The 44,462-nt window shown below is 63.1% G+C and carries 37 protein-coding genes (1 of these 37 only partly in view); 10 read left to right on the top strand and 27 right to left on the bottom strand.

The features are described 5' to 3' along the window. The 10 genes from ABE472_RS13130 to ABE472_RS13085 all read right to left on the bottom strand — a co-directional run. The coding region (locus ABE472_RS13130) for a transaldolase family protein (RefSeq protein WP_346464316.1) at window positions 1-180 on the bottom strand (180 nt) is incomplete at its 3' end. Window positions 181-196: 16 nt separating this feature from the next. Continuing rightward, a complete protein-coding gene (locus ABE472_RS13125) occupies window positions 197-1,387 on the bottom strand; it encodes a CoA transferase (RefSeq protein ID WP_346466391.1) in 1,191 nt (396 codons plus the stop codon). A gap of 137 nt (window positions 1,388-1,524) precedes the next feature. Then, the gene (locus ABE472_RS13120) at window positions 1,525-3,390 is read right to left on the bottom strand and encodes a beta-L-arabinofuranosidase domain-containing protein (RefSeq protein WP_346466390.1); all 1,866 of its coding nucleotides are present in this window, start codon (window positions 3,388-3,390) and stop codon (window positions 1,525-1,527) included. Continuing rightward, window positions 3,387-5,576: a formylglycine-generating enzyme family protein gene (locus ABE472_RS13115; RefSeq protein ID WP_346466389.1), complete on the bottom strand. Its 2,190-nt coding sequence runs from the start codon at window positions 5,574-5,576 to the stop codon at window positions 3,387-3,389. Before ABE472_RS13115 ends, ABE472_RS13120 begins: the two co-directional genes overlap by 4 nt. A gap of 37 nt (window positions 5,577-5,613) precedes the next feature. Next, window positions 5,614-6,567 (bottom strand): ribokinase, encoded by a 954-nt coding sequence (locus ABE472_RS13110; protein WP_346466388.1) that lies wholly within the window; start codon window positions 6,565-6,567, stop codon window positions 5,614-5,616. Beyond that, complete coding sequence (locus ABE472_RS13105; RefSeq protein WP_346466387.1) at window positions 6,564-7,883, bottom strand: serine hydrolase domain-containing protein; 1,320 nt, start codon at window positions 7,881-7,883, stop codon at window positions 6,564-6,566. The genes ABE472_RS13110 and ABE472_RS13105 overlap by 4 nt, the downstream gene beginning before the upstream one ends. A 99-nt stretch (window positions 7,884-7,982) precedes the next feature. After that, entirely contained in the window at window positions 7,983-10,157 is a 2,175-nt protein-coding gene (locus tag ABE472_RS13100; RefSeq protein WP_346466386.1) for a TonB-dependent receptor, read from the bottom strand. Between the two features lie 244 nt (window positions 10,158-10,401). Then, the gene (locus ABE472_RS13095; protein WP_102789143.1) at window positions 10,402-11,283 is read right to left on the bottom strand and encodes a LysR family transcriptional regulator; all 882 of its coding nucleotides are present in this window, start codon (window positions 11,281-11,283) and stop codon (window positions 10,402-10,404) included. Window positions 11,284-11,376: 93 nt separating this feature from the next. After that, entirely contained in the window at window positions 11,377-13,824 is a 2,448-nt protein-coding gene (locus ABE472_RS13090) for a sodium:solute symporter (protein ID WP_346466385.1), read from the bottom strand. 85 nt (window positions 13,825-13,909) lie between these two features. Next, window positions 13,910-14,767: a CoA ester lyase gene (locus ABE472_RS13085; protein WP_313217639.1), complete on the bottom strand. Its 858-nt coding sequence runs from the start codon at window positions 14,765-14,767 to the stop codon at window positions 13,910-13,912. 311 nt (window positions 14,768-15,078) lie between these two features. Here ABE472_RS13085 and ABE472_RS13080 point away from each other — a divergent pair, with 311 nt between their 5' ends. The 4 genes from ABE472_RS13080 to katG all read left to right on the top strand — a co-directional run bounded on the left by ABE472_RS13080 (window position 15,079) and on the right by katG (window position 21,435). After that, complete coding sequence (locus ABE472_RS13080) at window positions 15,079-15,474, top strand: ribonuclease inhibitor (RefSeq protein WP_313211113.1); 396 nt, start codon at window positions 15,079-15,081, stop codon at window positions 15,472-15,474. Between the two features lie 152 nt (window positions 15,475-15,626). Then, window positions 15,627-18,182, top strand: a complete 2,556-nt coding sequence (mutS, locus tag ABE472_RS13075; RefSeq protein WP_346466394.1) for a DNA mismatch repair protein MutS — start codon at window positions 15,627-15,629, stop codon at window positions 18,180-18,182. Between the two features lie 203 nt (window positions 18,183-18,385). Beyond that, on the top strand, window positions 18,386-19,000 hold the full coding sequence (locus ABE472_RS13070; RefSeq protein WP_346466384.1) for a DUF937 domain-containing protein: 615 nt from the start codon (window positions 18,386-18,388) through the stop codon (window positions 18,998-19,000). A 200-nt stretch (window positions 19,001-19,200) separates the two neighbouring features. After that, complete coding sequence (gene katG / locus ABE472_RS13065; protein WP_070473365.1) at window positions 19,201-21,435, top strand: catalase/peroxidase HPI; 2,235 nt, start codon at window positions 19,201-19,203, stop codon at window positions 21,433-21,435. 69 nt (window positions 21,436-21,504) lie between these two features. Here the strand turns inward: katG and ABE472_RS13060 are convergent, their stop codons facing one another. Both ABE472_RS13060 and ABE472_RS13055 read right to left on the bottom strand, forming a co-directional pair. Further along, window positions 21,505-21,909, bottom strand: a complete 405-nt coding sequence (locus ABE472_RS13060) for a S4 domain-containing protein (RefSeq protein WP_070473367.1) — start codon at window positions 21,907-21,909, stop codon at window positions 21,505-21,507. Next, complete coding sequence (locus tag ABE472_RS13055) at window positions 21,902-22,156, bottom strand: hypothetical protein (RefSeq protein ID WP_346466393.1); 255 nt, start codon at window positions 22,154-22,156, stop codon at window positions 21,902-21,904. The genes ABE472_RS13060 and ABE472_RS13055 overlap by 8 nt, the downstream gene beginning before the upstream one ends. A 187-nt stretch (window positions 22,157-22,343) precedes the next feature. On the opposite strand from ABE472_RS13055, the gene ABE472_RS13050 reads away from it, so the two are divergent. From ABE472_RS13050 to ABE472_RS13030, 5 genes are all read left to right on the top strand, one after another. Further along, complete coding sequence (locus tag ABE472_RS13050; RefSeq protein WP_346466383.1) at window positions 22,344-22,679, top strand: hypothetical protein; 336 nt, start codon at window positions 22,344-22,346, stop codon at window positions 22,677-22,679. 85 nt (window positions 22,680-22,764) lie between these two features. Then, window positions 22,765-23,868 carry a polysaccharide biosynthesis/export family protein gene (locus ABE472_RS13045; protein ID WP_346466382.1) on the top strand — a complete coding sequence of 368 codons (1,104 nt, stop codon included), beginning with the start codon at window positions 22,765-22,767 and terminating at the stop codon, window positions 23,866-23,868. A 1-nt stretch (window position 23,869) separates the two neighbouring features. Beyond that, window positions 23,870-24,562: a YjbF family lipoprotein gene (locus ABE472_RS13040; RefSeq protein ID WP_346466381.1), complete on the top strand. Its 693-nt coding sequence runs from the start codon at window positions 23,870-23,872 to the stop codon at window positions 24,560-24,562. After that, complete coding sequence (locus ABE472_RS13035; RefSeq protein ID WP_346466380.1) at window positions 24,559-25,350, top strand: capsule biosynthesis GfcC family protein; 792 nt, start codon at window positions 24,559-24,561, stop codon at window positions 25,348-25,350. The genes ABE472_RS13040 and ABE472_RS13035 overlap by 4 nt, the downstream gene beginning before the upstream one ends. Next, complete coding sequence (locus ABE472_RS13030; RefSeq protein ID WP_346466379.1) at window positions 25,350-27,575, top strand: YjbH domain-containing protein; 2,226 nt, start codon at window positions 25,350-25,352, stop codon at window positions 27,573-27,575. Before ABE472_RS13035 ends, ABE472_RS13030 begins: the two co-directional genes overlap by 1 nt. Before the next feature lie 76 nt (window positions 27,576-27,651). Here ABE472_RS13030 and ABE472_RS13025 read toward each other — a convergent pair whose 3' ends face one another. The 13 genes from ABE472_RS13025 to ABE472_RS12965 all read right to left on the bottom strand — a co-directional run bounded on the left by ABE472_RS13025 (window position 27,652) and on the right by ABE472_RS12965 (window position 42,133). After that, complete coding sequence (locus tag ABE472_RS13025) at window positions 27,652-28,404, bottom strand: heparin lyase I family protein (RefSeq protein WP_346466378.1); 753 nt, start codon at window positions 28,402-28,404, stop codon at window positions 27,652-27,654. 2 nt (window positions 28,405-28,406) lie between these two features. Beyond that, on the bottom strand, window positions 28,407-28,886 hold the full coding sequence (locus ABE472_RS13020) for a glycosyltransferase (RefSeq protein ID WP_346466377.1): 480 nt from the start codon (window positions 28,884-28,886) through the stop codon (window positions 28,407-28,409). Then, window positions 28,883-29,338 (bottom strand): hypothetical protein, encoded by a 456-nt coding sequence (locus ABE472_RS13015; protein WP_346466376.1) that lies wholly within the window; start codon window positions 29,336-29,338, stop codon window positions 28,883-28,885. Before ABE472_RS13015 ends, ABE472_RS13020 begins: the two co-directional genes overlap by 4 nt. A 64-nt stretch (window positions 29,339-29,402) precedes the next feature. Next, window positions 29,403-30,701: an O-antigen ligase family protein gene (locus ABE472_RS13010; RefSeq protein WP_346466375.1), complete on the bottom strand. Its 1,299-nt coding sequence runs from the start codon at window positions 30,699-30,701 to the stop codon at window positions 29,403-29,405. Window positions 30,702-30,743: 42 nt separating this feature from the next. Then, the gene (locus ABE472_RS13005) at window positions 30,744-31,823 is read right to left on the bottom strand and encodes a glycosyltransferase family 4 protein (protein WP_346466374.1); all 1,080 of its coding nucleotides are present in this window, start codon (window positions 31,821-31,823) and stop codon (window positions 30,744-30,746) included. Further along, window positions 31,824-32,714: a glycosyltransferase family A protein gene (locus ABE472_RS13000; RefSeq protein WP_346466373.1), complete on the bottom strand. Its 891-nt coding sequence runs from the start codon at window positions 32,712-32,714 to the stop codon at window positions 31,824-31,826. A 49-nt stretch (window positions 32,715-32,763) separates the two neighbouring features. Beyond that, window positions 32,764-33,897, bottom strand: coding sequence for a polysaccharide pyruvyl transferase family protein (locus ABE472_RS12995; RefSeq protein ID WP_346466372.1), 1,134 nt, complete (start codon window positions 33,895-33,897; stop codon window positions 32,764-32,766). Then, entirely contained in the window at window positions 33,878-34,912 is a 1,035-nt protein-coding gene (locus ABE472_RS12990) for a nitroreductase family protein (protein ID WP_346466371.1), read from the bottom strand. Before ABE472_RS12990 ends, ABE472_RS12995 begins: the two co-directional genes overlap by 20 nt. 58 nt (window positions 34,913-34,970) lie before the next feature. After that, complete coding sequence (locus ABE472_RS12985; protein WP_346466370.1) at window positions 34,971-36,488, bottom strand: lipopolysaccharide biosynthesis protein; 1,518 nt, start codon at window positions 36,486-36,488, stop codon at window positions 34,971-34,973. Between the two features lie 33 nt (window positions 36,489-36,521). Continuing rightward, complete coding sequence (locus ABE472_RS12980; protein WP_346466369.1) at window positions 36,522-37,688, bottom strand: nucleotide sugar dehydrogenase; 1,167 nt, start codon at window positions 37,686-37,688, stop codon at window positions 36,522-36,524. A 114-nt stretch (window positions 37,689-37,802) separates the two neighbouring features. Beyond that, window positions 37,803-40,019 carry a polysaccharide biosynthesis tyrosine autokinase gene (locus ABE472_RS12975; RefSeq protein WP_346466368.1) on the bottom strand — a complete coding sequence of 739 codons (2,217 nt, stop codon included), beginning with the start codon at window positions 40,017-40,019 and terminating at the stop codon, window positions 37,803-37,805. A gap of 57 nt (window positions 40,020-40,076) precedes the next feature. Then, window positions 40,077-40,511, bottom strand: a complete 435-nt coding sequence (locus ABE472_RS12970; protein ID WP_346466367.1) for a low molecular weight protein-tyrosine-phosphatase — start codon at window positions 40,509-40,511, stop codon at window positions 40,077-40,079. A 191-nt stretch (window positions 40,512-40,702) separates the two neighbouring features. Next, the gene (locus ABE472_RS12965) at window positions 40,703-42,133 is read right to left on the bottom strand and encodes an undecaprenyl-phosphate glucose phosphotransferase (protein ID WP_346466366.1); all 1,431 of its coding nucleotides are present in this window, start codon (window positions 42,131-42,133) and stop codon (window positions 40,703-40,705) included. Between the two features lie 248 nt (window positions 42,134-42,381). Between ABE472_RS12965 and ABE472_RS12960 the strand changes: the two genes are divergently transcribed. Beyond that, a complete protein-coding gene (locus tag ABE472_RS12960) occupies window positions 42,382-43,869 on the top strand; it encodes an MATE family efflux transporter (protein ID WP_346464327.1) in 1,488 nt (495 codons plus the stop codon). On the opposite strand, the gene ABE472_RS12955 is transcribed toward ABE472_RS12960, so the two are convergent. Both ABE472_RS12955 and rplS read right to left on the bottom strand, forming a co-directional pair. Next, window positions 43,866-44,243 (bottom strand): DUF6404 family protein, encoded by a 378-nt coding sequence (locus ABE472_RS12955; RefSeq protein ID WP_346466365.1) that lies wholly within the window; start codon window positions 44,241-44,243, stop codon window positions 43,866-43,868. The genes ABE472_RS12960 and ABE472_RS12955 overlap by 4 nt on opposite strands. Before the next feature lie 85 nt (window positions 44,244-44,328). Next, window positions 44,329-44,462 carry the final stretch of a 50S ribosomal protein L19 gene (gene rplS, locus ABE472_RS12950; RefSeq protein WP_019184486.1) on the bottom strand. The gene runs 274 nt beyond the window's last position, so 134 of the gene's 408 nt are visible here — the last part of the coding sequence; its start codon lies beyond the right edge, outside the window; its stop codon occupies window positions 44,329-44,331.

The raw sequence follows: 44,462 nt of genomic DNA, 5'->3' as shown, positions 1-44,462 counted from the left end.
CCAGGCCAGCGCGCTCTCGATGAGATCGGCGTATACCGGCAGGTCCAGCGCTTTCTTCACCAGGGTGGGGTTGGTCGTGCAGTCGACCGGCTTCAAGCGCTTGATCGCCTCGTAGTCGCCGGTATCGGCAACCACCACGGACAGATCACGCAGCTGGGAGAGTTTGGACAGCGACGTCATGGAGAGCTCCTGGGCATCAGTCATCAGAGCACGCGTCGAGCAGCGCGCTGACCGCCGCCGTGTCCTGGTCGAACACCGGCGCGGCGAACGGCTCCGGGCCGGGTGTGCGGCCGAACACGATCGGCCGGGTGATGCCGCGGTAGCTGCCCAACAGCGGGTGCGGCAGCGACGTGACCATCTGCTCGGCCTGCACCTGTGGATGGTCGAACATGTCCTCGACCTGGCGCGCGGCCGCGCACGGCACCTCTTCGCCGAACAACTCCTCCCACGCCAGCGCGCTGCGCGTGGCCAGCGCGGCGTGCAACTGCGGCAACAGTATCTCGGCCTCCGCAGCCCGCTTGCGCACCGTGTCGTAGCGCGCGTCGGCCGCCAGTTCCGGCCGCCCGATCCGCTCGCACAATGCCTGCCAGAAGCGCGGGGTATTGGCCGAGATGTACAGGTATCCATCCGCGGTGGGATGGATGCCGGTGACACCGCCTGAGCGCATATCGCGGCCCACTGCCGCCGGCTCGCCCTCGGCCCAGACCATCCGCGCCGACTGCATCGTCAGCGCACTGCGCAGCAGCGACACGCCCACGAACTGGCCTTCGCCGCTGCGTTCGCGCTCGTAAAGGGCCGATGACACACCGGCCGCCACCAGCGCGGCAGCGTAGTAATCGACCACCGAGCCGTACAGGATCTCCGGGGCGCCGCCCGCCTTGCCCTGCATCGTGCACATGCCGGTCATGGTCTGCAGCACCTGGTCGTACCCTGCCTTCTCCTTCAACGGCCCCTGCTCGCCGTAGCCGGTGACCGAGCAATACACCAGGCGCGGGTTGAGCTTGTGCAGGCTCTCGAAATCGATGCCCAGGCGTACCGGCACGCTCGGCCGGAAGTTGTGCACCAGCACGTCCGCCTCGCGCACCAGGCGCATCAGCACCGCACGCTGGTCAGGCTGTTTCAGGTCCAGCACCACGCCGCGCTTGGAGCGGTTCACGCCGAGGAATGCGCGGCTCTCGGCCTCCAGCGTGGAGGGATAGCGCCGCAGGTTGTCGCCGACCGGCGGCTCCACCTTGATCACCTCCGCGCCCTGGTCGGCCAGCAGCGTGCAGCCGTAGGGGCCGGCAATGTAGGCGCTCAGATCCAGCACCCGAATGCCGCTCAACGGCCCGGTGGCACCTTCCCGCTGTGCGATGGCGAATGGAGAACTGGGGTTGCTTCCGGTCATGGTCAATACACTCGATACCTTGATGGAAGTTTCCTCCTGGCCAACGGGAAGAAACAGATCGTGTGGGTATGTTCTGGGTGGACAAAAAGCACGCTGCGGCGTCGGCGGCGCCACCGCCGCCGAACACCGCCGGGACGTCAGCCCGACGGCGCCAGCGACAGCCAGCTCAACCGCCAGCTGCCGTGATCGCGCCCGCCACACCGGTAGTAGGGCTCGAACGTCAGCGGGCCGCGGCACTCCAGCTGCACGGTGATCGACGCGCCCTCGCCCGTGTCCTCGCCCACCTGCAGCCACTGCGAGGGTGGCCGGTCCGGCAAGCGCACCGTCTCATCGGTTTTGTACCCGTCGATCAGGCCGGTGGCATACACCAGCGGCCCGTAGCTCAACCCCACGTACTCCCAGCGCAGGACCTCCTGCGCCACCGGCGCGCCATCCGGCGCGCGCGATTCCTGCACGTTGATGTTGGCCGCCCGGTGCAGGCGTGGCTGCATCGGCAGTTGCACGCAGATCGTGTCGCCGGACTGCCAGGTACGCTGCACGTGCACGAACCCGTCCGCGCCCGCCTCGGCCGCCTCGGGCTGTCCATTGACCTCGATCCGTGCGCCCGTCGCCCAGCCCGGTATCCGCACGCCGATGCTGAACTCGGCGACGCACTCGGGCAGCACGGTGAGGGTCACTGTACCCTCGAAGGGGAATCGGGTCGCCTGCAGCAGGGTCACCGCACCGGCCTGCGCATGCAGCAACGTGGCCTCGCCCGGCCCGTACAGATTGACCCGCAGCCCACCATCGGCCGCGATTCCGTAGGCCACCTGTGGCAACTCTTCCACGGCCATCGCGCCGCTGGATTTGCAGCAGCGCCAGTACGTGGTGTGCACGCGCCGGCCGTTGGGATAGGTGTAGTAGCACCAGTCCTCGCCATTGGCGGCCATTGCCGCCAGCAGGTCGTTGTAGGCGGTGCGCTCCAGTTCATCGGCGTAGCGTGCGTGGCCGGTGATGGCCAGCAGCTCACGGTTGAGCTGCATCCACGCCAGTACCGAGCAGGTTTCCACATAGGCCTGCGGGAAGAAGGTGCGCGGCGCGTTGAATACCTCGCGCGACCGGTGCGCCACCCCACCCCACGGACCGCCGCCCAGCGTGAGGTGCTGCTCGCGGATGTTGTGCCAGAGATGATCCAGCGCCTGGCGATGGTCGTCATGCCCGGTGGCCTTGTACAGCTTGGCCAGCCCGACCAGGTTCCAGCTGAGCTGATAGGCCTTGCCGGTTGCGATGAAGGCCGCGTCCTCACCAGCCAGCGCCTTGTCCAGCAGCGCCAGCCGCGGGTTGGCGTTGGCCTGCGCCAGGATGCATTCGGCCAGTGCCAGATAGCGCGGCTCGCTGGTGACCAGATAGAGATCGGCGGCAGGATCCAGCAGTACCGTGGCGGACATGCCGTGGTGGTTGCCCAGCGTGGTGATGTCGATGCCCGATTGCAGGGCCTGCCAGCACAGGTCGGCGATCCGGCACGCGGCCTGCAGGTAGGCTGCGTTGCCGAGCGCGCGCCACGTTTCCAGGAACCCGAGGATCAGGTAGCTGTGCGTCCAGATGTCCCAGGTGCGCAGCGCCGGCTCGCCGTTCCAGCTCTCCGGCTTGGGCGGCTGCGGCACGGTGAAGCGACGCTCAGGCGCATAGTTGCCCAGGTAGCCGTCATCGTCCTGCTGGCTGATCAACCAGTCGGCGACGCGGCGCAACGAGGCCTCCAGCTGCGGCTGCCCGCCCTGCGCCACCGCCCGCGCGGTGGCCGAGAGCCACTTGCCGGCGTGCTCGCCATACCAGTCGCCCTCGTGGTTCTGGTGCTTGTGCGCCTGGCTGAAGATGCTGATCGGCGCGCTGTGCTCATCCACGACGAACGTGCTCAGGCGCCCGCTGCGGTTGGCTGCCAGGGCATCGCCCAGCACGCCCTGCAAGGTGACCTGTTGCGGCGGGACCAGCGTCATGCCGCGGGCGGCGGGATGCAGACGGTTCATGCCGCATCCACCACGCAACGGAAGCCGACCGTACCGGCGCGATCCTTGGACGGACCCATCAGCAGGTACTTGCCGTGCTGATCCAGGCGGTAGGCCTGCGGGAAGTACCAGTGCGAGGTCTGCGGCTGATAGCTGCTGCCGCCACGCAGTACGGCCGCGCGGGTGTGCGCATCGCTGAATTCATCGGTCCATTGCCACACATTGCCGACCAGGTCCTCCACCCCGAACGGGCTGGCCCCCTGCGGATGTGCATCCACATCCGCCGGCGGGATGAGGCGACGGCCACGATTGACCCGCGGCACGCGTGCGGCATCCCACGCGTTGCCCCACGGGTAGAGGCGCTCGTCGGTGCCCTGCGCGGCGTACTGCCATTCCCACGCATGCGGCAGCCGCTTGCCGGCCCACGCCGCGTACGCACGCGCGTCCTCGATCGAGACCCAGGTGACCGGCTTGTTGTCCCAGCCCGCACGCGGCGCGCCGTCCTTCCAGTCCGCCAGGAAGTTGTGGTCATCGGCCGGCCGGTAGCCGCTGGCATCGAGGAAGCGCTTGAACGCGGCGTTGGTGACCGGGTGGCGATCGATGTGGAACGCAGGCAGCGCCATGCGCCGGCGATGGTGGCGGCGCGCGCAGTCTTCCCACGGGTACTGCACATCCAGGCCGGCCCAGGTGAACCCTTCGATCTCGATACCGCCCACCTGGAACAGGAACTCGGCGGCCGGGATCGTGACCATGCCTGTCGGCGCCTCGGCCTGCGGGGGCGTGCTCGCGATCGCCAGCAGTTCCTGCGGAGCGGCCTTCCACGCGGCGGAGTAACTGTTGAGGGGCTGCTGTGCGCGCTCGGCGGTCGCCGCCAGGAATTCGTCCAGACCCTCGATCGCGGTACCTGCAGCCACACTCAGGATCGCCCCGAAGCCGCGCGCTTCCATCGGCAGCTCGATGTACGCCGCGCCGTCGATGATCCGCGGCGTCAACGCGCGGCCATGCCACGCATCGTAGTAACGCGTGCCTTGCGCATGCGCCAGCGCGATCTGCTCACCGTCCACGGCGTATTCGTTGCGGTTGATCAACGTGTGCAGCGCTACCCCCTCGCCCGGGAACCGGCTGGCGAAGATGCCGCCCTGCAGGCAGACCTGGTACGGCTCCCAGTCCATCGAGACCACCAGCTGCGGGAACTGCCGGTACAGCGTGGCAATCCGGCGCAGCGCTTCACCGTCGCGCGGGGTGAACTGGTTCCAGACGCCCCAGATGTTTTCCCAGGCGTTGTAGCCGATGCCGTTGAAGAAGCAGTACTGCAGGTCGTGATTGCGGTTGCGGCCCCAGCGGTTCTCGTAGTTCACCATGTGGCGTGGCTCCAGCCACTTCCATTTGGAGACGGGCGGCACCGGGCCATCAGGCGCCTTCTTGCCCCAGCTCTGCACGTTCCAGATCAACTGCTCTTCGGAACTGATGGTGGATTCGGGCTGCACCACCACTGGATTGCCGCGTGCATCACAGGCATCGAAGAACGCCCGCGGCACACCGTTGAAGGTATCGCCGTTGATGCCGTCGGCACCGACCGCCTTGACGATCTCGGCCAGCCCATCCCAGTGCGTCACGCCCGGGTCGCGGGTGCCGTGGTCCCACGGCTTGGCCGGCAGGAACACTTTGACGCCGCGCTTCTGGAAGGCCTGCACCGCGGCCTTCAATCCCGCCAGGCCGCCGGGCATGTCATGCGCCAGATCGAACTGGTTGCGGTCATCGATACCGATGTTGGGGTAGATGTACCAGATCAGCACCGAATCCAGACCGCCGAACCGTGCGGTCAGATCGTCCAGGTACCGGTCGACGGTGTACTGCCCGGTGGCCGCATCGAAGAAATAGCGATCCTCGACCATCATCTGTGCATGCACGAAGTTGCGCTGCGCCCACTGCAGCTCCGGACGACGGTAGTTCACATCGGTGTAGCCGATCCGGACCAGGTGCTCGCGGCGCCAGTCCTTCAGTTCTTCCAGCCAATCGCCCGCGCTGGCATTGGCATCGATCATCCAACTGCCGATATCGGCGAAGGGCCACGCCGGCGCCTTGCCGGGCGTCGGCAGGTAACGCCCGGTGGTCACGTGCGAGAACTTGTACTCGGTGCGGATCGGCTCACGCCCGTAGTCGGCTGCATCGGTGTCGTAATCGGGGCTCTGATACGGCGTGGTCATGGGCAAGGCATCCAGCAGGAAACGGAAAGGAGGGACATCAGCGCGCGCACGCTGCCGCCAGCGCGGCATGGGCGGCGGCATCGGGAACGCGCGTGGGATCGCCCAGCAGCGCCTGCACCTCGGCGCGGGTGGGAATGCTCGCCTGTGCGCCCAGGCGGGTGCAGGCCAGCGCGGAAGCTGCGGTGGCGGCCAGCAACGCCTCGGCCATCGGTTGATGGTCGGCCAGCGCAGCGATCAGGGCGCCACAGAAAGTATCGCCGGCCGCGGTGGTGTCCATCGGGTCGATGCGGAACCCCGGCTGCAGCAGCACCTCGCCGTTCACCCGGGCCAGGCAGCCACGCGCACCCAGGGTCACGATCACGCAGGGCACCGGCACGCGCGCCAGCCCCGTGGCCAGGTCCGGGGGATGGCCGGCCACCACATCCAGCTCACCTTCGTTGACGATCAGCACATCCAGCAGCGCGAGCAGCGCATCGGACAGGACCTGTGCCGGCGCCGCGTTGAGCGCGACCTTGAGCCCGGCCGCACGGGCGCGGCGGGCATAGGCGGTGATGGTGGGCACGGGGGTTTCCAGCTGCAGCAGCAGCCAGCCCACGCCCTCCAGTGCCGGCAGGTGCTCCTCGCGAAGCCCGAGGTTGGCACCCGGCGCGACCGTGATCGCGTTCTCGGCGGTGTCGGCCAGGCAGATGAAGGCGGTACCGGTGGGCAGCGCGGGATCGCGCACGGTCGACAGGGCCACACCCGCATCGCGCAGGGACGCTTCGATCGGCGCGGCGAAATCATCCTCGCCCACGGCCAGCAGCATCCGTGTCGGCACACCGCCGGCCCGCGCGCAGGCTACGGCCTGGTTGGCGCCTTTGCCACCGGGGAACGTGCTGAAGCTACGGCCCAGCACCGTCTCACCGGGCGCCGGCACATGCGTGGCGCGCACCACGAAATCGAGATTGGCCGAGCCGGCGACAAGGACAGTGGAACGTGCCGCACTACTCATGGGTCTATCGCCTCATCAACGCGGTTGTAGAACGTCGTACTGATGCGCGGCAGATCGTCATTGCCGCCCGGGAGATGCTGCAGCATCAGAATCGCGACCAGGCGGCGTGCCGGGTCGATCGTGTAATAGGTCGAGGCCGCGCCCGACCAGCCGAACGCGCCCACCGAAGCGGTGCGTCCTTTCAGGGCCGGATCCAGCAACACCGAACCGCCCAGGCCGAAGCCCTCGGCATCGCTGAACTCGGTCACCGGCCGAGGCAAGGCGGTGTGGACCAGCTGGTTCTGCATCATCAGGGCCACGGTGGAGGGTCGAAGCAACTCCACCTCGCCGTAGCGGCCGCCGTCCAGCAGCATCTGCGCGAACCGGCCATAGTCGCCGGCCGTGGAATACAGACCACCGGCACCGCTTGGATAGGGCCGGAGCGCACTGCCGGGCACCCGCGCATGCACCTCATCGGCGAGCACCAGATCACCGTGCTCGCCCATGCTGGTCAGCGCCACCACGCGTGCGCGATCGCGCACCGGCACCACGAACCCGGTATCGCGCATGTCCAGCGGGCGGAAGATGCGCTGTTGCAGGAACTGCTCGAATGGCAGCTTCCCCACCACTTCCACCAGCCGCGAGAGAACTTCGATGGACGTGCTGTCGTAGCGGAAGCGCGTACCCGGCTCGCTCGCCAGCGGCACCCTTGCCAGCCGTTCGGTGTAGTCGGCCAAGCTGTCCGCGGCCTGCACCTGTTGGTGTTCCAGCAGCTCGGTGACGGCCTCGAATCCCTCCCCGCCCGCCGCGAAGCCGGCGGTGTGGGTGAGCAGATGTCGTACGGTCAGCGTCTGCGCTGCCGGGCGCAGCTGTGGCGCCGCGGCGGTGCCCCCGGCGAAGACCTGCAGGCGTGAGAACTCAGGGAGATGACGCGCCACCGGATCATCCAGATCCAGCCGGCCCTCCTCCACCAGCATCATGGCGGCTACCGAGGCCACCGTTTTGGTCATCGAGTAGATGCGGAAAATGCTGTCACGCTGCATGGGCGTGGCATGCGCCAGGTCCTGCCAACCGTAGGCGGCGTCGTGCACGATGCGGCCATCGTGGATCACCAGCGCGACCGCGCCGGTATAGCCCTGGCGGCCCGTCGATTCGTGCAGGAAGGCATCGACTGCTGGCAAGCGCGCCGACGCAGCCGTCGTTTCCGTCTGGCTCGGCGGGTCCGGCAACGACGCCGCGGCCTGTCCCACCGCCAGCATCAGCAACGCGAACACGGCCAGGCGTGCCCGGGGGCGGCAATGACGGGCGTGGGCCGGTCCGTGCGATGGCCAGTACATCCGCTCTCCTGCTGTCGGTGGCGGTAACGTCATGACAGGGTAAGGCAATAAAAACGGACCGGCGCTGCAGTGCCTCGCAGCGCCGGTCCGCGGTGACGGTCAGAACGTGAAGGTATGGGTCAGCGACACCATGCGGCCACGGCCGGAGAAGAAGTTCTGCCAGCCCGGCAGCTGCGACCAGGTCAGCACGTACTGCTTGTCCAGCAGGTTCTCGATGCCCAGCGACAGCTTGCCGTAGGTGCCGGTGTCGTAGTTCATGCTGAGATCCCACAGCGCGTAGCCGTAGGTATCCTCGTCATTGCGATACACCGCACCGTTGGACGGATTGACGAAGGTCTCGCGCAGGTCACGGCTGAAGGTACGACTCACGCCCAGCGTCGCGTCGAAGCGATCGTTCGGCGTCCAGGTCAGCGAGGCATTGACCTTGTCCGGCGAGATATCGAGGATGCCCATCTCCTTGTTCAGGCCCGAGCCGTCGTAGTACTGGGTCTGGCCGCGGATCCGCGAGTACAGCAGCGCCGCCTTCCACTGGTCGTTGAAGGTCCAGGCGCTGTTCAGTTCAACGCCTTCGATCCGGGTCGGGGCGCGGGTGAGGATGAAGTCCTCGGTCACCTTGTCCACGGTCAGCGATGAGCCGAACTCGGATGTCGAGCGGTAAGCCGACATCCCGACCTGGGCCTGCTCGCCGCGCCAGTTGAAGCCCACTTCCTTGTTCTTGGTGATCAGCGGCTGCAGATCGGCGATGCATGCCACTGCCTTGCACGGGCTGTTGGCCTGGATGTTGCGCAACGGGATGCCCACGTTGGCGATACCGAAGCCTTCCGAGTAAGAGGCGAACACCGACCACGCATCGGTGATGCGCCAGATCGCACCGAAGTTGGGCAGGTTGGCCTTGTAGTCGAGCTTGCCGCCCTGCACCGGGGTGAAGTCGCGGTAGGCGGTGGTGGTGTAACCGTCGATTTCCAGCTCACCGTCTTCGCGGCGGATGCCGGCATCCAGCGTCACCGGGCCGATGTCCCAGCTCAGCTGCGCGTACGGCGCCAGGCTGGTGTACTTCATCGGCGGCACCCATACCCGGTCGGTCAACGCCAGGCGCTGTTCCGCCGTGTCTTCCACCAGGTCCAGGCCGGTGCGCAGGCGCAGGCCTTCCACCGCGAACAGGCCACTGTAGGCATACGCCGCGCGCAGCCCCTTTTTCTCGGAGTTGATCTCCGACTGGTCCCAGATGCGCTGGTCTTCCGGCGGGGCCGGCTTGACCAGCTGGCGGTCCGTACCGTTCTCCGGCACATAACGCATCGCCTGCTTGGCCCAGTACAGGTCCACGCTCAGGTCACCGCCGAAGAAATCGGCATGGGTGTACTTGGCAGCGAACTGTTCGAAATCGTTGAACTCGGCCAGCGAATCCTTGATCGAGCCCTTCTCGGCGGTATTGGTGCTCGGCACCGGGCACTCCACGGCGTCGTAGCGGCAGCCTTCGACCGGAATGTAGTTGTGCTTCCCACCGATATGGAAGTTGCTGTAACTGGCCTGGATGCGCTGCATCTGGCCCTCGCCGAAGTTGTAGCCGCCCTTCAGGAACAGGTTCTTGCTGTAGGAATCGGACAGCGAGCCGGAGGTGTTCAAGCCAACCCGGCGGCCGTCGCCGTCGTAGGCGATGCCGCGATCGATGTAGGCGCCGCTGATCAGGAAGTCCGCCGCATCGCCCTTGAAGGTGTGGGTGATGCCGATCTTGGACTGGCCGCTGTCATCCTTGAACTGGGTGCCGTAGCGCGTGCTCACCGTGGTCTGGTGGCCCTCCACTTCCGGATTCTTGGAGAGATAGTTGATGACGCCACCGGCACCGCCGATGCCTTCGGCGGCCGACGGGCCGTTGATGACCTCGATGCGGCCGATCACGCCCATGTCGGTGAACGTGCCGTTGCGGCTGCCTTCGCGCAGCGGGGAGCCCTGCGGCACACCATCGAACAGGCGCAGCGCGACGCGGCCGCGCAGGGTCTCGCCACTGTTGCTCATCGCCTGGGAGGATTCGGAGTAACCGGGCACCATGCGTGCCAGCACGGCCGTGGCGTCTTCGGTCAGGTTGAGGGTGCGCTGCACCTGTTCCTGGTTCACGACGGTCACTGCACCGGGGACCTTCTCGATCGAGATCGGGGTCCGGCTGCCGGTCACGATCACCTGGTCCAGATCGGTGGGCGTCGTGCTCTGCGCCATGGCAGGGCTGATGACACAGGCGAACAGTGCAGTGCTGATGGCCGCGGAAAGTGGCTTGATCATTCGTTTCTCCCCCCCAAAAAAGGAAATGCGGGACAGCCGGCCGGGGAGCCGTCGCCACCGATGACGCGCGTGGGCTTTCGCCCTTCCGCCGGTCGATGCGGTTCCCTTGCGGGTCTCCACGTCCTGTCCGGCAACGAGGCGAGAGCCTAGGCGCGGCGTCATGGCGATAGAACTGCGCTCAGGTATGTTCAAAGCCTAGGATTTGTTTCGCTTCGCACCGCGCACCGCGCGAAAACCCGTGGTGTCAGCGTTGCGGCTCGGTCAATGCGACGCGCGCTTCCTCCAGCAACACGTTCACCAGGCGGATGCGCACCGACGAGCGCGACCAGACCACGCCAATCCGGCGCGGTTCGCTGCACTGCGGCAAGGGAATGCGCACGACATTCAAGCCTTCCGGCCATGGCTTGGCCCAATCCGGCACCAGTGACACGCCCAGCCCGCGGTCGACCATGACCGCGATGGCGTTGAGTGCATTGAGCTCGAACCGCTCGCGCGGCACGATCCCGGCCTGTCGCAGGTAGTCATCGGCGAGGCGACCGCCCCATTCGTGGCGGTCGTAGCGGATCAACGGCTGCTCGCGCAGCAGCTCGTGCGGGTCACGGCTGCCCAGATGGGCCGGCGCCAGCACCACCAGTGGTTCTTCGCGCAGCTGCTGCCACTTGCAGGTCTTGGGCAGCGCGAAGGGGGCCTGCAGCACCATCGCCGCATCCAGATCGCCAGCCTCCACCGCCCGGTACAGATCGGCCGAGTAGCCCGGCTTGATGAAGACGTTGATCTGCGGGAACGTCGCGACCATCCGCGACAGGATGTCCGGCAGCAGGCCGGCCAGCGCGGTCGGGCACGCGCCCAGCCGCAGCTCGCCGGCCAGGTCGTTTTCGTTGGCCACGCTGCGCAGGTCGGCCACCTGGCGCAGCAGGTCGCGCGCCCGCTGCAGGATGCGCGCGCCGTCCTCGGTGACGCTGACGGTGCGCCCGGCGCGGGCGATCAGCGGCGCGCCGAGTTCACGTTCCAGCGTGCGGATCTGCTGGGCGACCGCGGCCGGGGTGATATGCAGCGAGCGGGCCGCGGCAGCCATCGAGCCGCGGTCCACCACCGTTACGAACGTACTCAGGAACTGGGTTTCCACGGATTACCTCTCAGCGCGTGAGCAACCTACACGAGCCACTGGCGCAATGCGATTGGACCAATGGCCCGTGCGCCGGCGCCTCAACGGTGCTGGTCATGGGGCTGCCGCTTCGGCCGGGGTATCCCGGTAGATGGTCAGCCCCTTCAGCGAGCGGGTGGGCGCCGGGAAGAACAGGCTGGCCACGTAGCCGATCACGATGCACAGCAGGATCGAGATCGCCAGATAGAAGTACGGGTGCACCAGGTCCATGGTCCAGCAGACCAGCGTGATCAGGATCGAGCCGGCCACACCGATCGCCACGCCCGGCGCGTTGGCGCGGCGGGTGAACATCCCCAACGTGTAGGCACCGGCAAAACCACCGCCGAGCAGACCGGCCAGTTCGATGGAAACATCGAACAGCGAATGGATGTCATAGCGGCTCATCACCAGCGCGATGCCGATGCCGATCAGGCCCACGCCCACGCCGGACCATTCGGCCACGCGCACGGCGGTTTTCTCGTTCGGGTCCTTGACCAGTTTCTGGTAGAAATCCACCGAGACCAGGGTCGAGATCGAGTTGATGATGCTCGACAGGGTCGACATCGCCGCGGCGAAGATGCCGGCGATGATCAGCCCGGTGACGCCGGCCGGCAGCTCGGCGGCGATGAACAGCGGGAAGGTCGCATCGATCGGCAGCAGCGGATTCAGGCGCTCGGGATTGTTGCGGTAGTACATCCACAGGGCCGTACCGATGCCGTAGAACACGAAGCCGCCGGGAATCATGATGGCGGCGAATGCCCAGATCGATCGCCCGGCTTCCTTGTCCGAGCGCGTGGACAAGGTGCGCTGCATCAGCACCTGGTCCTTCGGGAAGGTCAGCACCACATCGAACACGACCAGGAAGATGAAGCCCCACACCGTGGCCTTGGTCAGGTCGAAGCTGAAATCAAACAGCTTGGTCTTGTCTTCCGCCGCAGCCGCACTGAGCAGCTGCGGCATGTCGCCACCGGTCTGCAGGAAGATGAAGCCGATCGCGAACAGCGCGCCGCCGAACATCACGATCACCTGCACCACGTCGGTCCAGATCACCGCCTTGGAACCGCCGACGGTGGAGTAGATGATGGTGAACACGCCCATCAGCATGATCGACCAGACCACGTCCACGCCGGTAATGGTGGAGATCGCCAGCGCCGGCAGGAACAGGATCACGCTCATGCGGCTACCGATCTGCATCACGATGCACAGTGCGCTGGACAGCATGCGGATCGCCGGGTGGAAGCGGGTTTCCAGGTAGGAGAACACGCTCATCAGGTCCAGCCGGCGCAGCAGCGGCACGATCCAGACCGCCACGAACATAAGGCCGACGACCGCGATCAGGTTGTTGGTCAGGTACTGCCAGTTGGTATCGAAGGCTTTGGCCGGGATGGCGATGAAGCTGATCGAACTGGTGTTGGTGGCATACAGGCTGATGCCGGCCGCCCAGAACGGAATCGAGCGCCCGCCGACGAAGAAGTCCGCCGTGGAAGCGTTCTGATCCTTGAGGTAGAAGTAGAAGCCCATGCCGAGCATGGCCAGCAGGTAGATGCCGATCACCGTCCAGTCCAGCCAGCGCAGCAGGTGCTTGCCGCCCTGCATTTCGGCGTACTGGAGCTGGCTGCCGGTGGCGCCCGCGCTGGCCCAGGCCAGTCCGTTACCCCACGCGGTGACTGCCTGCGGATCGGCCGCCACGGGCGTCTCCAGCGTCGTCCACGCATCGGTGATCGTGTGGAAAGTGCGCGCCTGGGTCATGCCGCTGCCGTCCTTCACCAGCATCAGCAGATGCGCCTGGCCCAGCGCGCGCATCGAGCCGTCCACGATCGTGCCGTCCGGCGACGCGACCTGCTGCCAGCTGGCGTCGACGTTGCGGCGCCACAGCTGATCGCTGCCCGCGCTGGTGGCCAGGCCCAGGTACAGCGCGCCTTTCTGCGCCTGCAATGCGCTGGCACCCCCCTGCTGCGGCAAGTCCTCCAGATGCTGCCAAGTGGCGGTGCCTGCCGCCGCGGGACGGCGGTAGAGCTGGGCGCTGCCAGCCGCATCGGTGCCCACCAGATATAGCGCGTCACCAAAGGTGGCCGCCCGCGCGTTGCGCAGCGGCTCAGGCAGCGCAATGGCCGCGCCGAAAACCAGCGCGCCGTTGTTCAGGACCACCGGCTGCAGGCGGTCGCCGAGCGCATCCCGGCCCTGCAGCAGATAGGTGCGCCCGGCCGCGCTGACACTGCCCTCAAGCCCGCCCAGCTGCCCGGCGGCCGGCGCCGGCAACGCATCCCACGCTTTGTTGTCGGCGCGCAGTTCCCAGGCACCGTCATGGCCGAGCGCCACCAGGCGCCCGTCCACATGCACCAGCCCGCCCGGTGCGATCTGCGCCGGCAATGCCGGCAGGTTGCCGGCCGCCACCGTAGTCAGGCTCTCGGCGGCCACGGCGCCACTGCCGGCAAGCAGGACAGCGGCGGCAACCAGCCGCACGCTGCGCGCGCAGCGCCGGAGCACAGTGGAAAGAAACGCGGACGGTGCAGGCTTGTGCATGAAATTACCCGGAAAAAGTGCGGCAACGCCGAAGCCGGCAAGAGCGCAGATAAGAGACAGTGGTCGATGCATCCCGATACCGCAATCAGGCAACCGGGGGAGAAGACGCGGCAAGCAGGGCTTGAGCACGGCGCAGGTACGGCAGATCGATCATCCGGCCTTCAAACAGGAACGCGCCGTGTCCCTGCCCTTCGGCACCGGCGGCGGCGGCAACAATCCGCTGCGCCTCCGCGAGCATCGCCGGCGGCACGCTGAAGGTGGCGTTGGCCAGGGCAACCTGGCGCGGGTGGATGCAGCTTTTGCCGATGAAGCCCAACTGCCGGGCCATCTGCGCCTCGGCCAGGAAGCCGTCGCTGTCAGCCACGTCCGGAAATGCGCCGTCGCAGGCGAACACCTGGGCTTCGGCGGCCGCCAACCGCAGCGCGAACAGCGTGGCATGCACATTGCTCGGCTCACGGTCGATGCCGTTGGGCGAAAACAGGTCGCCCAGTCCCAACTGCAATCCGGCCACGCGCGGGTGCGCGCCGGCCAGTTCGGCGGCGATGCGCAGGGCCTTGGGGGTTTCGATGTTGATCAGCAGCCCGATCGGGCGCGTCACGCCATTGCGCTGCTCAGCCTGTTCCAGCCGGACGATGGCCGCCAGCAGCTGCGCCACCGATTCAATCTTGGGCAGGTTGAGCAAGTCCACACCGGGGAGCGCCACGGCATCCAGGTCCGCGCCGAAATGGGCGCTGTCGGTACCGTTGCTGCGCACGATCAACTGCTTGTCACCGGCGCCGCCCCGCACGCGGCGCAGGAAGCCGGCGACCTGGTCGCGGGCCTGGGCCTTGCCGGCCTCGGGCACCGAATCCTCCAGGTCGAAAGAGAGCGCATCGGCCTCGCCGGCCATGGCCTTGTCGAACAGTTCCGGTCGGGCGCCGGGGACGAACAGCTTGCTACGCATGGTTTTCCCTCATCAACCCGCGCAGTCTGCAGAATTGGAAGCCCTTTAAAAGTGCGGTCCCGGACATTCATTGGATAGCATTTGTTTTGACCGCCCACTGCGCTGCAGTGCACCACGAGCAGAACAGCGTCGAACATCACCGTGTTGCCCGCACAATCCATTGCTGGAACCTGCCGTGGTGACCGCCCACGTCGCGTCTCGGGCGGTCACCCACCAAACGCGTCACGAGGACTGCTGCCGATGCATGAACCCACCCTGCCGTCGACAACCATCGTCCGGTGCATGCAGCACCTGCACGCGCAGAGCTCGGCATGACCGGCCCCACCCTGGTGCTGGATGGAAGCGCCATCCACGACATCGCCGGCTTCTACGCCGAGATCAACCGCGTGTTCATGGCCAGCGAGGACTGGCAACTGGCCCCAAGCCTGGATGCGCTGGATGACCTGCTCTACGGCGGCTACGGCGCACTGGCCGGGCACGCATCCGCCACCGTGCACTGGACACACATCGCACACAGCCGCGCCGCGCTCGGGGTGGCGGCCACCCGCGCCTGGCTGCAGGAAAAACAGGCGCGGCCCGGCGTGTTCAATGCCGCGAGAATCGCCACCCAGCTGGACGCGCTGGAACGCGGCGTCGGCCAGACCTATTTCGACATCATCCTGGAGGTATTCGCCGCCCATCCCACCTTGCAGCTGCGCACGGACTGAGCGGCTGCGGGGCGCGCCCGTGCCGCTTGAACCGCATGCCCTTCGCCCTGCCCGCCCCCTCCCCTACAATGGCCGACCAGGCGGCCTTCCGGGCTGCCCCCGACTGTGATGGCCCCCGCGTGACAGAGAAGCAGCCCGAACACACCCCGCTGATGAAGCAGTTCTTCGCCGCCAAGTCCGACTACCCGGACCTGCTGCTCTTCTTCCGGATGGGCGATTTCTACGAGCTGTTCTACGACGACGCCCGCAAGGCGGCGCGGCTGCTGGACATCACCCTGACCCAGCGCGGCAGCTCCGGCGGCGCGCCGATCCCGATGGCCGGTGTGCCCGTGCATGCCTACGAAGGCTATCTGGCGCGTCTGGTCGCCCTGGGCGAGTCCGTGGCGATCTGCGAGCAGATCGGCGACCCGGCGCTGGCCAAAGGCCTGGTCGAGCGCAAGGTGGTGCGCATCGTCACCCCCGGCACCGTCACTGACGAAGCGTTGCTGGACGAGCGCCGCGACACCCTGCTGATGGCCCTCTCGCGGGGCAAGAATGGCTACGGCCTGGCCTGGGCCGATCTGGCCGGTGGCCGCTTCCTGGTCAACGAAGTCGATTCGGACGATGCGCTGGAAGCCGAGCTCGCGCGCCTGGAACCGGCCGAGCTGCTGGTGCCCGATGAAGAGAACTGGCCCGCCTTCCTGCAGTACCGCAATGGCATCCGCCGGCGCGCGCCCTGGCTGTTCGATGCCGACAGCGGCCGCCGCCAGCTGCTGAATTTCTTCAAGCTGCATGACCTGACCGGCTTCGGCATCGACGACAAGCCGCGCGCCACCGCGGCCGCCGGTGCCCTGCTGGGCTATGTCGAAGAGACCCAGAAGCAACGCCTGCCGCACCTCACCGCGATCGCCACCGAAACCGCGAGCGAAGCCATTGCCATGAACGCGGCCACGCGCCGCCATCTGGAGCTGGATACGCGCGTCGATGGCGATACCCGCAACACCCTGCTCGGCGTGCTCGATACCACGGTGACGCCGATGGGCGGTCGCCTGCTGCGGCGCTGGCTGCACCGCCCGCTGCGCCTGCGCGAAGTGCTGGTGCACCGCCACGATGCGGTCGCTACGCTGATCGATCGCGGCGCCGAGGGCGACGTGCGCGATGCCTTCCGTGCACTGGGTGATCTGGAACGCATCCTCACCCGCGTGGCGCTGCGCTCGGCGCGCCCCCGCGATTTCTCCACGCTGCGCGATGGCCTGGGCCTGCTCCCCGAGGTGCGCGCGGTGCTGGCCCCGCTGGATTCGCCGCGGCTGATCGCGCTGCACGATGCGCTGGGCTCGCATGACGAATGCGCGCATCTGCTGGCCAGCGCGATCGCCCCGACCCCGCCGCTGAAGCTCAGCGATGGCGGCGTCATCGCCGAAGGCTACGACGCCGAGCTCGACGAGCTGCGTCGCCTCTCCACGCATGCGGACCAGTTCCTGATCGATCTGGAACAGCGCGAGCGCATCAGCAGCGGCATCGCCACGCTGAAGGTCGGCTACAACCGCGTGCACGGCTACTACATCGAAATCAGCAAGGGGCAGTCGGAGAAGGCGCCGGTGCATTACACGCGCCGCCAGACGCTGACCAATGCCGAGCGCTACATCACCGAAGAACTGAAGTCCTTCGAAGACAAGGTGCTGTCCGCGCGGGAACGCTCGCTGACCCGCGAGAAGTTCCTGTACGAACAACTGCTGGACATCCTCGCCAGCGGGCTGGAGCCGCTCAAGCAGTGCGCCGCCGCGCTGAGCGAGCTGGATGTGCTGGCCGGCTTCGCCGAACGCGCGCAGGCCCTGGACTGGGCGCGACCGGAACTGGAGACCGGGCCGTGCCTGAAGATCGAGCGCGGGCGTCATCCGGTGGTCGAAGCGGTACGCGAGCAGCCGTTCGAACCGAACGATCTGGACCTGCATCCCGACCGCCGCATGCTGGTCATCACCGGCCCGAACATGGGCGGTAAATCCACCTACATGCGCCAGAACGCACTGATCGTGCTGCTGGCCCACATCGGCAGCTTCGTGCCGGCCAGCCGCGCGGTGATCGGCCCGATCGACCGCATCCTGACCCGTATCGGCGCCGGCGACGATCTGGCCCGTGGACAGTCGACCTTCATGGTCGAAATGGCCGAGACCAGCTACATCCTGCACCACGCCAGCGCACAGTCGCTGGTGCTGATGGACGAGATCGGCCGCGGCACGTCCACCTACGACGGCCTGGCACTGGCCGATGCGGTCGCACGGCATCTGGCTTACCAGAACCGCTGCTACACGCTGTTCGCCACGCATTACTTCGAGCTGACCGCGCTGGCCGACGAACAGCACGAAGGCGGCGCCAGCGGCATCGCCAACGTGCACCTGGATGCGGTGGAACACGGCGACGCGCTGGTGTTCATGCACGCCGTGAAGGATGGCCCGGCCAACCGCAGCTTCGGCCTGCAGGTGGCCGCATTGGCCGGCCTGCCGAAATCGACCGTCGCCCAGGCGCGGCGCCGTTTGGCCGAGCTGGAGCAGCGCAGCCATGAGACGCAGTCCGCCGTGGTGGCCGCGCAGGCGCTGGATGCACCGCAGCAGTTCGGGCTGTTCAACGCACCCAATACCGCCGCACAGGATGCGCTGGCCGCGATCGATCCGGACGAGCTCACCCCGAAGCAGGCACTGGAAGCGCTGTACCGGTTGAAGACGCTGCTCTGAGGGAGCGTCCGGGCTGGCCACGACCAACGGTCGTGGCCTACCGCCACAGCGCGGTAGTGCCGGCCGCTGGCCGGCTCCCCGCAGAGCCGGTAGCACCCGACCGTTGGTCGGGTGTCCGCGCGGGCCCGCGTGGATTCTTCGCATTCCCGTAGTGAACGCAGCGCTATGCTCGGGCGGTCCCCATCCCTGCCCTGGAGTCCGCCGTGAATACCGAATCACTTGCCGCGTCCCTCTTCCAGCAACTGCAGCAGGGCCAAGGCCTGCAGCAGGTATCCCAGCAGCTGGGCATCGACCCCAACCAGGCCAGCACCGCGGTCGGCGCCGCCCTGCCCCTGCTGCTCGGCGCGATGGGCCGCAATGCGCAGGAACCTCAAGGCGCACAGGCACTGCTGGGCGCGCTGCAGCGTGATCATGCGCCGGCCGGTGCCGGGAGCGGCTTCGATCTGGGCGGGCTGGTCGGCAGCGTGCTGGGCGGCGGTGGCGGCAATGCCACCAACGGTGCCGGGATCCTCGGCCACGTCTTCGGCGGCAACACTGACCGTGCCACCCAGGGCCTGAGCCAGGCCACCGGGCTGGACAGCAGCAAGACCAGCCAGCTGCTCGCGATCCTTGCGCCGATCGTGATGTCCTATTTGGCCCAGCGCTTCGCCAGCGGCGGCAACGCCAGCCCCGGCCAGCTCAGCCAGGCCCTCGGCCAGGAAGCCCAGAGCGCCAACAGCGGTGGCCTGCTGACCTCCGTGCTGGACCAGGACGGAGATGGGCAGCTGGGCGTCGGCGATCTGCTCAAGCTCGGCGGCGGTCTGTTCGGCAAGCGCTGAAGGCAATCGCTCGAAATAGCCTGCGCCTATCGCATTGGTTGATTCATTCGAATGTACCGAATGAACGGCAGTGATTACCGTGTGGGCACGCCTTCACATCGCGGTGCTTTACGGCCAGGTGTGCGGGCAACCTTCCCGACGTCGCCATCGCCTCCCCACGCCGATGGTGGCCACGTTCGCCAGTACACAGGTAGATACCCATGAAAAGCGAAGCCAAGTGTCCGTTCAACCACGCCCTCGTCGGCGATGCCACCACCAACCGGGACTGGTGGCCCAAGCAGCTGCGGGTGGATCTGCTCAACCAGCACTCGAGCCGCTCACAGCCGCTGGATGACACCTTCGATTACGCCGAGGCCTTCAAGGGCCTGGATTACGCCGCGCTCAAGGCCGACCTCAAGGCCTTGATGACCGACTCGCAGGACTGGTGGCCAGCCGACTTCGGCCATTACGGCGGCCTGTTCGTGCGCATGGCCTGGCACAGCGCCGGCACCTACCGCATCGGCGATGGCCGGGGTGGCGCCGGCCGCGGCCAGCAGCGCTTCGCACCGCTCAACAGCTGGCCGGACAATGTCAGCCTGGACAAGGCCCGCCGCCTGCTGTGGCCGATCAAGCAGAAGTATGGCCAGGCAATCTCCTGGGCCGACCTGCTGGTGCTGACCGGCAACGTCGCACTGGAATCGATGGGCTTCAAGACGTTGGGCTTCGCCGGCGGCCGCCCCGATACCTGGGAACCGGACCAGGACGTGTACTGGGGCCGCGAAACCACCTGGCTGGGCGGCGACGTGCGGTATGCGCACGGCTCTGAAGGCGTGCAGGAAGACCACGGTGTGCTGGTCTCCGATGACGACGCGGACGGCGACATCCACTCACGCGATCTCGAGAACCCGCTGGCCGCCGTGCAGATGGGCCTGATCTACGTCAATCCGGAAGGCCCGGACGGCAACCCCGATCCGCTCAAGGCGGCATTCGACATCCGCGATACCTTCGGCCGCATGGCCATGGACGATGAGGAAACCGTCGCCCTGATCGCCGGTGGCCACAGCTTCGGCAAGACTCACGGCGCCGGCCCGGCCGACAACGTCGATGTGGAACCAGAAGCGGCCGGGCTGGAAAGCCAGGGCCTGGGCTGGGCCAACCGATTCGGCACCGGCAAGGGCGGCGACACCATCACCAGTGGCCTGGAAGTGACCTGGACGCGCACACCGGCGCAGTGGAGCCACGACTTCTTCGAGATCCTGTTCGGCCACGAGTGGGAGCTGACCAAGAGCCCGGCCGGTGCGCACCAGTGGGTAGCCAAGGACAGCGAGGCGATCATTCCCGATGCGCACGATCCGTCGAAGAAGCATCGCCCGACCATGCTCACCACCGACCTGTCGCTGCGGGTGGACCCGGCGTACGAAAAGATCTCGCGTCGCTTCCTGGCCGACCCGCAGGCCTTTGCCGATGCCTTCGCCCGTGCGTGGTTCAAGTTGACCCATCGCGACATGGGCCCGCGCGCACGCTACCTGGGGCCGGAGATTCCGGCCGAAGAATTCGTCTGGCAGGATCCGGTGCCGGCAGCCCCCCAGGCCACGATCAGCGCGCAGGACATTGCCTCGCTGAAACAGCAGATTGCTGCGGCCGGGCTGAGCGTAGGTGAGCTGGTCTCCACCGCGTGGGCGTCGGCGTCCACCTTCCGCGGTTCGGACAAACGCGGTGGCGCCAATGGTGCGCGCGTGCGCCTGGCCCCGCAGAAGGACTGGGCGGTCAACCAGCCGCAGCAGCTGGGCAAGGTGCTGGCCGCGCTGGAGAAGATCCAGAGCGGCTTCAAGGGCGATGGCGGTGCTCAGGTGTCGCTGGCCGACCTGATCGTGCTGGCCGGCAATGTCGGCGTCGAGCAGGCGGCCAAGGCCGGTGGCCATGAGGTGAGCGTGCCGTTCAACCCGGGCCGCACCGATGCCAGCCAGGCGCAGACCGATGTCGACTCGTTCTCGGTGCTGGAACCGTACGCCGATGGGTTCCGCAACTACGTCAAGGGCCGTTACGCCGTGCCTGCCGAGGCGATGCTGATCGACCGCGCACAGCTGCTCACGCTGACCGCCCCGGAAATGACCGCACTGGTCGGTGGCCTGCGCGTGATCGGCACCAACGTCGGCGGCAGCCAGGACGGCGTGTTCACCGATCGCGTCGGCACGTTGAGCAACGACTTCTTCGTCAACCTGCTCGACATGCGCACGCAGTGGGTGGCCAACGGCGATGGCTACAGCGGCCGCGACCGCAGCACCGGCGCGCAGCGCTGGAGCGGCAGCCGCGTGGACCTGGTGTTCGGCTCGAACTCGGTGTTGCGTGCACTGGCCGAGGTCTACGCCAGCGCGGACGGCGAGAAGAAGTTCGTTCGCGACTTCGTCGCTGCCTGGGCGCGGGTGATGGAGCTGGACCGCTACGACCTGCGCTGATCCGCTGTCGCAGGCACACACGAAGACCGGGCCCACTGGCCCGGTCTTTTCATTTCTGCAGGGCGCCCCTCACAGCGCGTCCAGATCGCCCAGCGCACGGATCAATCGACGCGCACGCTTGTCCGGCTTGTGCTCCGGCGGCAGGTAACCGTTCTTCGCCGCCGCACGCTGCAGGCGCACCTCCGCGCGGCGAGCCAGCGACGTTTCACTTTCGACATATAACTGCTGCGCCACCGGTGCCGGGCCGCGCATATCGCTCAGGCCACGGACCTCGATCTCGAACACTTCATCGCCACGGCTGATCTGCAGCGCTTCGCCCACGCGCACCGCGCGCGAGGATTTCGGACGCTGCCCGGCCACGTCCACCTTGCCGGTTTCCACCGCCTGTTTGGCCAGGCTGCGGGTCCGGAAAAACCGTGCGGCCCACAGCCACACGTCCAGCCGCACGGCGGCTACCGGTGTTGCTTCAGTCATGCTTTCTACCCAGCTCCACGGCGTTGGCCGGTTGTCGGTTAAGCGGTTGCGTCGCGTCCGGATTGCCGCGGCACCCCGTGCCACCGATCAGCGCCGGCACTCCGGCATCCAGATCGCGGCGCTGGCTGCCGACCTGGCATTCCGGTCGGTCCATGGGCCTTACCTGGGCATCGCCCAAGCGCTCCGAGGTGGAACATGCGGCCAGGCTGGCGGCAATCAAGAGCAGCGGCACGCTCGACCGGCGCATGTTCACGGATGCAGTCCTCATCATGCCTCCACAGGCGGCCCACCTTGGGCGGGTTTCATCATCGGCGGCCGCTGGCCTGCTTGCAATCTGGTGCAACGGCCTCCCCTCATTCAGTGTGGGTTGACTCTTGCTTCCCGGCTGGTCACCATAGACGGGCTATTTTCCCTAACGGAGTAGGAGACCCCTCATGTTTAAGAAGACGATCGCAGTGCTGGCCCTGGTGGGCCTGTCCGCCTCTCCGGTGATGGCTGCCCCCCAGGATGCCCCCGCTGCTGAGCCGGAAACCGCCACCGAAGTGGCAGGTGCCGAAGCCTCCGCATACTCCACCACCGCAGTCGTAGCAACCGTGGGTGCCTCCATCGCAGCGGCAGCCGTGCTGTACAGCATCGGCGGCGACAGCTCGAGCGGTGAAAAGGATCCGGGCGGCAACGAAGGTGGCCCCGGCGGCCCGGGCGGCCCGGGCGGCACCGGTGGTACGGGCGGCACCGGCGGCACGGGTGGTACCGGCGGCACGGGCGGTTAATCGCTCTTAGTTCCGCACTCAAGCCCTCGCCGGGCCCAGCTTGGCGAGGGTTTTTTATGCCTGCCGTAAAACCTTGATGAAGATGATGATGAAGCCCCTGTGCCTGCCGGCCGCCATCGCGGCGACCCTGCTCCTGTCCGGCTGTATGCTGGCCCCCGGCCAACACCTGCGCCACAGCGACGTTTCAGCGAACCGCTCCAGCGAAGACGGTCGCCTTGAGATGATCCCGATCACGCCGAAGCTCATCGCCATGAACGATGCGTCCCAGGCCGAACAGGTACTGCCGGCTGCACTGCTGGATTATCAGGCCGAGCCCTACCGTGTAGGCCCCGGCGACATGCTGTACATCACCGTGTGGGACCACCCGGAGCTGACCGTGCCTGCCGGTTCGCAGCAGCAAGGCAACCTGGCCGGGCGACTGGTGCAGGGCGACGGCACACTCTTCTACCCGTACATCGGCAAAGTGCAGGCGGCCGGCAAGACCCCGGTAGAGCTTCGCGCGGAAATCACCGAGCGGTTGGCCAAGTACATCGAGGCGCCGCAGGTGGATACCTCGGTGCTGACCTACGCCAGCCAGCGCGTCTGGATCACCGGCGCTGCCGAGCGCTCGACCTCGGTCCCGCTGACGACAACGCCGCTCACGCTCTCCGATGCGATCAGCCAGGCCGGCCTCAATGCCAGCCAGGCCGATCTTTCCGGCATCCAGCTCAGCCGCGACGGCGTCACCTACTCGATCGACATCGAAACCGTCGCCCGCCAGCATGGCGGCCGACCGATCTACCTGAAGAACGGCGACTCGATCTACGTGCCGTATCTGGATCGGAAAGAGATTTTCGTCGTGGGTGAAGTCACCCAGCCCGGTGCCTTTAGCTTCCGCACGTCCGACATTTCGCTGAACCAGGCGATCGGCCGCGCCCGCGGCCTCACCCAGGCCACCTCGAATGGCAATGCGGTGTATGTCATCCGCGGGTCGAAGGACCTACAGAAGGCACCGTCGGTGATCTACCACCTGGAAGCCCGTTCACCCACCGCATTCGCCGTGGGCAGCCAGTTCATGCTGCAGCCCGGCGACGTGGTGTTCGTGGGCGCCGCAGGCGTAACGCGCTGGAACCGCTTCGTGAACCAGCTGCTGCCGTTCACCAACATCCTCTACACCGCCGCTCGTACCGAGAGCGAAGTCGGGAACTAACATGCGTCCTATGCAGCATGACGCCACGCGCTTCAACGCGCGTGGCGGGTGGGGCCGCGCCATTGGCATCGCTGCGCTGGTGGCCCTTGCCGCCTTGACCAGCAGCTGCACGACCGTGAGCCGTTCCAGCGCCGACGCGCTGCGCCTGATCTTCATTTCCAAGCCGAGCGCGACCCCCGCACAGGTCGCAGCTGTGCGCTTCCCGCAGCTGCAGTTGCGCGCACCGGACGTCAATGGCGTCCTCGTGCTCGGGTTCGTGGATGCAGGGCGCCAAGCATGGATCGCCGGCGGCGACGCAGTCTTCTACCTGCAGGGCAACGGCCTGGTCAGTGCGACCTCGGGCATCGGCCGCAGCTACGCCGCGCGCATCACCGGGCCATCGCCATTCGATGATCTCGGCTCACTGCAGGGCGCTTCCCGCGTGCAGCGCGAGTACGACTGGATCCCGGCATATCAAATGAGCGTACCGGTGACGGGCACGCTCACGAAGGTCGGCCCCGAGAAGGTGGTCATCCTGGAACGCCCACTCAGTCTGGTGCGCTATGAAGAGAAGCTCTCCGGCCCTGGTTTCCGAGAGACGAATATCTATTGGGTGGATGAGCGCTCCGGGTTCATCTGGAAGAGCCGCCAGTACCTCGCCCCCGGCTATGCCGTGGAGACCGAGCAGCTCAAACCCTTCCGCCCTGGCCAATGACCATGCTGCGCTACTGCCTGATCCTGTGTTCCACCCTGCCCTTCTTCATCGCACATGAGGCTGCGGCGCAGCCCGTGGCCGATACGGTAGAAGTTACCGTTGAGGGCGCGGTCAATGCGCCTGGCGTATACGCCCTGCCTGCAGGAGCGCGCCTGGCGGATGCCCTGATCGCCGCCATGCCCAGGCCGGACAGCTACGTTACGGGTGCCTCGCTGCTGCGCGAAAGCGCGCGCGTCCAACAGGTACGCCTCAAGGCCGGGTTGCTCTACGACCTGAAGGTGCTGCAGCAGAGCCAGGACGAAGCAGCCAGCAAACTTGCCTCCAGCCTTTCAAGGCAACTGACCGACCTTCCAGCAACTGGCCGGGTGGTGGCAGAGCTCGAGCCGCGCCTGATGCAGACGCGCAAGTCATCCAACCCGGTCGCCATGCCGTCGGACATAGTGCGGTACCCCGCCAGGCCAGACACCGTTCGCGTCGTGGGCGCGCTGGATCAGGCCTGCGAGCTTCCGCATCGACCTACCGCGGATGTCACCCATTATCTGGCTGCATGCCCATCGAACCGCGTGGCAGACAAGGACGAAGTCCACGTGATCCAGCCGGATGGACACGTACAGATCATCGGTATTGCGCTGTGGAACCGCGCAGACCTGCAGGCCGTCGCACCTGGCGGCACGATCTATGTCCCCATCGCCGCAAGACTGATGAAAGACATCGATCCAGAGTTCAACACGCAGTTCGCCGCATTCCTCGCGACGCAGCCGCTGCCCAATCCGCGAGTAGCACCTTGATGCACGTCCGTTCCAGACATTTCGCTACCTTGGCCTTCTCAGCATTGGCATTGGCGACATCCGCCTGCCTGCATGCGCAGGAAGCGCCGCCCGCTACAGCAAGCGAATGGGGCGGCATGGGCTTGTTGCAGACGCCGAGTGCTCGCATGGCCGATGACGGCGAGATCAGCTTTACTGCCTCGCACAACTCGCCTTACAGCCGCTACAACCTGACGATGCAGCCGTTCCCATGGCTGGAGGGATCGTTCCGCTATATCAATGTGTCCAACATCAGATATGGAAACCCGAATGTAAGCGGGGACCAGAACTACAAGGACAAATCGATCGACTTCAAGCTGCGCCTCTGGGAAGAAAGCCGATGGTTGCCCGAGGTCGCTTTCGGCATCAGAGACCTTGGCGGTACCGGCCTGTTCTCAAGCGAATACATGGTCGCCAACAAGCGTTTTGGCCCCATCGATGCGAGCTTGGGTTTTGCGACCGGCTACATTGGCAACCGCGGCGACATTGGTAATCCATTGGGTGCCATTGATGACCGCTTCGATACTCGCCCGATGCCAACGAGCGACATCAACAACGCCGGCAAATTCGGAGTGAGCTCGATGTTTCGAGGACGCGTAGGCGTCTTCGGTGGGATTAGTTACCAGACTCCTTGGGAATCCTTGCTCGTCAAACTGGAATATGACGGCAATGACTACAAGCACGAGCCCAGAAAGAACAACCTGCCCCAGAACACGCCGGTCAATGTCGGATTGGTCTACACCCTCAACCAGAACGTGCAGTTCACCGCTGCTTGGGAACGTGGCGACGCTGCCATGTTTGCTGTGACTCTTCGCGGCAACCCAGGTCGCGCCCGTGCGGCGCCCAAACCGTTCGATCTCCCGCCTGAACCGCTGGCGGCATCTGTCAACGCAGCCACATCGACATCTGTTGCCGCAGCTACCGGGCATGCTACACAGACGATTAGAGACAATAGCTCCTCGCTCGAAGTTTCCAATGAACAGACGGCGGCGATGACGGAACAAGAGCATTGGGAAGACATTGCGCGCCGCCTGCGCACCAACGCTGGATACCGCGTGGACGAGATTTCTCGCCGAGGTTCGGAAATCGTCGTCACCGGCTCCCAACTTCGCTACTTCCATGCATCTAAGGGCATGGGACGCGCAGCGCGCATTTTGCATAATGAGCTTGACTCTTCAGTAGATTGGCTCACATTTGCCAGCGTCCGGCTTGGCATGCCCATTGTCGAAACCAGTATCAAGCGCCAACACTTTGTCGACTACGTTGAGGATCGGTCGGACCTGGACGCTCTCAAGCTTGGGGTCGAGACTTCGGATCCCTCGCAACTGCAACGGCGACCACTGTATCGAGCGCCACTTCAGCGCTTTGGCGGAGGCTTTAACGTGGGCTACCGCCAGAGTGTCGGTGGCCCCGATGGGTTTATCCTCTATCAGATCGCAGCCAACTACACCGGCAGCATCTTCTTCAGTCCCAACGTATGGTTGACCGGCACTGTAAGCGGCAACTTGCTGAACAACTACGACAAGTTCAAGTACAACGCCCCGAGCCGACTTCCGCGGGTGCGAACGGATCTCCGCAAGTACATGGTTGACTCGGACATCACTGTTCCGAATCTCCAACTCACCGCCGCCAGCAGACTTGGAAAAGATACTTACGGCATGGTCTACGCCGGTTATCTGGAATGGATGTACGCCGGCGTTGGCGGAGAAATCCTGTATCGCCCTCTTGGCGAAGCCTGGGCAGTCGGCGCAAACGTCAACTGGGTACGACAGCGCGATTACGACCAGCTCACTGGCTTGCGGGACTACAGCATGACCACTGGCCATGCTTCGCTCTACTACGCCTTCGATCATGATCAGCGCGTGGTCGGCTCGCTCAGTGCAGGCCGCTATCTGGCTGGCGACTACGGCGCCACCGTGAACCTCGCGCGTTCCTTCAAGAATGGCGTCACGATGGGCGCATACGCCACCAAGACGAACGTATCAGCTCGCGAGTTCGGCGAGGGAAGCTTCGACAAGGGAATATACTTCTCGATTCCGTTCGACACCATCTTGCCCAGATCGAACCGTGCGAGCGCCACCATCGTGTGGAACCCACTCATCCGCGACGGCGGGGCCATGCTAGGCAGGAAATATGCACTCTATGGCATCACCAGTGAGCGTGACACAACTCTCTTCTACGACAATCTAGACAAGATCAAAGACTGACCCCGTTCTTTACGACATATGCGTTCACTCCGGAGAGCACAACGCGTTACACCGAAGTGACCAGCTACCTGATGGCTCACCAGGTCCCGGACAGCGACTTTCCGTCAACCATGACGTTGCGGAAGCGAATCACTTTCCGCGATTTGTCGGAACCACCCGGGCAGTAAAGACCGAATTTAAGGAATGGCCCACGCCTATCATTGAATCCTATCTTTGCCGGGTCAACAGATACTTTTTCCCCATTAAGAAAAATCTCGACAACTCCTCTAGACGGATCGAAGACCTGCTCGAAGCGCACTGAGTTCCAGGCACCCCATCGAGGGGCGCCGAGCTTGATTGCCCTAAAGCTGGTGTACTGATATTTGTTACCCACTTTAGGCGTGACCTGCTCAATACTTGAGCGATAGTCGTATTGCAGCAGCCCATCCCTGATCAGGAGACTAGAGATAGGATTGCGCCACCCCTCCCCAAGATGCTCGTCTGGATAGCTGTGATACTGCATGATTATTGCAAGCTTGGAATCACCCACATAGTCGTCCGCGTTGACCCAGAACTCGAAGGAGACCTTCTGTCGCCTCGGACCGGTCATGGGCTTCGTCTTTAACTCCGTGCCCTTCGCACGGCGGGTGCCATCCCAGTCGTCACGCCGCCATTCAAATCGGTACTCCGCCCGCTCATTACCATGAACGGAGTAGGAAAATGGTCTCTCGGCCAGCCACTCCGTCTGCGATCGCCCTCCCTGCATTGCAACCGCTGCGGATGCTGGCAACGCGGCCAAGAGTGCAGTGAGCACGGCATGGAGCGCAGAGCGCGACAAGACTATGGACATAGTCATAGGCGGATCAGCTCGCGCAAATTTCGCAGGAAATCATCGTTGGCTGCGGCTGCCCCTGCCGCCCCTGGGACGGCCGGGCCGCCAATGAGCTGTTCGTAGCCCTTAGCCATGTCCGCGGCAGTCTCGACGAAACGGAACGAGGATACGTCCTTGAACTTTCTCGCAGTCGACAATTGATGCTCATTTCTATGCTCGCCCAGTGAGGCCCTGCGAGCCATCAGCAAGGCTGGCTTTCCATACTGCATAGCCGAAAGGATGGTCCCCATTCCAGCATGGGACACGATGCACTCGGACTCAACCATCCTCCGCTCAAACTCGGACGGGTGGACGAACTGCTCGAAGCGAAAATGGGAAGGGATGTATTGCCCAGGACCAATCTGACCAAAGACTTCGATTCCGGACGCGGCTGCCCACTCATCGACTTGGCGCACCAGACGATCAAAGCCAAGTTGTGTTCCAACCGTAAGAAAGATCACAGCACATTCCCGATGTAATGGGGACCGTCCGGTTTCGAGAGCTCCGGCCATTGTGTAAGCCAATGATCCGCCCACCGCTCAATCTTGCGTCCGGCCAGAGACAGCTCATCAGCATTGGCGATGCTGTCGATCCAGATCGTACGAGCACCAACCAGCTTGCCAAAGACCAAGGCAAAGAAACCAGGCGCCGCGCCAGTTGAGATGACCACATGGGGGCGGAACGCCAGGACTAGCCATAGGACATGCATGGACATCAGTATCAAGCGCGCCTTCGAGTCCATGCTTGCGTCGGGAACAACATCGCAACGAACCGGAGCAACCTTGGAAGCCAGGCCCTCAATTGTGGTTACGAACCTGACATCACAACCGGCGAACGCTGGGCGCATCCGCAGCAGTTGAATCCAGTGTCCACCACCCGATGCGACAGCGAGAACCTTTCTAACTCGTGCCATCAACCCACCCTCCAAATCTCAAGACTATGCAGAATCCCGTCACACGCCAAAAATGGTCTGTGACTCATCGCACGAACAACCGCGCCGAGCAGGTACCAACTGCCAACGCAATGTAGGGTGCGGCCAATCCGCTGTAGATAACATGACCGGCGGTCATGCTGATTGCCAAAAGCAACATAATGCTGACGACTTGGATCGTAGCAAGGTCTGCCTGCTGCTCGCGCATCCCTACAAAGCCCGCCGCCAAGCGCTTCAGGAAGAAGCCATAGTAGATGAGAGCGCCCGCGATGCCGAAGGCGCCCAGAAGATCAAAAAGATCGATCTCAACCGGCCTGCCAAGCATCGAGAGCATTCGCTGACGACCCACGCCCACAAGCACCTCCCACCAGGAGTACTTGGGCCATACCCTGTCCAAGAAGTCGGCAAGAAATTGCTCTCTCCCACTAAAGATGGTGAACAGCAATCCGTACTCATCCATGAAGTACTCAATGCGACGCAGCAAGCCGGTCTTTTCAATGAGATACACAATGCCGGGCAGTGCAACAACGATAGAAATGATCATGCCGGCAGACAGGACGAGCCCCCGCCAAGACTTAAGTTTCAGCGTGACCATTCCCTTAATCACCTCCATAACCGGGAAGGCGACTGCGACCAGCAAGCTTCCAAGCATCGCGACCTTTGTGGCCTTCAATATGGACGCCAATACGAAAAGGGCGCAGACCAAGAGGTATTTACCCGTGCCGCCTCGGGAATGATAAATCCAGCCACATACCATAACTTGGCATAGCAGCATCAAGTAGGACATCTCGTTACCGGCATAGATGAACCCGACAGCACCGATCTGGTCGGCGTCAGCATACTTACCGTATTGTGAATAACCGTAGCCCAATGTGCCAAGAATTAGATTCAACCCCAGCACAAGCGAAACGAAACAGAACACGCGAAAGCAGTACCGCAGTGGAAGCACGCCCCTCTCCACACTACGGCGAAAGAAGTGATAGCCAAGCCACATCATATTGAAGCGCAGTAGCCACTGTAGATCGAGTGTGATCGCCGAGAAACCCTCAGCTGCCAGTGCATGGACGCTCAAAAACAGCACATTGGAGATCACGCAGACTGTAAGCGTGAGAAGGCCGGATCGACTACGGACAGCGCAGATCGCAAGCAGGCCGATATACGCAACCTTGATCACTTGCGAGACACCTTCGACGCCGCCGCCACGAAGAAGCCCGCCGTTGATCGTATCAACTACGATCATTAAGGGGGTTCCCCAGAGAATCGCCAACTCGATCCAGCGCATCATTCCGACGGACTGCGACCCAGCAGATGAGTAGGGTGAATAAGTCATATCAAGAGCGGCCATCATGATGTCTGCAGTAGAAATTGGCTTCCCGCGGCATGAAATTCAGAAGACGCGACACAGAGCCTCCGAAAGCTGGAGGGAGACACGCCTTGCATCAAATGCCTCCACACGACGCAAAGCCGCGTCGGATACTCGTTGCCAGGCATGATCATCCAAGGTCAACATGCTTTCGATTGCGAGTGACAGCCCATGGACATCATTGACGTCAAAGAGTGCCCCAGTGACGCCGTCCAGGACGATCTCTTCCATGGCACCACTACGCGCTGCGATCACGGGCCGCCCGCATGCCATCGCCTCCAGCGCCACCAGCCCCAGACTTTCACCCTTGCGAAACGAGGGGAACACCAACGCAGTGGCCGTGGAAAGCACCACCGGAACCCTGTCCGGATCGACCGCACCAAGGAACCGCACCGGGACTGACGATGCCTTCGCCTGCTCAGAAAGTGCGGGCAGTGCGGGACCGTCGCCCGCGAACACAACGCTGATCTCAAGATCCGCGCGTCGAGCCCGCACCGCCTCGACAGCAGGAATCAGAAGCATCACACCCTTTCCAAGCATGAGCCGACCGAAAAACATCAACTCGCCCCGAACTCGAGCGCTTGACTTTGCATCACTAAACGCAGCCAAGTTCACCCCACCGGACGGAGATACCACGATCTTCTTCTTCACCGAAGGAAACCGCTCCGAGACGAGATCGCGGAAGTAGTTCGATGGAGCGACGATGAGCGCGGCGCGCTCAAGCGCAGCACGCCTCACGATGCTGAAACAGCGAGTGGCCAACCGTGACTGTTCTTTGTCAGAGATGATGTCGGCGCCGTGCACGTGTACGGCGAGAGGCACCCTCCTAAACAAAAGCGCAAGCATCACCGGTATGTAGGAATGAGTTACGAAATGTACGTATATGAGATCAACCTTGAAGAAGAGGACCTTTGCGAACGCGTGGATGAAGAAGCGCAAGTAGGACATCATTTTCCATCGCGATGCGCGGCGAACAGCGAACGTGACGTCATGCCCACAATCGACCATCTGCGAAGAGACACGCTCAACGAAGATGCCGAAGGCTGGATCCCGCGGTGAAGGATACATGTTCGAAACGACGAGGATTCTCTTCACATTGAGCACTCAGCGCTCATAGCTTCGCTTCAGCCCTGTGGCATAGCCAATCTTAAGGGCCGCTCGATACCAACGGGTATGCGAAACCACCAATAGGACTCGGATGGAGCGCCAGAGCGTCTGAGTCCCTTCGGCGACATCCTTGGCCAGCAGCGCAGCCGCTTTCGCAGGATATGCAATGTCCTTAAGTATTCCTTTGGCAGAGAACATGGAGCTATAGCTCGCGTCGGTCTTGCTCAGACGATAGAAGCCGCCAACATGACGGCGTCTCATCTGGCTTATCTCCGCCAACGTACGGCGAGCGGGATGAGCGAGGGAGGCTTCATGGCCATACTGCAGCTTGAATCCGGCATTGACAGCTCGGCGTGTAAACTCGGCATCTCCACCGGAGAAGGTCTTTGCGTTGAATGGACCAATAGCGTCGAAGACCGATGCCTTCACCACGAGATTTGCCGTGACCGCCCAACCTTGAGGGACGCTCTCGTGCTGACGGAAGGAAAAGCGATGCTCATAGAGCTCCACCGAAGTGGGCCGCGCCGGGTCCTTGAAGAAGATCTCCACTCGCCCAGCAACCAAGTCAGCACTACCGCCATCGATCATATCCACGGCGGCCTTCAACCAATTGGGGCCAGGGAGGCAATCCGAATCGGTGAAGGCAATTATGCGACCCCGAGCCTGCCGTATCCCCGCATTTCTGGCCGAGTAAGAACCTGCCTCCGGCTCCGAGACCACCCTAGCAATCGGGTCGTCCTGAGCAAACTTTGCGACATCGCGGGACGATCCATTATCCACCACGATGACTTCAAAGCTGCCCTGATAGGATTGCTTCCGAAGTGCATCCACGCACATCGAAACTCGCTTTCCATCGTTGTAGGTCGGAATCACAACAGTGACGTCCATTATGCTTTCCACGCAACACAGCTCCCGAATTTATACAAACGGCTATTCCTCATTGGCGCGATCGAATATGGGCTTCAACTTCCAGCCACATACTTTCGCAGCGCGACTTCAGCTCATCTGCTGCCTTCTTAATCCGGGACGACTTGGATGATCGGGTTTCGGCGGTCGAAAGCGCTGCCACCAGAGCCCCGAGCCGTTCAAGGTCTTCTAGGTCGGCCATGAGCAGTTCCGAGCAGTCGAAATCAGCGAAGAGCTCCGGGTATTTATGAGACCACCCTGCACCGATGCAAGGAACCCCTTGGGACATCGAGCTCACCAACGCATGGAACCTTGAACCGATGACAAACTCCGCCTGCCCCAGGATTGCCTTCAGAACGCGAGGGTCGTCGTCCGTGACGACATCAACCGAACTGAAGTCGCTCCCCAGCGCCCCTACCACTGCCCTGTCCTCATCAGCGTCATGTAGAACAATTACCGGGCGTATACCATTGCGTCGAATCTCATCGATGGCGTGACGCAGAAACGCGAGATACGCACTCCCAAGCCCCGTCTTATCAAGCATCCGGACGTTGGGAACGATAGCCGCGAATTCGTCATCGAACGCACGGGCGACGCCATTTGCCGGGGCCACGGCGACCGTAAAATCGGGATACTGTCGCAGCGCGGTGCAATCGCCGAGCGCTTCTACGGCGGCTTTGGATTGTGAATCGCGCGCACAGACCAGGACGGCGCGCTGCATCAGACGGCGCGACCACAGCGCCACACCTTCCTGTTTGAAGGTTCCAAGCGCCTGCGGCATAAGAATGAGAGTCTGTCCTCGCCGATATCGGCGCGACATCATGGTCACAAGTTTGCGGGGCCGCGACTCTCCCCATTGATCGGAGAAAGCGAAACCAGATGCGTCCAGTACGACGTCAACTGCTGCCGGTGAAACGACGTCGGTCCTGCCCTTCATCTTCCACATGTTCACGAGGCTACGCAGACCGCCGAGCCTACCAATATGCTCCCATGTCGTCAGCAAGCCGTGCTTGCGGCGCTCCTCATCTGAGCCGAATTGACGTGACACCACGAGCTGGACGGCAGGAAAGGTGGTGCGCAGGCGATCAGCAATAGCAATTGCCATCAATTCAGCGCCGCGGTTGTGAGTGCCCGTGCCGTTAATTTCAACAATCAGATTCTTCATTTGACTCAAAGTTGTAAGTGCGGACGATGGAAAGGGGCTTCTTCACAGAACGAGCTACCATTCCCTCGGGGTCAGGCTTGCCGATCGCTATCAGCATGATCGGCCGCTCATCAGTGTCGAGCTTCAAAAGGTCCTGCATGCTCTGCTCGAGATGCTCCACATCGGGCCAGTTAATACAGCAGGAGCCAAGCCCCTGCACCTCAAGGCCATATACAAAAGACATGGAGGCCAGAGCGCTATCTACATAGATGAGATGCCGATCCCGCTCTCCGAAGTAGTTCCTCTGCTGACCAACCACGACCGCCACGGCTGGTACCTGGTGTCCGAAACCGCCGGTCCCCATTGGCAGAGCAAGTACCTTTTCGACGAGTTTTGGTTCGTCGAAAATCATGAATCTGAAGGGCTGACGATTACACGCACTCGGAGAGTAAGCCGCGACATGCAGCGCCCGATCGATAGCGCTGCGCGACACCGGCGCCGGAAGGAACCAGCGTACCGAGCGCCGGTAGCGGGCAAGTGCCAACATATCCTCATAGGTAATCTGCGCCGCGGCATGCGTGTCGCGCACATAGGGAATCAGCGCTTCTGCCTTACACGGGCTCGCTGCGCCGGCAGGAATGGCCGCTTTGAACTGGACCCGTAGCGAATCCACGGCCGGGTGGCTCGGGGTGACCGCCATATATTCATCTAGCACGTCCGTCGCCCATCGGAGCTCGCACGGCTCGAGACCCGCGGCCGCGGTCGTGGCATAGGCCGCAACGGTTTCTCCAATATAGTTCAAACCAAATGGCACGCGTCGCGGCCGCATCAACAGCCCCTTCTCGACGCGATGAACATTTCTCCTGAGAAGGCTCGAGCTCGCACCAGGCTTTCGCAGCGAAGCGCGATACGCTAGCTTGCCAGCCGCGGAGGCTTGTTGCTCCCTTCCGTAATCGCCCTTGATGAGATAATAGACGCCCGCTACCACCCTCGATGAAGCGGACATCCTGAGTGCGATGTTATCAAAGGTTTCCACGAGAGCTTTGAGGCGTCGCCTCATCTGCTTACTAATAATTGTCATATTACTGTGTTTCTCATTTGCGCAGGCTCTTAACGATCGCCAGATAGCCAGTGAGTTGCTGCTTTCCACCGGGCAGGATCAACGCAGTGGCGGCGAAAACCAAGCCAAAGACAATTGCCTTGAAGATCAACTGCAGAATCACTGGATGATCTGCAGCCAACCCCTGAGCGCCCCAACTGGCGGCCACCGCAATCAGCCCGGCCAGAACTGGCCGAGCCAAGGTGACGAAGAAATCAGAGACCCGAAGAGGACTCTCTTTGAATGCGAACACGATTGATGGATAAAGAAGCAGATAATTGCTGATTGCATACGCCGCGGCCACTCCTACCCCTCCCCACCGCACCCCGATGCAGAATCCCAGACAAACGACGGCCGCATTTAGTACTCCCCATACGAGGTATTTTCGTGTCCTGCCCAAGCTCAAGAGGACCAGACCACGCAAGCTGGCAACGGGCTGAATCAAGCCTGTGAGGGCCAAAAGGACAAATATTGGGCCCACCCCAGACCACCCAGGACCGAGAGCCACCTGCACTACATCATCGGCATTAATTGCCAGAAACAGCATGAGCGGAATTGAGAGCATGCCGAGCAGGGACGCGATTTCGCAATAGTAATGGCGATATCGGGATGGCTCGTTCTGCAGACGGCTCAACACCGGTAGTGCAACTGCGTTGATCGGGGTCCTGAGGCTGACAATGGGCAGCATCATCAGCTGATATGCGCGACTGTACAATCCAAGCGCCGATGCGCCCCACACTCGACCGATGAGCACGTTGTCGAGATTTCGGTGGAAATAGTTCACAACCTCGAAGGCGGTAACATTGGCACCGAAGCCCAACAGATCGCGAAGGCCTTCAGCACGGCGTGGACGTCCGGGTCGAAATTTTGATCCATAGAAGTACAAACCCGTGGTAACGCAGGCGCCCGCCACAACTCCCCACGCCAGCGACCAGTAACGGTAACCCAACAGCGCAAGGCACACGGCGAGCGTGAAGTTGACCACTGCCCCTGCAACATCCGCCGTAGCCTTGGGCAGGAACCGAAGCTCACGCTGCATCAGCGCGGCATGCTGCGCACCGACGCTGGATACCAAGAAGGTGACCGACATCAGCACCGCCACCGGCGTTACTTCCGGCTTCTTGTAGAACCACGCGAGCGCGGGAGCTAGAAGGACAGTCGCCACACTGAGAACGCTACCGGCCAAGACGTTCAACCAGAACAGCGCATTCACTTGCACGTACTGGAGCGACTGCTTCTGGATCGATGCGGTCGAAAGCCCCATGTCACGGAAAAGCCCCATAAATGCCGTGATAGCAACGATCATGGCGATGATCCCGAAGTCTTCCGATGGAAGCAGCCTCGACAGAATGACCGTCGACAACAACTGGATCGCAATACTCATCATCTGAGCGCCCATAGCGACCACTCCGCCGCGCACTGTCTTTCTCTTTAGACTGCCCGCACTCGATGTGTCGCCCACGCCTTTGGCAGGAGAATGCGTCGGCGTCGACGATGTAGAGTTGTTGATCACGTGTTCCTCGCATGCTTCCCGGAGTGGATCTCTTCAGTCCGACCCAAAGAGGTCCCGCGTGTAGACCTTCTCCGCTACATCTTGAATTTCAGGCACCATCCGATTGGCAATGATCACATCCGACGTTCGCTTGAAATCCGCGAGGTCGTTGACAACCTTGGATCGATAGAACTCGGCATCGGCCAGCACAGGTTCATGGACGATCACCTCCACGCCTTTCGCCTTGATTCTCTTCATTACCCCTTGGATGCTGGAAGCACGGAAGTTGTCAGACCCTGCTTTCATGATCAAACGGTAAACACCCACTACTTTAGGTTTTTTGGCGAGCACTGCATCGGCGACGAAGTCTTTCCGTGTGGAATTGGACTGCACGATGGCCCTGATCAGATTCTGAGGAACATCCCGGTAGTTGGCCAGAAGTTGCTTTGAGTCTTTTGGAAGACAATAGCCGCCGTAGCCAAAGGAGGGATTATTGTAGTGCCCACCGATTCTGGCATCCATGCATACCCCATCGATGATCTGCCTGGAGTCGAGCCCATGCATCTCCGCATAAGAATCAAGCTCATTAAAGAAAGCGACCCGCATTGCGAGATAAGTGTTAGCAAAGAGCTTAATGGCTTCCGCTTCAGTGGAGTCGGTGAAAATGATTGGGACATCTTTAGCGACCGTTCCTTCAAGCAGCAGAGCAGCAAAGACTTCCGCGCGCTCGGAGCGCTCTCCCACGATGATGCGGCTTGGGTGCAGATTATCGTGAAGCGCCTTACCCTCCCGCAGGAACTCCGGGGAGAAGATCACGTTGTCAATGCCCTTTTGCTCTTTCAATCGGGCTACGAACCCTACGGGCAGCGTCGATTTCACGACAATTACCGCCTGAGGATTTCGAGCATTTACGTGGTCAATTACATTCTCGACGGACGAGGTGTCGAAGAAGTTGTTGGCTGAGTCGTAGTCCGTCGGCGTAGCGACGATAACGAAGTCCGCATCAGCATAGGCAGCGTCGGCGTCTAGCGTCGCACTTAAGCGAAGCGGGGCATTCTCAAGGTAGTGCTGGACATCCTTATCCTCGATTGGCGACTGCCTATCGTTGAGCATACATACCTTTCGTGCATCGATATCGAGAGCTACGACCTCGTGATTCTGAGCCAATAGGATGGCGTTTGAGAGGCCGACGTAGCCGGTGCCAACAACTGCGATCTTCATTAACACTTCCCGGGTAGAACAACGTTACATCCGTGTCGCATCATGGGGAGAAGATAGTGCCGGCACTACCCCCCTCCGTGATTGCAAATTTGCCAGCCAATACGACCGACCGATTCAGTTGGTTGATTTGTACTCGTAATAGCCGTAGCTGTAGTAACCAGCCGCCCGCTTCTGTACGGCATTGAAGATCGCGCCCTTCAGCTTCACGTCGTTCTGTTCAAAGCGTTTTTTCGCCAAGGCCAGCTCTTTCGCTTGATTCAGCCCAAATCGAGCAACAAGCAGCGACGTTCCTGCGTGATGCGCGATAATCGCCGCATCAGTAACTGCAAGGATGGGCGGCGTATCGATGATGATCAGATCGAACTTAGTTTTTACGGTTTCAAGCAGTCGAGTGAAATTCTCATGCATCAACAACTCAGAGGGGTTCGGCGGAACATCACCGCGGGTGATGAAATTCAGCTGATCGAGCCCGGGCATCGTCCGAACCACCTCATCCATCGTCACCTTGTTAGCAAGCAGGTCCGACAGCCCTGGTGATTGCGCTGCCCCGAAGGCTTTGTGAAGCGTGCCCTTACGCATGTCGGCATCGATTATCAATACGCGCTGCCCGGCTTGCGCGATGACTGCGGCAAGGTTCGAAGACACGAACGTCTTACCCGCATTTGGGCTGGAGCCCGAGATCAGCACAATATTGTTCTTGGACTCAAGACGCGCAAAATGTAGGCTGGTTCGCAGGCTCCGAATAGCTTCGATCGCGAGATCAGCGGGGTCCCTAACTGCCAAGAGATGAACCTTTCCGTCCGCGCGGAACTTGCCTCGAACGGAATCACTTTCTTGGCTCACACTGACAGGAATCGAGGCGTAGACAGGCAGCCCGATCTCTTCAATCTGAGTGGGATCCTCGATTCCCCGATTGAGCAGCTGTTTCGCTAGGACAACACCGATGGAGAGGAAGCCGCCAAGCATGGTACCAACGAGCACGATCAGTGCTTTGTAGGGACGCACGGGGGAAGTGGCATCAACCGCAGCAACGTCGACAATACGAACGTTGCCAACCGTGCCAGCGCGTGCGACGTCCAGCTGCTGGGCCTGATTGAGCATCGCGGTGTACATTTCATTGCTCACTTGGAGATCGCGAGTCAGGCGAAGAAGCTGCTGCTGTGCATCCGGAAGCTGTTTTACCTGCCCTTGAAAACTCGCTTTGCGCGATTCAAGTCCACCGATCTGGCGCATCAAGGCTTGGTACGCGGGATGATCACGCGTGAACTTCCTGTCCATTTCCGCCTGCTGAAGTCGCAGCTGCTGAATGCTGGTCTCGACAGCCACCTCCTGGTCCAGCAGGCCCTTGGTCTGCAGCGTGATATCTACCGAGTTCGCACTGATCTGGAAGGCACTTAATGCCTTCTGTGCACTATCGACCTGATTACGGACAGTGGGGAGCTGCTCTTTCACAAAGTCGAGCTGAGCCATCGCCTCGGCGGAACTCCTCTCGACGTTTTGGCGGACGTACGCTTGGGTCACCTCCTGCAACAAGGACTGCGCAACCAGCGGATCCGGATTCTCGTACTGGAGAGAGAGAATTCCGGAGTCCTTACCGCTTTCCGAAACGTTCAAAGCCCCTTGCAGCGTCGTCACCACGCCAAGAGTGCGAAGGCGTGACACACTAAAATGTGTCCCCTCGTTGGCGTGCAGAACCGATACAGACATCGTCACGTCGTGACCAGTGGCCGTCTCACCCACCTTACCTCGCAATATCTCAGCACCCTCCCCGTCGAAAAGGGTGTATGCACCACTGCTGCCTGCAACGACCGTCAGCGGCTGCGCAACCAACTTGGCAGGCACGTCCAGTTGGAATACGTCAAGTTGCTCACCACCCCAACCATAGCTTTTCATCCCGAGGAACGGGGGTGCCAATCCGTCAGGATTTTTTGCGCGTGCCCGCCGTGCCATGTAGTTTCCGATCACGGGGAACCGTTTAGGTTCAACTTGGATGTCGAGATTCAACTTCTCAACTGCGGCGCCGATCACCGAGCGCGATGTCATCAGCGAAATCTCTGTCGTCGCTTCTGCTGAACCCGAACCGAGGCCCAGGGACTGGCTGATATTGGTCAGTCCAGGCAGCGACGGCATCTTCGATTCCACCTGCACGACGGCGTCTGCTCGATAGATAGGCGTCGCCAGCAAGGCGTAAGCGACGGACGCGGCAAAGAACGTACCGGTAATCCCGGCAATCCACCACTTGTGATCAAGCAGCGTACCCAAGAGCTGCCGCAGGTCGATTTCATCGGCGGCCTCTTGGCCGGAGTTGGAGCGGGAATCGATGCTTGTCATGTGCCTTGATTCAATATCAAAAAGGGGGGTGCGGCGGCGGGGTACGGCGCGGGCAGATCAGAGGTAACGCGTCCAGCTCTCCACGCCTTCAGCCATGAGCTTGTAGACGTGTTCGAAGGCTGGTCGCTGCTGCCGGTAGGGATCGGGGATGTCGCGGTCGCCCTGCCACTTCCCCAACAGGAAGGTCTTTCCAGAGGCTTCCGGCGCCTGTTCGGTGATGCGCTTGACGTGCTTGCGCTCCATCGTCAACACCAGGTCGGCGGCGGACAGGATGGCAGGGCTGATCTGTCGCGCACGATGGGCCGTCCCGTCCAGGCCATGCTCGACGAGCAGCGCCTGGGCAGTGGCATCGATGCCATGATTTACCAGCGCCCCCAGTCCAGCCGAGGAAACTTGGATGCCCCGGTCGCCAAGGGCGTCCCGCAGCATGACTTCAGCGGAAGGACTACGGCAGATGTTGCCGACACACACAAAGAGAATATGCTTGAACACAACTTCCAATCCTGATGCATTCCCGTAATGGGAATGTCGTGCACGGCCGGAGTTTCGCCCGCGCGCCCAAACCAACAGGATACCCCAAGGCCCGGACCCGAAGGTCGAGGATCGCCCGCAAGGGCAGGATTTCCCAAAAATTTCTGGATCGCGGCCCGCCTTGAGCGCCCGCGACTACCGGGGAATGTGACCTAGTAAGCGCTTTTCTGCCCCAGCACCTTGGCGACCGTCATGACGATGATCGCCATGTCCAGGCCCGGACTCCAGCGCCGGATGTAATCGATGTCGTACTGCACGCGCTTCTTCATGGAACGCAGTTCCGGGGTCTCGCCCCGCAGCCCATGCACCTGGGCCCACCCGGTAATGCCCGGCTTGACGTAGTGGCGGTGCATGTAACGCTCGATCAGGCGCTCATAGTGGTTGTTGTGCTGCACCGCATGGGGGCGCGGTCCCACAACGGACATGCTGCCACCAAGAACGTTGAAGAACTGGGGCAGTTCGTCCAGGCTGGTGCGCCGCAGGAAGGCTCCGAAGCGGGTGACGCGCGGATCGCCACGGGTCGCCTGGACAATCGTGCCCACTGACTCCTGGTGCACCTTCATGGAGCGGAACTTGAGCATCCAGAATTCCTTGCCGCCCTGTCCGTGCCGGCGCTGGCGGAAAAGAACGGGACCCGGGGAGCTGAGCTTGACCCCGATGGCCAGCACCAGGAACAGCGGCATCAACATCACCACCGCGATACTCGCCACGACGAGGTCTTCCACGCGTTTGACAACCATATAGTTGCCCTTGGCCAGACCTTGCCGGAGATTGATAACCGGAACCGGGCCGATCTGCTCGACGGTGGGGTTGAGCATGCTGAAGCCATGGATGTCAGGCACCAGCTTGACCGGCACCGGGTAGCGCTCCAGCAGCTTGAGCAGCTTCTTGACTTCCCCGGTATCGGACAGCGGCAGGGACACCCACACCTGCTCGACGTTGTGGTGATTCGCACTCAGGTAGGTTTCAAGCGCATCCAGCGCACCGAGCTTGCGCGGCTTGTCGCTATGCCGGGGGGTGGGAATATCTTCGTGCGAAGCGAAATAGCCGATGATCTCGATGCCGCTGCCATTGCGGGCCTTGAGATGCCGGTGCAGCTTCAGCACTGGGGCCCGAAGCCCGACCACCACGACCCGCTGCCGGTCGATCCCTTTGGCCCGCAGCACGTGCATGCGTGCGCGCACCACGACCCGCCAGCCAACCAGCCCGGCGTAGCCCAGGACGAACCAGGTCAGCAGCCAGGGAACCGGGACGCTGTCGCTCGATCCCACCACCAGCGCATGGGTGGCAAACAGGCAGAAGACGCCCGTCCAGACCAGAAGGAGCAAACCCACGCAGCGCAGGAATGCCCTGCTGCGCCATTGGCGATACAGCGGCGAGAGCGAGAAGCACAGCAAGCCGTAGAGCATTACCAGCCCGATGATCGAACGCTCGTGCGGGCTGATCGCCTCCATTCCGAAATGCAGGAGATAGGAGACAGCGGCCGCCAGCATCGCGACGACCAGATCACCCGCCTTGAAGAGCGCATCCAGCGCAGCCTTTGCTTCCAGCGTACGGTGCAGGAAAGACTTTCCGTCCTGCACGCCGCCCAACGATCCATGTAACAAAAGAACTCTCCTGAGACGGTTTTACGGCGCGATGCGGGTTAGTACCCTGGGCAGGTGGACGAGTGTGCGTCAATTTTATACCACACCGGCGTCGGTATCGGAACTTTTCCACACGCAACCCACTGAATACGCTGGGACTCCTGCCCATTCACCCGGATAACATGGAGTGAGCTACCGTGCGTGGCACGCCCGTTCTTTCCCGCTCCCCGCTCCCGGACACCCACATGGCCAAAGCGCCGCTTGACCTGACCACGGGCCCGATCGGGCGCAATCTGTTCCTGTTCGCCCTGCCGATCCTGGCCGGCAACATCGCCCAGTCGATGAACGGCTCGGTGAACGCGATCTGGGTCGGCCGCTTCCTCGGCGAGGCGGCGCTGACCGCCACCGCGAACGCCAACAACATCATGTTCTTCCTGATCGGCTCGGTATTCGGGATCGGCATGGCCGCCTCGATCCTGATCGGCCAGTCGATGGGTGCGCGTGACCTGCCCCAAGCCCGGCGCGTGATGGGCACCAGCGCGACCTTCTTCATCGGCCTGTCGGTGGTGATCGCGATCGCCGGTTGGTGGCTGTCGCATCCGTTGCTGGCGGCGATGGGCACACCGGCCGAATCGCTGCCGTTGGCCGAGGCTTACCTGCGCATCATCTTCCTGGCGATGCCGACGCTGTATGCCTTCGCGTTCCTGAGCTCGGCACTGCGCGGCGTGGGTGACTCACGCACGCCGTTCCGTTTCCTGCTGCTCTCGGTGGTGCTGGATATCGGCTTCAACCCGCTGCTGATCTTCGGCATCGGCCCGTTCCCGCAGCTGGGCATCGCCGGCGCCGCCTGGGCCACGTTGATCGCGCAGACGCTCTCGCTGCTCGGCCTGCTCTGGTACATGCGCAACAAACGCCACGTGCTGTGGCTGGGCCGCAAGGACATGGCGCTGTTCAAGATCGACGGCGAGATCCTGCGTGCGCTGGTGGTCAAGGGCGTACCGATGGGCCTGCAGATGGTGCTGATCTCGCTGTCGATGATCCTGATGATGACCATGGTCAACAGCTACGGCACCGACACCGCCGCCGCGTATGGCGCCTCGCTGCAGCTGTGGACCTACGTGCAGATGCCGGCGATGGCGATCGGTGCGGCGTGCTCGACCATGGCCGCGCAGAACGTCGGCGCGCAGCGCTGGGACCGCGTGCGCGGCACCGCCCGCAGCGGCGTGCTCTACAACTTCCTGCTGACCGGCGTGCTGATCCTGCCGCTGATCCTGCTGGACCGTTACACGCTCGCCCTGTTCCTGCCCGAGGGCAGCCAGGCGCTGGAGGTGGCGCGCCACCTCAACCACATCGCGGTGTGGTCGTTCCTGTTCTTCGGCGTGAACTTCGTGATCTCCGGCGTGGTGCGCTCGACCGGTGCGGTGATTCCCCCGCTGCTGATACTAGCGGCCTCGCTGTGGGGCATCCGCGTGCCGTTCGCCGAGCTGCTGCAGGACCGCTGGGGGGCCGACGCGGTGTGGTGGAGTTTCCCGGTCAGCTCGTTCTGCGCGATGCTGATGTCGCTGGCGTATTACCGCTGGGGCGGCTGGCGCAAGGCACGCATGCTGCCCAGCCATCACGAGGAACTGGCCGCGCCGGCCGAGGTCCCCGCGTCGCCGCCGTCGCCGGTGGCGGACCCGAATCCGACCACGCCGCTCCAGCCCGCCCGCGTGGGCACCGCACGGCCGGATTAAGCCATGCGCCCCTGCAGCAGCGTCTTCCAGGCAGGCAGTTGGTAGCGTCGCCGCTGGTACCGCATCAGCAGCGCCATCATCACGCCGAACAACAGCCCGGCCATGACAGCACTGCCAACGGTGATGCCGAGCGTGAGCGAGCCAAGGTCCAGGACCAGCCCCATCAAGCCGCGCCACAACACGCCCCACAACACGCCAAACAGCCCGCCCATCACGAACAGATTGGCACCGAAGCTGGCGAGCAGCGGTGGCGGCACGCGCAGCCCCATGCGCCACAGCAGCCGATGCAGCGGCGGTGCGCGCATGCCGGCAGGCACGTTGGCGTCGGCCATGGCCTGCAGCGCGTGACGAACATCAGCGGGATAACGGTCCATGTGCTTCTCCATCACGAGGTCACAAACGCAAACGGCCACCCGAAGGTGGCCGTTTGAGGCGACAACCGAAGTTGTCGGCCGGGAATTACTGGGCAGCCTTGGCAGCCAGGCGCGCGGCCTTGGCCTGCGCAGCAGCAGCCAGATCTTCCTTGATGCGGGCAGCCTTGCCTTCCAGACCACGCAGGTAGTACAGCTTGCCGGCGCGGACCTTACCACGAC

This window comes from Stenotrophomonas sp. TWI809 (assembly GCF_039673205.1).
In the GTDB taxonomy this organism is placed as follows: Bacteria; Pseudomonadota; Gammaproteobacteria; order Xanthomonadales; family Xanthomonadaceae; genus Stenotrophomonas.
Note: the sequence above shows the minus strand (reverse complement) of the source record. Positions and strands in the feature narration are given on the sequence as shown.

What these genes read in the sequence shown, in the direction of transcription:
- ABE472_RS13125 (WP_346466391.1), bottom strand. Translation starts at nt 1,387, where the DNA reads ATGACCGGAAGCAACCCCAGTTCTCCATTCGCCATCGCACAGCGGGAA.
- ABE472_RS13120 (WP_346466390.1), bottom strand. Translation starts at nt 3,390, where the DNA reads ATGAACCGTCTGCATCCCGCCGCCCGCGGCATGACGCTGGTCCCGCCG.
- ABE472_RS13115 (WP_346466389.1), bottom strand. Translation starts at nt 5,576, where the DNA reads ATGACCACGCCGTATCAGAGCCCCGATTACGACACCGATGCAGCCGAC.
- ABE472_RS13110 (WP_346466388.1), bottom strand. Translation starts at nt 6,567, where the DNA reads ATGAGTAGTGCGGCACGTTCCACTGTCCTTGTCGCCGGCTCGGCCAAT.
- ABE472_RS13105 (WP_346466387.1), bottom strand. Translation starts at nt 7,883, where the DNA reads ATGTACTGGCCATCGCACGGACCGGCCCACGCCCGTCATTGCCGCCCC.
- ABE472_RS13100 (WP_346466386.1), bottom strand. Translation starts at nt 10,157, where the DNA reads ATGATCAAGCCACTTTCCGCGGCCATCAGCACTGCACTGTTCGCCTGT.
- ABE472_RS13090 (WP_346466385.1), bottom strand. Translation starts at nt 13,824, where the DNA reads ATGCACAAGCCTGCACCGTCCGCGTTTCTTTCCACTGTGCTCCGGCGC.
- ABE472_RS13085 (WP_313217639.1), bottom strand. Translation starts at nt 14,767, where the DNA reads ATGCGTAGCAAGCTGTTCGTCCCCGGCGCCCGACCGGAACTGTTCGAC.
- ABE472_RS13080 (WP_313211113.1), top strand. Translation starts at nt 15,079, where the DNA reads ATGACCGGCCCCACCCTGGTGCTGGATGGAAGCGCCATCCACGACATC.
- mutS (WP_346466394.1), top strand. Translation starts at nt 15,627, where the DNA reads ATGAAGCAGTTCTTCGCCGCCAAGTCCGACTACCCGGACCTGCTGCTC.
- katG (WP_070473365.1), top strand. Translation starts at nt 19,201, where the DNA reads ATGAAAAGCGAAGCCAAGTGTCCGTTCAACCACGCCCTCGTCGGCGAT.
- ABE472_RS13060 (WP_070473367.1), bottom strand. Translation starts at nt 21,909, where the DNA reads ATGACTGAAGCAACACCGGTAGCCGCCGTGCGGCTGGACGTGTGGCTG.
- ABE472_RS13055 (WP_346466393.1), bottom strand. Translation starts at nt 22,156, where the DNA reads ATGCGCCGGTCGAGCGTGCCGCTGCTCTTGATTGCCGCCAGCCTGGCC.
- ABE472_RS13050 (WP_346466383.1), top strand. Translation starts at nt 22,344, where the DNA reads ATGTTTAAGAAGACGATCGCAGTGCTGGCCCTGGTGGGCCTGTCCGCC.
- ABE472_RS13045 (WP_346466382.1), top strand. Translation starts at nt 22,765, where the DNA reads ATGATGAAGCCCCTGTGCCTGCCGGCCGCCATCGCGGCGACCCTGCTC.
- ABE472_RS13040 (WP_346466381.1), top strand. Translation starts at nt 23,870, where the DNA reads ATGCGTCCTATGCAGCATGACGCCACGCGCTTCAACGCGCGTGGCGGG.
- ABE472_RS13035 (WP_346466380.1), top strand. Translation starts at nt 24,559, where the DNA reads ATGACCATGCTGCGCTACTGCCTGATCCTGTGTTCCACCCTGCCCTTC.
- ABE472_RS13030 (WP_346466379.1), top strand. Translation starts at nt 25,350, where the DNA reads ATGCACGTCCGTTCCAGACATTTCGCTACCTTGGCCTTCTCAGCATTG.
- ABE472_RS13025 (WP_346466378.1), bottom strand. Translation starts at nt 28,404, where the DNA reads ATGTCCATAGTCTTGTCGCGCTCTGCGCTCCATGCCGTGCTCACTGCA.
- ABE472_RS13015 (WP_346466376.1), bottom strand. Translation starts at nt 29,338, where the DNA reads ATGGCACGAGTTAGAAAGGTTCTCGCTGTCGCATCGGGTGGTGGACAC.
- ABE472_RS13010 (WP_346466375.1), bottom strand. Translation starts at nt 30,701, where the DNA reads ATGGCCGCTCTTGATATGACTTATTCACCCTACTCATCTGCTGGGTCG.
- ABE472_RS13000 (WP_346466373.1), bottom strand. Translation starts at nt 32,714, where the DNA reads ATGGACGTCACTGTTGTGATTCCGACCTACAACGATGGAAAGCGAGTT.
- ABE472_RS12995 (WP_346466372.1), bottom strand. Translation starts at nt 33,897, where the DNA reads ATGAAGAATCTGATTGTTGAAATTAACGGCACGGGCACTCACAACCGC.
- ABE472_RS12980 (WP_346466369.1), bottom strand. Translation starts at nt 37,688, where the DNA reads ATGAAGATCGCAGTTGTTGGCACCGGCTACGTCGGCCTCTCAAACGCC.
- ABE472_RS12975 (WP_346466368.1), bottom strand. Translation starts at nt 40,019, where the DNA reads ATGACAAGCATCGATTCCCGCTCCAACTCCGGCCAAGAGGCCGCCGAT.
- ABE472_RS12960 (WP_346464327.1), top strand. Translation starts at nt 42,382, where the DNA reads ATGGCCAAAGCGCCGCTTGACCTGACCACGGGCCCGATCGGGCGCAAT.
- ABE472_RS12955 (WP_346466365.1), bottom strand. Translation starts at nt 44,243, where the DNA reads ATGGACCGTTATCCCGCTGATGTTCGTCACGCGCTGCAGGCCATGGCC.